Source organism: Sunxiuqinia sp. A32 (assembly GCF_052690465.1).
Map to the genome: position 1 here is coordinate 219,311 of NZ_JBQYLI010000007.1, position 51,784 is coordinate 271,094.

The following is a 51,784-nucleotide window of genomic DNA, read 5'->3' on the forward strand; positions in this document are numbered from 1 at the left end:
GCGCTCTTTACCTTTCTCTAATTGCATTACGTTCATCATCGCCAAATTCTTCACGTATTGGCTGTATGGAGTAACCAACGGTGGATATCCAACCATCGGCCAAATGTGCTCAACTTCATTAAACAACTTCACCAACAAATCATCTTGAGATAAAGTAGGCTGGTTGTTTTTAACTTTCCATTTGTTGATGCTTGCAAGGTTGCTTTCCAAATCTGCCATCAATGATCCCATCATACCTCCAGGTAAACCAGGACCAATCAGCAATGAATTCATGAAGCGGTTTTTAGGATTGATATAGTATCCCAGAAAATCTTCGATGAAACTTTGAGTCAAACTGCGAACTTTCATGTAGGCATCCATATTGATTTCTGGAACATCAAAACCAGCATCACTTAACATTGCGTGCACAGCAAGCAAGTCAACATGGCCAGTTCCCCAAGAAAGCGGCTCCATCGCAACATCAATATATTCAACTCCGGCACGACATACTTCCAAAATAGAAGCAAGCGCAAAACCAGGACCTGAGTGTGAGTGATATTGAAGTGGAGTATCAGGATGTAATTTTTTAATTCCAGATACAATTTTTCCTAACCAAACCGGACGGCCAATACCTGCCATATCTTTCAAGCAGATTTCATCAGCACCACCTTTAATTAGGGTATCAGCCAGGTTTACGTAATAATCTACAGTATGCACTTTTGAGTAAGTTAAACTCAATGCAGCCTGAGCAATCATTCCGCCTTCTTTCGCATATTTAATAGAATCAAGGATGTTACGGGCATCATTCAAACCACAGAACGGACGAGTGATATCAGTCCCCTGCGCTTTCTTTACCTTGTACATCATTTTACGAACATCTGCAGGAACAGGGCTCATACGAAGTCCGTTCAAAGAACGATCCAGCATGTGTGTTTGGATACCGGCATCATTGAATGGCTGAGTCCACTTGCGTACTGCATTGTTTGGATTCTCCCCGAAAAGAAGGTTAATTTGCTCAAAACCTCCTCCGTTAGTCTCAACTCGTGCAAAACACCCCATCTCAACAATGTGTGGAGCAACTTTAACTAATTGGTCAACGCGTGGCAGGTATTTACCTGATGACTGCCACATGTCACGGTAAACCAATGAAAATTTGATTTTTCTCTTTTCCATAAGGCTATTATAATTTTATTTGGTTTTTAAGGTTGAATGCCCTTAGGCTAGAACAGGCATGCTGCTAAAGTTTTTCAATCTTTGTAACATGACCTTTTCCTTCAGTTACTGTTTTAACTGCAGAAACGATTGCTGCTACTTTTTTGCGATTGAAATCAGTTGTCTGGTTGACAACATTTTGAACTTTTTTACTGACTTCTTCAGGTAAGTATTTATTGACAAATTTTACAATCAGATTACCGATTAACACTACCAGAGAAAGGATAATAAATACTGTTATCATCCCAATTCCCATCAACTGCAAAGCCATTCCTAAGTCACTCATCTTTTTGATATTTTTTTTTAAAAAACTTTTCCCATTATATAGAACGGCGGCAATATTACCAATAATTTTTACGGGAATGAAATGATTAAATGAGCCTCAAAAAACAATTATTAAAAAATTAACATTGTTTTTTTCAATTCGAAATTGATCAATCTATTTTTACTTACAGTTTAATACTAATAACAACAAAAACTGTTTAGAATACCACCAGAACTATAAATTTGCTGACAATTTTCCTCAATAATCAAGAAAATTTTCTCATCAAACATAACAAATTATCAAGATATGCAAATATATAATTATAATAATTCTCAATCGAAAAGATTTCTAATTTATAAACATTCTTCAGAAAACATACAATCAATTGTTTTTACAAACGAAAAATGGTTTCATTCTTAAAAACTTATCTGTATTTTTATGCGCCTAAATTAAATAACGACATGAGGTCGTTTTACACAACTACATTTAATAAATCAACTAAGAAATGACAAAACAAACAAATCTAACCAGAAGGCGTTTTCTTGGAACGGCTGCGGTAGGTCTGGCAGGAGTTAGTTTTCTTCCTTCCATAACATCATGCGCAACAAAAGAGATTGCTAACGATAAAATTAGACTCGGATTCATTGGTATGGGACAACAATCCATGTTCCTTTTAAATGGATTCTTGCAGATCCCGGGAGTTCGCGTTCTTGCAGGTTGCGATGTATATGGCCGCAAACGAACTCGCTTTGAAAACAGGGTGAACGATTTCTACACAAAAAACAATGTGGAAGTAAATGTTAGAACCTATGAAAATTATGAGGATTTACTTGCACAAGATGATATTGATGCTGTTGTTATTGCAGTTCCAGACTTTTCGCATGCCATGATTGCAATTGCCGCTTGTAAGGCAGGAAAAGATGTATATCTGGAAAAACCAATGACTTTCACCATAAAAGAAGGTCAAGAGCTTCGCAGAGTCGTGCGTGAAACAGAGCGTGTACTTGCTATTGGAAGCCACCAACGTTCTGATAAAATTTTCCAGCATGCCGTTAAAATGGTCCAAGAAGGAAAAATCGGGAAGATTGAAAAAGTAAATGCTTATGTTGGTGCTCCTCCAACACCGTATACTTTACCAGAAGAGCCTATTCCATCGGATTTGAATTGGGATTTATGGTTGGGCCCATTACCTGAATCTATTCACTTTAATAATGAATTAAATCCACCAATCTCTCTTGATCCGGTGGAGCATGAAAAATTCTGGGGTGGATGGCGCTGGTACAAGGAGACCGGTGGTGGTTTCACTACTGACTGGGGAGCTCACATGTTTGACATTGCTCAGTGGGGACTTGGAATGGATAAAAACGGACCAGTTGAGATTTCACCGATTGGAGACGGAACAGAATTTATGCAATTCAAATATGCCGATGGAGCAATTATGACCTCTGAACCATTTGATGAAAGAAAGACAAAAGGTGTAAAATTCTGTGGAGATAAAGGTTGGATTGAAGTTTCTCGTGGATATTACAAAGCTTCGGATGAAGCACTTAATCTGCCGAAAGAAGAAGATAAAGGTTCATCTATATTCACAGAAATTCCTCATCAGGTTAATTTCATTGAAGCCATTAGGAACAGAGTAGACCCAGTTGTTCCTGTTGAAATAGGACACAGTTCATGCACCGTTTGTACACTTGGAAACATTGCGTGCGACCTTGGCCGAACCATCAAATGGGATCCTGCAACTGAAACATTTGTAGATGATGAAGATGGAAAAGCATCAGCAAAACTTCACTACAAATATCGTGATGGTTGGAAATTGTTATAAAAACTAAGACATCTTACAATAAATGGAAAGCTGTGCTTCAATGAAGCGCAGCTTTTTTATGCTTTAAATTACAGAAATCTATTGTCAAACATTTTGTTTTGCGAAACCGAAATAGCTCCATTTTGGTAAACAAACCATATAAACCAATAATGAAAGGAGGTTCAATATGACCGACAGTGTTTACAAAATTATTGAGCTAGTCGGAACCAGTGATGTATCGTGGGAGAAAGCCGCTGAAAATGCAATTTCCCGGGCATCTGAGTCATTACGCGACTTGCGTATTGCAGAAGTTACTGCAATGGATTTACACGTTAAAGATGGTAAGATTGAATACTATCGCACGAAATTGAAAGTGTCATTTAAATTTGAAGGACACCATTAATCCCCCCGAGAACTAATCATTCTATATGATTGATCTCTTAAAAATACTTAAAACTAAGTATTTATGCATGTACATATTTTAATCAAAAAAAATCAACTTAACCCTTAATGCCTGTTCCTGACTTATAAATTTCACGACTCTGCCCACACCAGGAATCGTTAAGGGGTTTGGTCTCTAAAAATCATTAAGCCATGGAACTACTTTTAAAAAATGTAAATCATAGAATTGAAAGTTTGTGTAAGGAGCTTACGCAAATTCATGAAACCCACTCAGACACGATTCTTGGTGATATTACTATTAAGCATCTTCTGGGTGGAATGAGAGGATTAAAGGCGATGGTTTGTAACACATCGTACGTTGATCCTATGGAGGGTCTTTTTATCAGTGGATACACTGTGCCTGAATTCTCTGACAAAACTCCGGAAGAAATATTCTTTCTATTATGTACCGGAAAATTCCCAAACGATAGTGAACTTGCAGAATTACACACCGAGCTAAGCAACCGCGCTGAAGTGCCCGGCTATGTTTGGGACCTATTTCACTCTCTTCCAAAAGATACGCATCCGATGACGATGCTTAGCATGGGTATCATGGCCATGGAAGGTCAGTCTGTATTTAAAAGAAAGTATCTTGAAGGTATCCCAAAGTCTGATTTCTGGAAATATTCTTTGGAAGATTCTTTAAATTTAATTGCCAAATTACCATCGCTGGCTGCCGGCATCTACAAAATTCTATTTATGAATGCGAAGCTTGTCGAACACGACCCAGCATTAGGCTTAGCCGGCAATTTAAGCCATCAGCTTGGTATTAATAACAAGGATACATCTTTTGCAGACCTGGTAAGGTTATACCTAGTTTTGCATTGCGACCACGAAGGCGGTAATGTAAGTGCATTCACTGCTCGTGTGGTAAACTCTGCTTTATCAAATTTATTCTTAGCAACAGCTTCCGGTCTTAATGGGCTGGCTGGCCCACTCCATGGATTGGCAAACCAAACATGTTTGCATTTTATCAATCAAATTCATGAAGAAATAGGAGTCGATGCATCACTCGATGAAATACACGAGTTTGTGCTAAAAACCCTCAATACCGGAAATGTTATTCCAGGATATGGACATGCCGTACTTCGAGCAACCGATCCACGTTTTACTGCTTTTATGAAGTTTGGTGATGAAAATTGTGCCAACAGTCCTTATTTACAGACTGTGAAAAAACTATTTGATGTGGTACCCAAAATCCTCAAGAAGTATAAAGGTGGAAAAATTGCCAATCCCTGGCCAAATGTGGATGCAATCTCCGGCTCATTACTATACCACTATGGAATGACACATTACGACTTTTACACAGTGATGTTTGGAATTTCAAGAACTCTGGGTTTCTGTGCTCAAAATGTAATTGCCAGAGGATTGAACCAACCAATTATTCGCCCCAAAAGTGTTACAAATAAATGGCTTAAAAATTATATCGCAGAAAAAGGATAAAAAAATTCAAAAACAAATTCTCCATCCCACTTAATTTCAATTCATGATTTCATTTGAAATTGAGTATATTTGGTTTTGCCATCTTTAAACCAACAAAACTTAGCCCATGAGATTTATCTTTAAAGGAGCCGTTATCATTCTGCTGAATTTATTTTTATTTAACCCTGTATTCTCTCAAGTTGGAGATTTTGAGAGCAATACCGATGTTGGGAATGTAAAACTCCCAGGGAGCTCAAATTACAATTCGGAAGTACAAAGTTACGAACTGACAGGTGCGGGCGAGAATATATGGAATAAAGAAGATCAATTTCAATTTTTATATAAAAAGTTAAAAGGTGATTTTATTCTTCGTGCTCACGTACAATTTATTGATGAAGGGGTTGACCCGCATCGAAAGATTGGTTGGATGGTAAGAAAATCGCTGGATACCGATGCAGCTCACGTAAGTTCTGTAGTGCATGGCGATGGATTAACTTCGTTGCAATACAGAAAAGTTCAAGGCGATGAAACAATGGAAAAGCAGTCAAATATTATATCGCCAGACGTGATACAACTGGAAAGAAAAGGTGACAGTTATATTTTGTCAGCTGCCAAACATGGAGAGCTTTTTACCTCAACCGAAATTTCTGATTTAACTATTGGTGACGAAGTATTTGTTGGACTTTTTATATGTTCTCATAACAAGAATGCAAAGGAAAAAGCGGTGTTCAGCAATGTGAGAATTGTTCTTCCAGATAACCATCAACCAAAAAATGAATCACTAGGGAGCCACCTCGAAATTATGGATATTGAATCCGGCCATCGGGAGATTTTATACAGGTACAATGCATCACTTCAGGCTCCAAACTGGACGATCGATGGAAAAGCACTTATATATAACCAAAAGGGAACATTATACCGATTCGACTTAAAAACGAAGAACCCAAAACCAATTGATACAGGCGTTGCAAAAAACAATAACAACGACCATGTCATTTCATTTGACGGAAAACAGCTAGCAATCAGCGACCATACAGAAAACCCCTACGGAGGATCGTGGATTTACACAGTCCCTGTTGAAGGAGGCACAGCCACTAGAATTACTGAAAATGCTCCCTCATATTTACATGGGTGGTCACCTGATGCAAAGGACCTGGTTTTTTGCGGAGAAAGAGAAGGCAATTTCGATGTGTATAGAATCAATATTGAATCGAAGATTGAAGAACGATTGACTGATGCTCCCGGTCTGGATGACGGGCCAGAATATAGTCCAGATGGGAAATATATTTATTTCAACTCGAACCGGTCGGGAACCATGCAATTGTATCGGATGAATCCGGACGGAACTGAACAAAAACAGCTCACCTTTGATGCTCATAACGATTGGTTCCCACACATATCACCTGATGGAAAGTGGATTGCGTTCCTATCATTTCAGCCAGATATTGATCCGGGTTCTCACCCGTTTTACAAGCGTGTTTATTTGAGACTGATGCCAGCTGACTTGAGCAGTAAACCTAAAGTCATTGCATATTTATACGGTGGACAGGGAACCATGAATGTTCCAAGTTGGTCTCCTGATAGCAAAAAAATCGCTTTCGTAAGTAATACATTGATGAAATAACCTCGTTTTGTTCGAGTAATTATTGACTTTTATTTTGAATCATTCCGGATAAGATATCGGGATGTTAAGATTATATTACCACAACTATTCTGAACATATTTTCACATGTTTTTGATCATTATATATAGATATTTGCATATCTATTTAGACTAATATTTTAAAATAATTATCAAAATTTAATGGCAAAATATGTTATTATAGGTGGCGTTGCCGGAGGAGCAACAGCTGCAGCCCGTTTAAGAAGATTGGATGAGCATGCTGAAATTATCATGTTCGAAAGAGGTCAAAACATTTCGTACGCAAACTGTGGACTTCCCTATTACATTGGAGGAACCATTACGGAAAGAGAAAAGCTTTTAGTGCAAACTCCGGAAAGTTTCCGTGCACGCCTAAATGTTGATGTACGCGTTTTGCAGGAAGTCACAAAAATTGACAGTAAAAACCAACAGATTGAAATTCTAAATCATCAAACTCAGGAAACTTATACAGAAACATATGACAAACTAATTGTCTCACCCGGAGCTGAACCTGTAAAACCACCCATTAAAGGTATCAACGATGCTTCAATATTCACACTTCGAAACGTAGCAGATACCGACAAGATAAAAGCATTCTGTGATGATAATGATCCCAAACGCGCTGTGGTCATCGGAGCTGGATTTATTGGCCTTGAAATGGCCGAAAACCTTCACCAATTGGGAATGAATGTTACGATCGTAGAAATGGCAAGCCAGGTAATGGCTCCATTGGATTACGAAATGGCGGCAGAAGTCCACCAACATTTAAAAACCAAGCAGGTGGAATTCTACCTGAAAGATGGTGTCAACTCATTCTCGCGAGCCGGAAACCAACTAACCGTCCACTTGCAATCAGGTCGGGAAATTGAGACCGATATGGTTATTCTCTCAATTGGTGTGCGTCCGGAAACAAAGTTGATTAAAGAGGCGGGACTGGCTCTGGCAGAAAATGGTGGTATTAAAGTTAATGACTACTTACAAACTGATGATGAGAACATCTATGCATTGGGCGATGCGATTGCATTTCCACACCCAATTACAGGAAAATATGTAAATACCTATTTAGCCGGACCAGCGAATAAGCAAGGTCGTATTGTCGCTGACAATGTGGTAATGGGAAATGTGAGAAAGTATAAAGGTGCCATTGCAACTGCCATTGCGAAAGTATTTGATATTACCGTTGCGTCAACAGGTCTTCCGGCTAAAGCATTGAAACGCGAAGGCATCAAGTACGTTTCGAACATCATACATGGTTCATCACATGCGGGCTATTATCCGGGAGCGTTACCTTACACCTTGAAAATTCTGTTTCATCCTGAAAATGGCAAACTGTACGGAGCACAAATGATCGGCTACAAAGGCATCGACAAACGTATTGATTTAATTGCCACCGTATTGATGAATAACGGAACCATTTATGACTTACAAGATATTGAACATGCCTATGCCCCACCGTATTCATCTGCAAAAGATCCTGTAAATCAGGCTGGCTATGTGGCTGAAAACATTCTAACAGGACGAATGAAAAATATCAACTGGATGGATGTTAGCAAATTACACGCTCCTCAAATATGCCTGCTTGATGTTCGTACACCCGCAGAACATGCATTAGGTCACATTGAAGGCTCAATGAACATTGAGGTAGATAAAATCAGGGAGCGATTGGACGAGATTCCACGAAACAAAAAAATTATCATTTACTGTGGAGTTGGAATCCGGGGTTATTTTGCCAGCCGAATTCTAATGCAAAATGGCTTTGAAGAAGTGTACAACCTGAGTGGTGGATACAAAACATTTGAGCATACAACTTGTAAGCAAAGCAATGAAGACATTTTTGAATCAAGCTACATTGCCAAGGATGATCATATTTATCGTGGCAAACCTGCCGATTCAGTTTCAAATAACCAGCAAATTAAAACCATCGAGGTAGATGCGTGTGGATTGCAATGTCCCGGTCCGATTTTGAAATTGAAAACAGAGATGGGCAAACTTCAATCTGGAGAGCGTTTAATACAAAAAGCCAGTGATCCCGGTTTTATGAAAGATGTAAAATCGTGGTGTAATATGACTGGCAATAATTTGGTTTCACTGGAATCAAGTGAAGGAATTATCACCGCGATGATTGAAAAAGGGAAATCGGAAAAGCCACAAGGAGTCTCTATTCCGGCTCAACTTCCACAAAACAAAACGATGGTGGTATTCAGCGATGATCTTGATCGTGCATTAGCCACTTTAGTGATTGCCAATGGAGCTGCATCAATGGGAAAAGAAGTAACGCTATTCTTCACATTCTGGGGTCTCAACATCATTAAAAAAGCAGATAAACCGAAGGTCAGTAAAGACTTGATGGGGAAAATGTTTGGAAAAATGATGCCGGAAAATGCAGGGAAACTCAAACTTTCAAAAATGAATATGCTCGGAATGGGTTCTGTGATGATGAAAAAACGTATGCTTGCCAAACAAGTCGATTCTATCGAGGATATGATTCAAACAGCACTTGACAATGGAGTAAAGATGATTGCCTGCCAAATGTCGATGGATGTAATGGGTGTAAATTCCGAAGAATTGATAGATGGAGTTGAGATTGGTGGAGTAGCAGCTTACCTGGAAGAAGCTGAAAAATCCAACTTAAATCTGTTCATATAATTTCCAGAATAAAACAGAACGTCACTCTAGTCAATTAGAGTGGCGTTTTTAGTCAAAACCCATATCCTCAGGTGTTTTTGAAGAATCGGCCACCAATCGATTTATTTCTTTCAATTCCTTTTTTGTCAGATTGCGCCATTTCCCAAGCGGTACATCCAGAGAGACATTCATAATACGAACACGTTTCAGCTTCACAACCCGATACTCCAGATATTCACACATTCGACGTATTTGCCTGTTTAAACCTTGAGTCAGGATAATACGAAATTCAAATTTATCTGTTTGCTCAATGAAACACTTCCGTGTTACTGTATCCAAAATTGGCACGCCATCCCCCATTTTTTTGATAAAGTCCTTGGTGACTGGCTTATTCACAGTAACCACATATTCTTTTTCGTGATGATTTCTGGCTCTCAAAATTTTATTGACAATGTCTCCATCATTCGTTAAAAAAATGAGTCCCTCACTTGGTTTGTCCAATCTGCCAATGGGAAAAATACGTTTTGGATAATTGATATAATCAATAATATTGTCCTTCTCAACGCGGGTATCGGTAGTACAAACAATGCCAACAGGCTTATTAAAAGCAATATAAACAGGCTTATCTTTAGGTTCAGAAATTAATTTTCCATCCACCCGAACCTCATCACCGGGAGTTACTTTTGTTCCCATTTCCGGCACTTTTCCATTGATGGTTATTCGTTTCTGCTCTATCAATTTGTCAGCCGCTCTCCGCGAACAAAACCCAACTTCACTTAAATACTTATTGATTCTTGTTTCTTGCTCCATTCCGTATTAATCTCTGTCCATTTTCTAATTCTTCAAAAATAGAAAATAAAAAGACCATATCACGAATTGCCTGTTTTCACAATAGGAAATTATCGTTAAGATATTTCTGAAAACTCTCTTTATACTGCTCACTTACTGGAATATAAACATTCCCATCAAAAACGATCCGATTTCTCTCAACTGTCGAAATCTGATCTAAACTCACGATAAAAGAACGATGAACCCGCATAAATTTATCAGGAGCGAGAAAGCTTTCCAACTTCCTCATACTCATTAGGCTCATCACCGGTTTTTGATTTTGAAGATGAATACGAACATATTCGCGCATTCCTTCAACATATTTAATATCTGATAAATTAATACGGACAATTTTGTGTTCCGACTTAATGAAGAGAAACTTTTCATCAGCTTCGATCTCTGTATTTTTGGGCATCTGCAAATTAAACCATTCATTGGCTTTATTTACGGCTTTCAGGAAATCACTGTAACCAATTGGTTTCAACAAGTAATCCAATGCATCTACCCGAAAGCCTTCAATCGCATATTCACTATAGCCCGTTGTAAAAATAACCTTGGGAGGTTTGCTCAACGATTTCACAAAATCCATCCCGTTTAAATCCGGCATATTGATATCAACAAACATCAAATCAACTTCATGGTGTTGTACAAAATCCATTGCAGAAATTGCACTTTCAAATTCGGCAACAAACTCCAAAGAAGGTGTTTTCTGAATGTATCCCACAATTTGTTTCAGTGCCAGTGGTTCATCGTCTATGGCAATACACTTAATCATATTGGAATTGATAGATTTACAACGAATATATCCCGCTGATTATTAATTTCCAATTTATAACTATCCGGATAAAGCAGATCCAGTCTTTTGCGAATGTTTGCCAGCCCAATTCCTGAAGCTTTACTGGTGATTCCGGCACTGAAATTACTGTTCTGAATTTCAAAAATCAACTGTGAAGCATCCACTTTGATCGAAATATTTATAAATGACGGAGCATTATAACTTACCCCGTGTTTAAAGGCATTTTCAATAAAAGAAGTAAAAAGCATTGGCGGAATACCAAGCTCCGGCAAAGTCTCAGGTAACTCAAGATTAACTTTTACACGCTCCGGAAATCGAAGTTTCATTAAATCCACATAATGCTGCAGAAACTCAACTTCCTTTTTAAGCGATACTTTTTCATCCTCGGATTCGTAAAGCAAATGCCGCATCAACTTGGATAATCCAATAATTGACTCTTTCGCTTCGGGCGGATCAATATCTATTAACGCATGAATATTATTCAGGGTATTCATAAAAAAATGAGGACTTACCTGGTTTCGCAAAAAGGCAAGCTCACTTTTAACGTTTTCCTTTTCGAGTGTTTCCTTCTCCTGCTCCGATTTTGTCCATCTAAAAAATGAACGCAAACCAGTATCAAATCCCAAAATCAACATCGCAATCAAAAATGCATTCACATTGGGAGGCAAGCCCGCCGGATTCTGAACCGGACGATTTTGAACTCCCGGCATTGGCCGATCCGGGCGAAAACTTTCTGGTTGCAATCGTGGTGGTGGTTGTGGATGCTGAAGCTCCTCCATTCGTCCCAGCCGCTGACCAAGAGGCTCTTTTACTCTTATTTCAGCCATGATGAAAGTAAAAGAAACCAGTGTAAAAAAAGCTAATACAAAATACCACTGCTTCTTTTTCCGTAAGAAGAAAACGGGAACCAGCACAAAATGATTAGCTAGCGCCAACACTAGAAAAGGGAGCAGTCGTTGCCAATCGTGAAAAACCTTTTCCCACGCGAAATCATCAATAAAAATAATCGGAGCCGAAAAGATAATCAGCCAAAAGATGATTAAAATTAAATTCTCAGCTGCGTGAATTGATTTAGACCTTGCTTGGTTTTGCATAATTACAAATATAGAATTTTCCTGTGCTTTTATTCGAGATAGCCGACGACTTCCTCTGTGCGTGCCTGCACATGATTCTTCAACTGACCTACGGCTGCATCAAAATCTGCATCACCCGACAAAAAAGTATAGTTAGGTTGTTCCTCGTAAACATACTGTTTTAACAGCTCAAAATAACCTGAATAAATAGCATTCATCGTTGAAGGAACAAACACTTCATCCACAAACTGCTTCAGATACTTCTCATACTGCTGCTTATATTCCGGTACATCCACCAGGTAACGAATAAGCGGCCAGCCATTGCCCACTTCGTTTAAAGATAAACTAAGTGCCCCACCTTGTTTCCCATCTTGCAGAGCTTCATTATTATCCCATGGAATCCAGTAAAGAAGGTTGTTTTCCGGATTGTTATACAAATAGAAGTTGTGAGTCATTTTCCCATATGTATCCCAGTTTTGCATTGCATTATTAGCAGCCAACCATTTAAAGAAGACAGTGACGTCAAAAACTGTATTCAAATCGTTTTTCCAACGCTCTAAATCGGATGTTCTGGTAGAGCTGTTTAATGCTGTATACAAAGCAAACACGTCAGAATAATCTCCCTCATCCTCATTGTTTTTCTTTTCCATTTGTGATTCATTAAAAGTACCAATTGCAAAGCTGGCAGCACCTCCATCTGGCTTATACAGATTACCCGAATCATCGCCAAACTGGTTTTCCAAAACGGTATCATCCACCTCCTCAACCAGTGTATAAACGCCATAATATTGAGCACCTGAACCATGATCAACATATACCACACAAAACGCTGTTTGAGGCGATGCTATTCCAAAATCGAGAAAAAGATCAGAGGCCACTTTCTCTCTCATCATCGATCGATCTTCAAAGTTATTTTTCAGATTCAGTTGTTTAAAACCGTAAAAACGTTGGTTCTTTATTGCCGGATATTCATCTTCAAATTGATCAAAGTCGATTTTGAAAGAAAGCTTATTAATTCCCGCCCGGTAAGATGAACGCAAACTTGAATTTCCCTTATAACGAATTCCGACCTTATACCATTCTGTGTCATTGAAAAGCACAGAACAAGGGCCCCACACCGGATCGAAAGAACTTATTCCCATACCAGGACCGCTTGCTGGAGGACCAACGGGGGCACCTCCGGAAGATAGATTTTGAGACAAATCATTCTGCATTGTTTGCCAATCTTCCGGATCAATTTTGATATCAAACCGTAAGACCACATCTTGTTCAAAGACAATTTCATAGTTCGGATCCGTTGAGTTGGAATGTGTCGATTCACTCCAGTCAGGAGTTGAAATTTCTTCAGGAGCATCTAGTTCTGAATCATCAATAACCGGATCTTCTTTACAGGCAAAAACCAGCAAAAATCCCAAAATCAGATAGTAAGTAGTTCTAATTTTCATTTCAATCCCCTCCTAAAATAGTGTGGATAACAAATCATTATACGCATATTATAATTAAGAGATTTAACCGCTACTGTTCATTGAATCGCTGCTTCTTTTTGCATTTCGCATGTCTGTCCCGGTTATGCTGTTTTTGAAACATAGCCTGTTGTTCCTTTGTAAGAATAGAAAGTACTTCTCCTTCAAACTTTTCCTTTAAGGCATCCATTTCCGCACGTTGTTGATCATGCAATTTCCTTCCTTTCTCAAGCAACTGTTGAAAGTCTTTAACATGAGCTGTGCTGATTTCTTTAAACTGTTTGCTCTGATCTTCCGAAAGGTTAAGATCAACTGCCAAATGCTTCATCATTTCAACCAGGTGTAAGGTACCCGGAAGCATACGCGGTGGTCTTTGATCTGGCTGCTGTGCTTTCAATTGAACGGATAATGAAGTCAATACTATTATAATTGTGAAAATATTTGCTAATCGTTTCATGATATTCCTTTTTGATATTTATTGATTGATTTTATTTTGCATTGCGAACTAACCGCACGAAATTAGATATGCGAATGGCATCGCCTTGGGGACCATGTCCGTATGGATAGTCGCCTGGATCGCCAACCTTTGGATCACTGCGTTGAGCTCCTGCACCATGCACATCCTGCCATTGCCCGTTGAAATATCCCATGGCTCTTCCAAATGAGACATAAGCTCCACCACCATGTCCCTGGTGATTTGCATGGGTAGTCCCCGACCAGAAATAAGGATAATCTCTTTGACCGGCTTCGTTGGTAATTTCAGTGCAGTTGATCAGTGGATCAATTGCTGCGGAGTTGGTCGCTCCCGGTGCCCGAGAATAATCAACAATACTTTGCAACTCCTTTACACTTGGCAAGCGCCAATCTGAGTAGTCAGCAAACTCTTTACTTTCTGCATATTTTAATGCAACATCCCAGCTCATTCCCTCATCTGAATCATCTTTCATCCACATCAAGCCGGTTGCCTGATCGGTAATGGTTCCGTCGTTATTATCGACAAAATCGTTTTTACCGTATTCTTCATTTCCCCGAACGTAAAACACGTAAAACTTTTTGCCCTCCGGTTTCATCGGGTTTGTTCCTGTTGGGTAACCTTTAATTCGTCCATCGGCAAAGTTGACACCAAACATCAGATTGCCACCGCCAAAATTAGAATCGCCCACATCGAGGCTGGTGGTTGCAAATTGCGAATCGATGATGCGTTCACCGGCCGACTCGTCCCCATAAGCATAATTAAAATAGTTAGTGTCAATAAATGGAACCAGATCAGAAGCATAGCCCATGATGCCGCTGGGGTCTTCCCCACTAAAAAGAATCAGCGAGTAAAGTTCTTTGATGGATGGTAAACGCCAATCGTCATAATCCGCCAAGCCAAACGAAGAGGCGTTCGAAACAGCCTCACTTTGGGTTAACTTATCATCGTAATTGATCTTCCCATCTCCGTTTAAATCCGAACTTTTGCTCCACATCAAGCCGGTTACCATATCGGTAATGGTACCATCACCATTGTCTACATAACTAGGTTGATTGCCCGGATAATTGGCATTTTGCCCGTAGAAATCATCACCCACCGATTGCATATTAATCTCGGTATCTAGTCCATAAAAGGATGTTTGATTAGTTCCTACAATTGGGTAACCGTCAACTCCCGGTAAGTTCTCCTGAATTTGTTGGTTTTTATCCAGTTCGTCTGAATCCAAATTAGAACTCTCGCTACAGGCAGGGCTCGTTACTAAAAACAGAGCCATCAGCCTCATTAAAATAATTCCCATGCTTGGTAGTTTTTGTGTTTTCATGACTTTGATATAATTGTTCGACACAAACTTATACCAACCACCAATTTCACGAAAATTCAATCAACAAACCGGAAACCTTTATCACCGAATTGTGGTATTTGATCTACGAATATTTTGGGGAATATGTGTTAATGTTAGCACCTATTGTCAATTGAGCAGACTTTAAATAGCTTTATTAACGGCTATTATCTTCATACGATATTATTTGCAGGCTTTATATCTTTATTTATCAATCCATCGTTTAAATTCCCTTACTTTTTCCCTGCTCACAATTAAATCATAAATGGGCTTGGCGCTCTTCAGTCTAATTTTCAACCTACTTGACGAATAGCCCAGTATATCATTTATTTCGTTAATATTAACAATGCTGTTTCTATTGATTCTGAAAAATTTATCAGGATTAATTATTTCCTGTAAATTATCGAGAGAATAGTCGATTGCATAATCTTTATCCGCCACTGTTCTTAGAAATGTGGCTCGTTCCAAAATGTAAAAACAAGCAATTTCCTTATCCGGTATTGATTTATAACGATCGCCCACTTTAATCAGAAAACGATTTTTATATCCCTTGTTTAGTTCATTCAACAATTGCTTTATTACGTCATTATTTATTGAAGCATTGTAATGAATAGACTTAAACTTTTCGATAGCTCGGCGCAAACTAACTTCTTCAATGGGTTTTAACAAGTAATCCACACTATTAACCTTAAATGCCGAGAGCATAAATTCATTGTAAGCTGTTGTGAAAATAACAGGTATATCAATTTTCATTGTTTCAAACAACTCAAAACAGAGCCCGTCATCAAGCTGAATATCCATAAATATTAAGTCAGGATCGGCATGGCCCTGAAACCAATTTATGGTTGACTCCACAGACTGAGTAATCCCGATAACATTTATATCGGGATCAATGCTTTTTAAAAGGCCTACCAGACCTTCAACTGCCGGGTTCTCATTTTCTACAACTAAAACATTCATGCAATTAATGGTACTTTAACTATAAATTTTTCTTCCGATTCTGAAATAATAATTTCTTTGCCCGTGATCAACCGTACTCGTTCGTTCAGGTTATTAAGCCCTATTTTTGTTGAAACGATTTGAGTGGCCATTTTCTGTCTATTATTATCAACCACAATATATCCATCTTCCAGGTAAATATGAATTACCAATGGTTTTTCGGCAGTTGCCATGTTGTGTTTAATGGCATTTTCAACCAAAAGCTGTAAGGATACCGGCAATATTTCATGCACATATTCATTCTCCTTGATATCAATATTAAGGTCAATTTTTCCCTGGCTTCTTATTTGATGCATGTAAAAATAATCCCTTATAAAGTCTATTTCATCTTTCAACGCAATCTTTGTTTTGGTTGAATTTTCAAGGATATAACGATAAATAAGCGATAACTTCCCAACAAACTGGTTTGCTATATCAACCTCATTGTTTATCAGGGAAGTTAATGTATTCAAACTATTGAACAAGAAATGGGGGTTTACCTGGTTCTTTAAGGTTTCATTTTGGAAAATGAGGTTTTGTTCCCGAAGCTCGAACTCCCTTTTTAAGGATTGTTGCCAGGGCACAAAGAAAAACATGGGTGTTGCAAATATAAATCCGATGGCTGTTGTCTTTAAGGTGACCAGAAAAATAGTCAAGAACCAGTCCAGAGGTGGGATTTCATACCCCCGCAATAAATGAGATAAAAACAAATAGCTTAATACAACCAGTATTGTGGTAGCAATTGCAGCTAAATAAAACAACACCAAACGAAAAAGATAGATCCGAATAATATCTTTCCAGGTAGTTGCTTTATGTGAGGAACCGGTATCGAATTTTAAGATTTTATCAGATATCAAGGAAACAAGCTCAATTACGATACACATAACAATGAATGTATTTACAAGGAAATCACTATTCAGTTCTGCTTTAATTACTAATCCCCAAACAGGAGTAAATGCAGCACAAAAAAGAACAAACTTTACATGCTTTGCAATTCCTTGGGGTAAGTATAAATCTTTAATGCCACGTGTTTTCATAGTTTTAAACTTACTGGTTATTTATTGATTCTGAAAACTCATTTGAATGAGAAATAAATTCATTTCCCCAACTCACATTATTCTCTCTTAAGCCCCTAATTAAGGACACCATTATTACTGCAATTGATAAAGCTTTTGTTTTCATATCATTTTACTTTGGTTAAACATTGATTGCACCAAAATAAGCTCAATGACGAACCAATAGAAAAAATGAAATGCAGAACCGCCAAATCTCTGGGCTGAACTGGAAGATTGTCTTGTTTAAATAAAATCAGGCTTAGTTTCTTTAGCTAAATAGAACAACGGAACTAGGAGGTCAATCAAGTAATGAGCAAAGAAAATGCACCCGCAATGCAATTTATTAGCAATTGTCTTTATTCATTTTTAAAATCTAAGATATTCAATGAAAGCACAGAAAATGAATGTACCACTTTAATTCTAGATGTATATTTTGTCCATTTTGTCCCATTCAAATTATCAAGAATAAGCTCAGACCATTTATCCAAATCACCACTTTTTACATTAAAGTCAAACTCATGAGCAAGTTCGTTTCTCATTTGATTTATTCTCTTCAATGAATCAGCAACAAAGACTTGTTTCTGCTTATTAGCAATATTCAACTTTTCAAAAATGCATACTTTTCTATGAAATGAATAATTAGAACAGTTTTCAATTTTTTTATACATAAGCAAACTTTCAAGAACTTTTTCTAAAACTAAATGCCCCCTTAAGAGCAGAAGTTCATAATTTGACACGGATTCGAGATGGCACCATACAGCCCATTCAAATATGGGATTTATATCTGTCTCTTTATTTTTCCCCATATATCTTCACGTTCATTTTTAAAAGGGAATCCTTCATCAATTCTTTCATATAAAATTGAATCACCCTTTTTTATCTGAGTAGCTGTAAACCAATGGTTATCTTGTTTTCTAAACTTCAATTTTTGATTAAAGGCTCCATTCATCGCATTATATCTGAAATTAAAATTTGCCTCATCAATTTTTTCACTTAAATCGTATTGTCCAAGTAGCTTGGCTGTTTTGGGATGTAATTCCGTCAGATGAAAAGAATTCTTTCTGAAATAATCAATTGTTGGATTTATAATTTCAATTTCATCCAAATCAACAAATTGTGCATGGATATTATGCACTGTATATTCTCCTTTATTGATAAGTAAAATTACGTTTTGGTCTCCATTAAGATCTGAAAACTCAATACAGCAGTAGCTGTCTCCACCAGTTATATTTGAACTTATACTCTCAGATTGCAAATTAAGCTGATTCGTTAGCTCAATGTTTTGTTCCGATAATTCTAAATTCTTCTTTATCAATTCTCCGTTTAAAGAAGTCATTTGAATATTGTCAGTTATTAGTTTTTTATTTTCAATAGTCAATTTTTGGTTTAAAATAGCCTGGCTTTTTATTTTTTCATTAAAATCATTTGTCCTTACAAATATTAAGACACCACCAATGAATGAGAACAGCATTCCAAGTCCAATGAATAAATGTGGTAAATATTCTTTAATGATGTCCATCTTTTTCAAAGCTATTATTTTGTAATGTTCGTAATAAGTGAACGTTTAGTAACCGCTAACGTATGTTAAAGTCAAAAATATTAGATTTTTTCTATTTTATCGATAACACCTATAGAAGTATGCGGCTCAAATTTCTATTGCAAGTATCTTATCAGGTGTTCTTAAAGTTTCTAATATTATTAATTTTCTAAATTTCACCCAATTTACAAAATCAATCATTAAGTATTTTTATGATTAACTAATTTGGAAAGCTTATAAATGATTTCCTTTTCGGAGGTCTGCCAATAGTCATGGTACCTTCAGTATTCGTCATCCCGAACTTGTTTCGGGATCCCTGTCCTATGCTTATTAGATCTTGAAATAAATTCAGGATGACCTGACTTGAGACTATTGATACAGCTTTAAGGTCAGCAATCCGCTAAGCCGATAAACGGCTAACCGGCGAGACACCAAATACGGTCATACTTCTTATGGGAGTAGCAACAAACGAATAGGACTCTTTAAGTTAAATTCCCAATTTAAGGATCAAAACCATGCCATACAAAACGCTACTCAATAACTAATTTTGTGTTTTGTATTTCGCCACTGGAAAATTGAATTTTCACAAGGTACAAACCATTGGTCAATTGGCTCAAATTAAGCGACATGGAGGGAGAGTTAACATTCAATGAATTAATTCGCATCGTTCCATCAATTCCATATATAGCAATACTTGCAATGCTTTGAGTAGATTCAACGTATAAAATATCGTGGCAAGGATTTGGAAATACTCTGAATGAAGATTCTTTTATTTCAGAAACAGAGGTTGGTTCACTACCTAACATATTTTCATCGAGCCAGATTAATCGAAGATCGAGCCAGTGCTTCAACTTATCCAACTCTCCATAATAAGTATCTGGCAAAGTCCCTATTTCAGGAGCACCAACACGTTCACCTAATATGGGCCAGGTTTCATAATGCCGTTGCTGTGGAATATTCAACGTATGACGCACTGAATCAATGTAAGAAAAAATATTATCACGGCTAAGCACATTCTTACGTAGTTCAAAATACCGATGATGCAAATTATTGGCAAATGTTGGGTCTTGCAACAATCGGGACATCCACGAAGCAGGTGTTCCTCCCCATCCACAATCCTCAACTATGTAGGCCCAGCCCGATCCATCGGTATTTCTACAAAAACAAGTAGATGAGCCATCATACAGGTCTTTCATCGCCCAATCTAAATCCCATACCGGTCCGGCGTGAATTAAACCGCCAACTGCTCTATTGTCTTTATCAAAAAAAGAACTTTTTTTATAAGCATCAACATTACGGGATAACTCCCCAATAATAAAATAATCGTAAAATGAAGTAACATCAATATAAGCAGAGTAGCCTGTAAGTGGATCGGCAAATGAATTGCTGCTCAATACTTTTTCGAAGCTACTTATATAGTTTCTCAGGTATTCTTTCTGTTCATAGGTTATATCTTCGGGCTTAGGATACACATAAATAAAATTAACCCCGTAATCGCTATTCCAATTTAGGTCTCCTTTTGAATTATTGTCATGTTTGAAGATATATCCACCAGTATCATCTATCTTGTCTATTTTCTCAATATCAACCCGGTTTTTATCACGCTTAATTTTTTCCTGCAAAGTATAGATCCCTCTATATTCTCCATTTAAAATAACCTCGCAATGAAAGGAATGAGAAGCCCAGTGTCCCATTTCCTGAAATAAATTGTATGCTAAGGGTGCCCTTACAAATGTTTTATCATTGTAATTGGCTAGCAGTATCCAGTCATTTTCAGTAGGCAAACCCAGCAGCGAAATATTGAATGCATTCCCTAAAGCGTCTTTTGTTTCAATCCCATATGATTTTTGAGGTAGAGTAGCTGAAAAGCTACCTCTTATTTCGATGCCAATATTTCCCTCATATACAGGAATATCGGTCATTCGATTCATTTTACCTTCACCACGGTAAAATATTTTCATAGTAGCCGGTATCTTCGGTTCATCTTGAATAGCAATACCTTTCGTATCAATAACGACCAATGCTATCGATGTAGAATCAAGTGTTGTGGCCTTTACCAAAGGGTGAATAAATAAAACAAGGGCAATAAGAAGGAGAAAACTTTTCATCTTTAAAAATGTAATTTCCACGAAAATACATATTATAAGGGATTAGCTAATGTATAATTTGCAGGTATGATATCTGAAACTATAAAATATGAAGATTTAAGAGTTTCGATTTACAATGTTGTAGATCTTTTTTACCAGAATATTTTTACGAATTGGTTTTGAGATATAATCATCACATCCCTCAACCAAGGCTCTTTTCCGATCGGATTCCATCGCAAATGCAGTTTGTGCTATGATTGGTAATTCTGGTCTGAATTCTTTGATTTTTTTTGTTGACTCATATCCGTCCATCACCGGCATTCGAATATCCATCAGTACAACGTCAATATCCTGATTTTCCTCACAAAGTTTTATTGCATGCAGACCATTTGCAGCCCTAATAATATTGGCCTTATAATCAGATAACAATTCTCTCAGGTATATAAAATTGTATTGTTCATCTTCGGCAACTAAAATAGTTATGCCCGTAAGATCATACGTTTCAGTATTTTTCTCAACCAAACTTTTCATCTCAATTTTAACTAAAACATCACAATATACTAATCTTGATCAATTATCCAATAACTTTAAATCCGGAAACAAGTTATATTGAATTTTACAAACGCTTTCAAATAGATTAAAATTGTTTTAAACGTTCGTAGTTTACACCAGCTTTCATTCTATAATGAAGAGCGTCTAATGAATTCAAATGGACTTTTAATTCGTTTAAAATCATTGTTTAGGATCATCTCAGCTGCCAATTTTCCAATTTGGTCGTGATTGGTCGAAATGGTAGAAATACCGTCACAAAGTAATTCCTTCACGGGTGTCTCATTATAAGAAACAATCCCAATATCCTTTCCAGGTGTCCATCCCTTGAGCTTAATATTTTTAATCAGATCATACAGATTATTATCAGATATTACGATATAAGCTTCGTTCTTAACTATTTCGTCACCCTTCAATGAATCGAGAATTTCAAATTCAAAATTATTAACCTGGCAAAATATTTGAAATCCCCGGGTGATGTATGGAGAATAAAATTCTTCCTGAGGAAACACTAAATTCAAGCGTTTATAGTTCTTTAAAAGACCCAATGCCTCTCCCAGTGCTTGCTGAATATCTTTATCATACTCCTGATACACAACCGGGTAATTGTGTAATTCAGGAAGATTCTTGTCGATGATTAATACTTTTTCACGAGGAATTTTTTTAATAACCGTTGCAACGTCAGCATGCTCATTTCGAAAATGTGGAAGAATGACCAGATAGTCATATTGAGACTGATTGCTTTCAATAATTTGCTCAAATTCAAGAATATCATAATGATAGATGAATACGTCGACACTGGCCTTGCCCCCAAGTGTTTGAACGAATGAAGAATACAAACTTCTTTTATAATTACTCAACTTATTAAAAACCAGTCCGATTTTTATTTTTTTGCCTACGTTGGTTTTCTTCACATAGTACCCTTTCCCCCTAACTGAGGAAAGAACTCCTTTCTTTTTCAAATGTACATATGCTTTTTCAACAGTATCACGCGATAGAAGTAACTCCTCACTTGTTTCATTAATTGAAGGAATTCGCTGGCCTTGTTTAAAAATACCTGCCTCAATATCTGAAACAATCATATCTTCAACCTGCTTGTACTTAGGAACTTCTGATTCCGAATTAATTTTAGAGAATTGTACCATTCAAAAAGATTTTCGTACTCGAAAAATAAGAAAAAATACTGACTAAAATTAGTCTTCAGAAAAACGAGACAGCACCATAACCGGGAAATACTAGCTTGGTCAGAACCAGCGGTACCATATAATAGTTCCCGTATCAAAAAAAATGAGGTCTTCCTCCATTTTATAGAGGAGAAAACCTCATTTTCCCGTTATTTCAAGAAGTTATTCTACTTTCTTTTTGCAATTGCATCCAGGTATTCTTTCAGAAAATGTTGATCATTTTCATCAGAATCTCCATACTTTGCTCTCATTTCAGCCAAACGTTCGTGCATCATTTTTTGTACATCTGCATATGCCGGATCATCATAAACGCTATGCATTTCATTTGGATCTTCTTCCAAATCATACATTTCCCATTCATCAATATCATAGTAGAAATGCATTAATTTATATCGATCTGTCCTTACTCCATAGTGACGTTTCACCATATGGACAGATGGGTATTCATAATATGTGTAATATATTGCGTCTCTCCACTCTGAGCTTTCTCCACTCACAATCTTCCGAAACGACTTACCCTGCATATCATCGGGAATGTCAAGACCTGCGTAATCAAGGAATGTTGGAGCGAAATCTAGATTTTGAATTAATTCATCAACAACAGTTCCTGGTTTAATTTCCTTTGGATACTTCATTAATATCGGAGTACGAAATGATTCCTCATACATAAATCGTTTGTCAAACCAGCCATGCTCGCCAAGATAAAATCCCTGATCAGATGTGTACACTACGATTGTATTTTCTGCCAAACCGGCTTCTTCCAGATAGTCCAATACCTCTCCAACTCCATCATCCACTGATTTGATGGTGCGTAAATAATCTTTGATATAGCGATTATATTTCCATATGGCAAGTTCTTTACCTTTGAGTTTTGCAGCTTTCATTGCCTCATTCTTGGGCGTATAAGCGGCCAACCATTGCTCTCTTTGTTCATCATTTAAGCGTTCCAATTCTCTTGCGAAGCCAGTCGGATTTCCATCCGGATCTGTCCTCATTTTAAAATCATGTCCCCAGCCGGCATGCCCATCCACTTTCATTTCCTGCTCTTTGGCTGCCGTACCTCTTCCTTCATAATCATCAAAGAAAGTTGCTGGTGGGGTAAAGGTGGTATCATCATACAAAGTCAGGTATTTTGGGGCAGGCTTCCAATTTCGGTGTGGTGCTTTTTGGTGATACAGCATACAGAATGGTTTTTCCTGATCACGCTTATTTTTCAGCCAATCCAGAGCTGTTTCAGTGACAATTTCGGTGCAATAACCTTCCATTCTTTTCATTTCACCATTGACCAGAAAGTCCGGATTGTAATAATTTCCTTGTCCTTTTAAGACCATGGAAAAGTCGAAGCCCTGAGGAAGTCCATCCAAATGAATTTTACCGATCATTGCTGTTTGATAACCATTCCTGCGAAGAATTTTTGGGAAATTTTCTTGATCCCAGTTAAACGGTTGCATATTATCCACTTTTCCGTTAACAAAACTGTGTTTTCCTGTAAGCATCACGGCACGACTGGGCGCACAGATTGAATTTGTTACAAAACCTTTAGTAAATATAGCTCCTTCAGTAGCTATGCGATCAATGTTTGGCGTTTTATTTAGATTATGACCATAAGCGCTAATAGCCTGAAATGCATGGTCATCACTCATGATATACAGAATATTGGGCTTCTCAGGTTTCTTCTCAGTGCTTTGCTGACTGCACGAAACAAAACTGCCCCCAATGACAGTTAACAGACTCAATGATTTTAGGAGATTGGATTTCATAAGTTTGTAGGATTATAGTATTTAGGTTCAATCAAAGATACTCTTCATTCATAAGTGAACAATCAGTTAAACGTTGAAAGTATAAATAATATAAGAAAATGAAAAATTAAAATAATTCACCAATGTCCCTTCTTAACGATTAAGAGACATTGGTAAATTGAAAGCTTAGCTAATTTTAATCCAGAACTTCTTCAAACATTTTTATTGCAACAAATAAAACGCCTGCAGAGCCACGAAATGTACCTGAACCTTTTGGCTCATTGTTCACAGAGTACCATTCATAGAATCCCTTATTTTTCAATACTCTTTCCGTCATGGGCAGAAGTTGATCGTAGGCTTCCTGCAAAAAGCCATTAGCTATTAATTGTTGAATCATTCTTCCGCCAAACCAGGTCCAGTCTCCCCCATTCTGATACCCATATGGATACATCCCCGGATTCTTAAAAAAGCCTTCAGGATACACCGGATAAAGTGTTAACCCAATAGATGGAGCACCTGCTTCTTTTACTCTTAAAACCATTTCATCTATCGATGTTTTAATTTCTGCTCTGGTTAGGATTCCGGCTTCAATGGCAATTGCGGTCCCGCCAAAATAATAGATTTCACTTTCATTAAAATCTTCGGGAAAAGGAGAACCATTCAAATAAATGTGAGGTATAAACTTTTGGTTTTCCTCATCCCACAAGTATTTTCTGGTATTTGCAGCCAACTCATTACAAATCGGCTCCCACTTATCTTTCGTTTGAGGAGCAATTTCAATTAAATTTTTCAATGCGATAATCATCATCGCATTGTCATATATATCTATCGCCCGATGTGTATTTTCATCCAAATCAACTCCCCAACCGTGTTCCGGTTGAACATCTCCCCAGTCGGCAGTAGTTGCTCCCCATATTAAACCATATTTTTCGGCGTAACGTTGCTCAAGCAGATAGTCCATCGACCATTCAAGTCTTTCTAAAACTGATTTACCTCCGATGACTTCATCCAATATTGACTGATCATTGGTCGCCTTTATATATTTATAGACCGCTTGAACAAGGGAACTTTCCTGGTCAGTTTCAACGCTGTTTTTATGGCCCGCATAGCGTGGTTCCAAATCGCAGTATATAAAATCATATCTGATAACCGTGTCCTCGCGGGGTGTAAAACCGTCAATGATGTTTCCATCATCTCCCTGCATTCGAAAAAACACCAACAAATTTTCTTTTAGCTCGTCTGAAGGATATGCTTCTGCGGCCAGGTCAATAAAAGTATTGTAATCGCGAATCCAAACTTCACGATAACCGTCTCCGGCATTAAATCCGGTTTTTATAATTTCCAGAGCTCGCTCTTTGGTGTACGAAATAGACTCATTATTATCAAATTTTTGAGCTAATTCCTGCTTCAGCTTGTCGGCTTCATTTTGGCAGGAAGTTAAAATCAAAATGGAGAAAAGCAGTAACAAATAATTTTTCATAACATGTTAGTTTAGTGGTGTAAATTTCTCTTATTGTTAGCGTTTTATATCAATAGAATAAGTGAATTTATCGGCTTTATAAAAGCCAATATTATACTCCAGTGGACGGTCTCCGGGATCGAATACAAAACGTTCCCTCATAAGTACCGGATCACCTTGTTCAATTTCCAATCGTTTAGCTGTAATTTGAGATGCAGCCCTGGCTTTAATATTCTCCCTTGACAGTGATGGAACAATGTTAAAATCTTCCTCTAATAATTCATATAGAGGCCGCGAAAAGTTTTCATTGCCGGTTAATCCAATTCTGGGATGGAAATAACTTTCAAAATAGACAAAAGGTCCTTCGTCATCGCCACGAAGCCTACTAAGACGCAACACTTCTGTTCCTATTTCGATTTCAAAAAAAGACGAAATTTTTTCATCAACCTTCATCCATTCAACAGAAAGTAAATAATTCTTAAAATTGATACCACTTTCATTCATTTCCTGAGTAAAACTATGCCAGTGGTTCAAATGTGTGGTAACCAATTTTTGAGCAACTTTTGTCCCGATGCCTTTTTTCCTAATGAGAAGTCCTTCGTATTCCAGTTTATTGGTAGCTTGTCTTAAGGTATTTCTTGAGATTCCAAGTCGTTTTGCCAGGTCGATTTCTTTAGGTAAAAAAGCACCGTCTTTATATTCCGGCATCTCAATCATCTCTCTTAGAAGATTTTCAACTTGAGCATGTAATGGTATCGGACTTTTATGATCTATCTGTAATTTCATTTGTTCATATGTTTGAACATATAAAAATATGAAAAATTTCTAATCGATGAAATGATTCTCTAAAACAAAACTTTCAAGCTAAGCTATAAAATAGAAAAAGAGCTTCAAATAAATTGAAGCTCTTTTATAAAGCGGGAAAAGTATACCAATACCTTTTCTCTATCTAACTACTAATCAATTGATCTTGTTCCTAAACCATAAAACGTCATTTCAGTAAGCTGATGCGCTTTCTCGTTTCCGGTTTCTGTTTGAAGACAACGATATCTCACATAACGTACTTCAGGTCCTTCTGGGATATCTAATTCTAAAGTTTGCACTTTTGAATCTACCGGAGCACGGTAAAGTAATTGCCAGCCTTTAGCCTCAAACTCTTCTGCATCACTTGAACTTGTTTCAGCATCAGTAATATCCATTATTCCCCAAAATTCAACTAAAACAGGGTTATTTCCCGAATAATTATTTGGATCTCTTAATCCCAAATCGACTCTGGCGACATGAGTAATTACTCCTAAGTCAATGGTAATATGTGCAGGTGTACCGCCTGTATTATCACCTGAGTGATAACTTCCACCGTCACCAACCCAACCAACATTGTCAAATAAATATTGGTTTGGCTCATTATTGGTAGTTCCAGGTAGATCACTTGGCATGTGCATCAAATTATGTAGAGACTTATCCAATTCGATTGGTTCAATATCTTGTCCCCAGAAAGTCAATTCAGTAATTTGGTGTGCTCTCTCATTTCCAGTTTCGGTTTCGAGACAACGATACCTTATATAACGTACGCTTGGTCCAACAGGTAAATCAATTGTAAAACTCTCTTGTTTGGAATCAACACGTGAACGATTAAGTTTCGTCCATCCTTTAGCCACGAATTCAGCTTCATCACTACCGCTTGTTTCAGCATTTGTAATGTCGTCAATTCCCCATAATTCGACTTCAACCGGGTTATTCCCTGTGTAACCGACTCTCATTCCAACTTCGACTTTGCGAACGACTGCTTTAACACCTAAGTCAATTGTTATATGAGCTGGTGTACCCCCTGTGTTATCGCCAGAGTGATAACTTTCGCGATCACCAATCCAACCAATGCCATCGAATAAGTACTGGTTTGGCTCATTATTAGAAGTACCAGGTAAATCACTTGGCATCCATACCAAAGAATGGTAATTTTTATTTAGCTCACTGTATGGAGGCTCTGGAAGAAGTCTTTCAGTTACATCCAGATAAATGGTATCAAAACCAAGTTCACCGGAAATTACAGCTGATGAAATTTCCATATTACCTAATGGCTTCCAATTTTCAAGTTTAGTTTGAGAATCTTCAGCGTTTACAATAACCGTGGTCATTTCATCGTTGTTGTTCTCATATTTCAACTCAGTGAAAATTACAAATTCAGACTCTGCCTGATCAGCCCAATATACTAAGGTTTCTTCACCTTCTGGCTCAATTGTTGTAATCCGTCTTGTTTTTTGTGTTGATTTAAAGATATCACCAACAGCGCGTCCTCTGACGGTTTGCATAATTGATTCATTCCCCAGATCATCGGTTGTAAAAATTGAAAACTCATAGCTTCTTTCATCAAGACTATCTACGATCATTTCGAACGTTTCACTTCCATCTTTATCAATCGCAAACGTTTGGGATTGATCTTCCCAGGAAACAGTACATTCATTTGAATTTCCAAGAAACCGGGTAAAACCGATGATTTTAACCCTTTTGTATCCATTCAATACTTTAACAGAATCTAATTTCCCTGCATAAATTTTTTCCCCTTGCAGGTATTCTTCGTGAATGGAATCCATATCACTACAACCAAATGTGGTGACTAGAATTATCCCAACGAATAAAAATATATTTAAATATCTTGTTTGCATAATACGTTATTTTTAAAATTAAAAATCAAACCTCAATGGGTTCCATTACAACTCTTCTTGAGTGATTTCACCCCAGAAGGAAAGTTCTCCGATTACAGAAACAGTTTGCTCTCCCCAGGTTGCAATATTTTCAATTCTGATATATCGCACTTCAACCAGATTATCAACATCAAATTCAAAATCTTCACCTTTAGTCTGGAATTCAAGATCCTCAGTATTCGTCTGTCCAATTGGAAGTCCGGAAGGTTTAAATGAATAACAATCCTTCAATAAAGTCCAACCGGCATTTGGGTTATTCGCATCATATGGAGGCAGATCGTTAATATCCAAGGTTCCAAATATTTTAAAATGCTTTGGATTTCCGTGCTTGTATAGCTCACTACCTGTACGTTGATATAATTTAAATCGACTTAGTTTCGCTGTTGTGCCAAGATCAATTGTCAAGTGATGAGGTAATGGAATAAAATTAGTGTGTCCACAATTCCATTGACTGTTCCACTGTCCATCCCACATTTGACTCGCGCTAAATCCATACTCATCAAAACTGGTGTCACCACTAATTTTGAATACAGAGAATAAAGCTTTATCAAGGAATTCATCAGGAATTGGGGTTACCTCGAAGTACGTCAAATCTGATTGATTTCCCCAACGATCCTCAATATATACACCAAAACGTGTCTTTTTACTTTCATAACCGCGGAAACTGTATGCCCCAGATGGCTGACTGGTAAAGAATGATTCTCGGTAAACTAATTTATCCTGAATAGAATCATAAACCATTACATTTAAAGAAACTTCAGCTTCCAGTGGATTTTCATATGAAACTTTGATACCACCGTAATCAACTTCTCCGGTTACAGTTGGAAGTATTTGAATAACCGGAGGTTCAAGCGGTGTAATAGTTACATTTGTTGCTTCGGAAGTATTCTCACCTCTGTCAACTGCAAAAACTCCGACTGTATAATCACCAACTTCACCGATTCCTTCAATAAGTAAAGAATCAATAACCGAAGAAGCTTTCACTTCACGTTCTTTTCCATTATTATCCGTAAAAAGTGCTTTTACGTATAATAAATCTGCATCTGTTGGAGGATTATAATAAATAACTGCTCCTCCCGGTATATTAACCACTTCAGAAATGCTCACTTTTCCAGGAGCAATCCCATCGGAACCATAAGGATTGTGTGACTCTTCTTTACATCCGTAGAAAAGTACGATCCCAATCAACATTGATATTAATATATGATATTTCATGTGTTTATAATTTGTATTTAATTGCAAAATGGAACTCACCTGATTGTTTTATTTCTGTGTGTGTGCCGTGTTATCAAGGCTGATTTCATTTTTGCTAAATATTAATTGACTGAAATAATTCGTGTCTGTTTTATAAGACTACCATCCAGGACTTTGAACCAGATTCGGGTTACGAAGCATTTCATCCTGACTGATTGGCCACAAATAATCTTTCACAAGGAAATCGCGATAGTAGATATTTTTAACCTGATAAAAATCTTTTGTTTCTCCTGAGAAGATATTCCAACCGCGTATTGGCTTATTGAAATAGTCACCCGCTAATTTCCATCGACGTAAATCCCAGTAGCGATGCCCTTCAAAAGCTAATTCAACAAGTCTTTCGTGTCTAATAATATCACGCATTCCCTCTTGAGTAGTTGGCTTATTTGGGTATTTAGAGTATTGTGCCCAGGTAGATACCAAATCAGAACCTATATCCAAACCAGCCTTGTGACGTACACGCTGAATATATTCATATACTTCTTCATCCGGACTGCTTTTCACCTCATTTAAAGCCTCAGCATACATTAGGTATAAATCACTCAATCGAATAATTGGGAAAGTATATGGCTCAACAGTTTGAGTATTCTCAGTAATTACATTCTCATAATTAACCAGTTTTTTGGTGAAATATCCTGTAATCGAATAAATTTCAAATCCGCTTTTCCCAGAGAACTGACCTAGTTTTGCATTCAGGTATGGAATCTCCTCTACATCTTCGGTTTCCATAGAGAACCATTTCCCACCATCAAATCCAACAGAAGCATAAAAGCGTGGCTCACGATATGTGTGTAACTTAGCAGTCGTATAATAATTCTGAATTTTGTATTTATGGTCTTCTGCTATTTCATCCTGAACTAGAACGGTGTTGTAGCGATCATTGTAATCCCAGCTAGCATCTTCATCAATTGGCACACCATTTACGGTGTAGAAATCCTCAACCATATTTAGCGTTGGGGCATGTGATTTTTTAGTGTAATTAAACTGAGCATTGTGATCTCCTGTCCACCGAGGTTGACACCAGTTTTGAAGAGCTGTTGTCCAATTATCACCAACTCCAAAAATCAGTTCAGAATTAAAACGGTCGGTAATCGTTGCACGCATAGTAAGTTCATGTCTTACTTCAGGAGTAATTTCACCAATTGGTAATAAATCAGTGAATGAATATAAGGCATGTCCAGCACTTTCAGCAGTTAAGATCGCATCCAAACACGCGTCTTTTGCTGCAACCCATTTTTCTGGGCTAAAAGTTGTATTAATCAACTCATTGCCATCTGCATCACTATATCCGGCATAATCAGTATTCCCATTAAATAATGGACTTGCTGCAAGCATTAATACTTTTGCTTTAATTGCTTTTGCTGCGGGTAAAGTGATTCGACCATTCTCAGTATGAATAAATTTAATATTCTCAGGTAAAGCTTCACTGTCAATTGCTTCATCCAAAAGAGAGACGATGTATTCGACCACTTCATCCACCGGCCTACGCACCACATATGTCTCTTCAGAACTTGCATCAACTGCAATGTTTTTATCAACAATTGGAATTGGACCATACATTCTCATTAACCAAAAATGGAAATAAGCCTTCAGTGTTTTCACTTCTGCGATCCATCTGTTTTTCTCGTTTAAATCGAGGCCTGGAATATCTCTGATACTTTCCAAAAATATATTACAATCACGAATACTCACGAACATGTTATAAGCACCTCTTCCACCTTCCCAATAGTTCAGGTAAGGACTTTGTGCATTTTGCATGCCTTTTGCCAAGCGCAAGCTTGTTTCGTTATTCATGTAAAAGTCATTCTCAGCATAATACCATATTTCGTCTCCTGCAACCAATGGAAAATTTTGTTCAGGATTTGCATGTTCAGGAATATAACTATAGCAGGTGGCCAGGTATTTTTCAGCCGATGCTCTGGTGTTAAAAGCAAGTTCGATAGTTGCTACATTGTCGGGGACTATATCCAAATAGGAGTCGCACGCGGCAATATAAAATACGAGTATAATTAGTATATATCTTTTCATAGCTCTGTTTTAAAAATTAACGTTTACACCAAGGTTAAATACGCGTTGAATTGGGTAACCTAAACCATTACCTCCCATTTCAACATCCCATAGTTTAAAACCACTAAAGGTTAACAAGTTGGTTCCACTTAAATAGAAACGCATAGAAGAAATTCCAACTTTCTCCGATAGTTTATTTTCCGGAACTGTATAACCAAGTTCTACTGATTTTAACCTTAGGAAAGCACCATTCTGCATAAACCATGTACTTGTCTGACGGTTGTTATCGACAATCTGGTCAGACAAGCGAGGCCACGCAGCATATAAATTCCTATTATCTTCTGACCAGTGATCATCTGCCCATACTTGCAACAAAGCATTGTTTCCAATTTTGCTATTCCATTCACCACTTTGTGACTGATCATTAATATCAATAAATGGAGATGTTTTATAGGTGTCAATAAAGAATGAAGACCTTGCTGACCCTTGGAAGAAGAAAGAAAAATCGAATCCTTTATAACCGGCAGAAGCACCAAAACCATAAATTATTTCCGGATCGGTTGGGTAACCAATTGGCACCATATCATTGTAATCAATCCGACCATCATCGTTAATATCTTTGTACTTAATATCACCCGCCATATATTCACCAAAAGTTTGCACCGGAGAATTAGCAATATCTGCTTCATCAACAAACAAACGTTCAGCAATAAAACCATAAGGTTGATTTAAAGACTGACCAACTCTTGATCTCCATGGTAATCCAGCGCCTACATAATCCAATTCTTCATACACTTCAAATTTACTGGTTGCATAAGTCACGTTACCACGGCCCATAATCCAAAAATCATTTGTGAAGTTATGCTGAAAGTCAACAGATGCTTCAAATCCATGAGAAGAAGCCTCTCCAATATTTGCTCTTAAAGGAACCTGCAATCCCATTGAAGAAGGAACCTGAGATCTGTTCATCAGGATATTTGAGCGATATTCGTAAAAATAATCAGCTTGAATCTCTAATTTATCGAATAAACCAATTTCAAGTCCGATATCTGTCATACGAGCTTTTTCCCACGAAATTTGGTCATTGCTATAACGGTCAATACTAATACCAGGAATGTATTCACCATAATTCTGTCCAAAAACAGTTCCCAAACCACCATTATTCATGTTCACCTGAGAGATGTAGAAGAAGCGGTCATCTTCACTACCAATAGCATCGTTACCAACTAAACCGTGAGTAGCTTTTAGTTTAAATTTGGTAAATACATTGCTTAATGGTTTCCAAAATTCTTCGTTCGACATGATCCAACCAATCCCCATTGATGGGAAAAAGCCAAATCTCTCTTTCGCAGCAAAACGTTCAGATCCATTGTAACCAAAGTTTAACTCAGCAAAGTAACGGCTGTCGTATGCATAAGTAAAACGACCTGAAAGACCGATATTACGGTATGGCAATGATTTTTGCAAGCTACCGGCATTGGCAAGCTTTAACTCACGCATAATTGCAACCAACATACCACTTACGATATGCTTTTCGTTATATGTTCTTTGGTAGTTAGCTGCTCCCTCAAAATAAAACGAAGTTTTAATTGATTTGTCTCCTTCATTATACTGAAGATACTCAGTACCTCCATCAGGATTTAATTCAGCTAATGCATATTTATCAATCCCGGCATCATAATTCGCCAACGAATAATAAAATGGGTTATATGCCCGGTTCACACTGAAAAAAGATTCGCGAGTTGTATTACCCATCGCTCGTACAGATAGTCCTTCAGTAATAAAATCCAAGTCTTGTTTCAACTCAACACTTGCCAATATATTACTGCGGCTTTCATCTTTATATCCTTTTACCATATCAGCATATGGATTTAGATAGTCGCCATACTGTCCTGTGTTCCCGAATAGAATATGCTGTGAAAATTCGTTTTCTGCATCAGGTGCATAATATCTTGGATACAATACCGGGTTTGTTTGTAAAGCTTTTCTAAACAATGTTTCACCACCGTCAATAGGTCCGTTGTAATCATCAAAGTTTCCGTTAAAACGAACAACCATCTCTGTAGTTTTAGTTACATTGATGTTTACATTTGAACGAAGTGAAATGCGATTAAACTTTACGTTATTATTGAAATCGTTTCGTTTGTCTACTTTCAAAATACCATTATCGGTATTAACGGTACTAGCCAGGTAGTATCTTGCCACTTTTCCACCACCGCTTAAGTTAAAGTTTAAACGGTCATTGATCGCGTGATTGCTAAACATTTCATCGAACCAATCAACTGCAGGATACGCATATTCGTTTCTTCCCGGCTGCTGTGTCATTTTTATTTTTTCCAATGAATAAGCACGTCCACCAAGAGGATCTCTGGTTAAAATTGCTTCATTGTGCATTTGCATATAGGTAATTGGATCTGCAATATCCACCATTTGAGTAGGTGTAGATACTGATTTTTCATACCGTATATTTAATCTCGCAGGTCCTTCCGTACCTTCCTTGGTAGTAACCAGGATAACACCATTTGCTCCACGCGCACCATACAAGGCTGTAGCTGTCGCATCTTTCATAATCGAAAAGCTAGCAATATCATCCGGTTGCAGGCGTGCAAGATCAGTGGTAGACAATTCAATCCCATCGATAAGGATTAGGGGTGACTTTTTGTACCCGAAAGTAGTTACACCGCGTACGAAGAACTCCGCGTTGTCTTTTCCAGGCTCACCACTTCGTTGGTACGAAATAATTCCGGGCATACGACCCGCCAAAGCCGTTGTCAGGTTACTCGCCGGAATTTTTAACTCCGAAGGTTTCACAGTTGAAATAGAAGCAATAACGCTTTCTTTCTTCTGCTTACCAAAAGCAACAACAGTAATGTCGTCAAGCTCCTGTGTTTTATCACTCAAGGTTACATTGACGGTGTTTGAGTTAACGACATCAATAACCTGGCTTTCCATCCCAATAAAAGAAAATACCAGTTTACTACCTGGATCAACTTCAATGGAATAAGAACCGTCGTCATCGGTAATCACACCTTTTGATGTACCCAACACGGTAATTGTAACTCCGGGAAGAGGCTTACCGTCAACATCCGAAACTTTACCTGACACTTTATTGGTTTGTTGTGTTGTTGAAGGTTTAGACATCAACATGATGCTTGTTCCTTCCATCGCATAAACTATATCAGTTTTGCCAAACACATCCAATAAAACAGCAGCAACTGCCTTGTCTTTTACACCAACTGAAACCTCGCGCTTTACGTCGATTTCAGAAGCATTGTATACAAACAGATAGTCTGTTTGATTTTCAATTTCATCGATCACTTTAGCGATCGAAACATTTTTCATATCCAATGAAACCTTCGAGACCTGTGAGCTCACATTAGTCGCGAAAACGCCGGATACAAAAAGCACAAGCAATAAACATGTTACTTTCATCCTACGAATCAGTCGATAAGTTAGATCATAAAATTCTTCGCACAAATAATTTTTCATAAATTTGTCCTTCAAAGTGGTTAATACTTATTTTAGAAAATGGGAAATAGGGTATTGACTATATAACCGGTAGGTGTTGGCGCACTTATCGGTTTTTTTATATCGTGTTATCTTTCATTCAATAAATGGAAATTTTGGGTTTTTAAATTCGGTTTTGGGTTTTACTCTACTCAATAATAATTTTCTTCTCACTCTCGACATACTTATAATTAAAATCATTCCGTAACTGAAGTACTTTTAAGATGTGTTCCACACCATCTGTAGTTCTAAATTTTCCAGTACACGAATAATTATGAGATACCGAATTATTGACGGATATCTGAACATCAAAGTATAACTCAAGCTTCTTCATAATTTCATTAAAAGACTCATCGTCAAAGCAAATGAGTCCTTCCTTCCAATTAAACTGCTTGTAATCTAATATTGGACCAATATTTAATTTGTCGTCAGACAAATAAATTCGTTCACTCGGCCTTATTTTCACACCTCTGTCTTCATTCGTTTTAAGCACTTCAACAGAGCCCTCCATCAACGAAGTTTCGAAGTATCCATTATCATCATAGGCTCGTACATTAAACTCGGTACCAAGCACTTTAACACTGTACTTTTTTGTTTTTACGAAGAATGGTCTTTCTGCATTCTTTGCTACATCAAAATAGCCTTCACCATCAAGAATAACCACGCGTTTGTCCGAATCAAAAGCTTCAGGAAAGGTCAATTTGGTTTTTGTATTTAACCAAACCTTAGTTCCATCAGCCAATGTAAGCTCTGCATGCTGTCCGACCGGAACTTCAATTGTGTGCATAGCCATTGAATCTTCTCCTCCGTTTTCCGGAGTGAAAAAGCGATATACACCAAAGGCAACTAACAAGACGGCAGCAACCTTAAGTACTTCGATAGAAATTCTCCGAACAGAAAAGGTCTTCTTTCTGGTAGCGGATGATTTTAAATCATGATGTACACTGTCTGAGTGGCACAGAGAAATATCATAAGCTTTTCGCAATGCCATTAATTCCTTTAAGTTATTTGGACTTTCGTCCAACCACTCAGCAATTAATATTTTTTCTTCTTCCGACACATCTCCTGCGATGTATCTGGCTAATAAATGATCATTCAAAACGTTCGTTTTCTATATTAAAATTAACAGGCCTTCCAAAGATTAAAATCTGGCTAATCAGATATAAGACGATTGCCATCTAAACATCACTAGTGGATTTTTTGTATTTTTTTAACATTTCACTAAAAAATAAATAACAGGCTTCATGCATTAACAGACACACCACTGATATGCTGCAACTTAAAACATTAAAAAAAATTACATCTCGTAGATAGAACTAGTGACAATATTGAACTAATAAAGAATCCTTTATTATTAGTTTGCAAAAACCACTTTAGATCTCGCGTTATCCGTTTCTCCACTTACCATTACAATATAAACTCCAGCATCAATGAAGTTACATTTGTTGATTTCAAGGTGTGGTGCATTTGTGAAATTTGATTGATAAACCCTTTTACCACTAAGGCTGGTAATAGAAACATCTACATTTTTATCACCAAATCCAGTAAGTTCTATTCCCATAGAATCAGAGGTTACCGGATTTGGATAAACCTTTATTGAGGCTTTATTGGAAGAACTTTTTTTTTGTAAATCCAGTCCTGTAGTTATACCACCAAACACCTGAAAACCATAAATTCTGGCGGCATCATCACTTCCAGAATTTGTAATATACAATCTGACATACCTTGCCGAAACCGGACTAATTTTTCGATCTGTTGTATTTAAGGTATTACCGGTAACAACATCAACATCAATCCAGCTATTTCCGTCTTTACGTTGAAGTTTAAAATCCTTTGTGATATATCCTGTATTTTCAATTCCTGCATGACGAATTCTCCATTCACAAATCTCCATTTCCTGTCCCAAATCAACTTCCAACCATTTAGCACCAGAATACACCTGACACCACTTCGTTTCATCATCACCATCACAGGCCAAGTCAGCTCTTTCATGATCGCCAGTTTGCCCGGAAGCAACAGCCGATTTTCCATTGGATAAATTATCACCACAATAAACCGGCACAACTGGTGGCCTTATTGAATCTTTTTTCTGAATATCTACTAATTCGGTCACAGGAAATGTATCATCATTTTCATTATCCGACAAACTTACTGCAAACAAGGCAAGCTCTTCGTCATCAGGCAAAACAAGTTCTCCCGCTGATTCTGGAATTTCAAGGCAATATTTAAACATGTATGTAAACACATAGGCTTCATCTTTATTTGAATCCCCGTTGTGCCTATGAGTACCTGTCCAAGCAATATTTTCCTTTTTGAAATAATTTGATCTGATGGTCGTATCCGGAGCCAAAATGCTGTATTGCGTTGCCTGACCAATATTGTTTGAATAGTATTCAACATTCACATCATAAGGTGTCCCATCAACATAAAAGCTAGCTTCAGAACCATCGGTATTTGACGATGCAGCTAACAAGTAAAGCTTTTTATATCCCTCGTGAGATGGAAGAGTAATTGTGCTACCATCACAACGGACAGCATTTTTAGCACCATCTTCTTTTGAGCCGATTTCAAAGTTTATTCCATCAACTTCAATGATTTCAGGAATCAATTCAGCGGCATAAGAATTTGTCTCAGAATCAAAATTTCCATCCTGCATATTTTCCTGAGTGGTTATCACATCCGCATTAAAATCCAACTCCACAGATTTAGAGTTTGGTGCTGACATCGTTTTCACTGGAGGCGCCAATTGCACGCTGTATGTTTTTGGCTGAAAGGCGGTCATATTAATTGTCAGAGTACTATCAGAAAAGTCGACTGAGCCTATCTCCTCCTCAATACCATTAAGCTCTTTTGCAGAAATAATTTTGCTGGCAAATTTAACTTTCACATTCGATGCAGTCTCACCTTGCGTTTCATAAAACCGAACGACATAATCATCATTGTTCTCAGCTCTTTTAAATGCTTTCAAGGCCACTTGGGGTGAATCAACCTTCACCATTGAAAAACTTTTTCCCAAATCTCCTTCATGCTTCGTTGTTGCAAAGGCAAGTAATGGCTGATTTAATTTTGATGCCTCCGTGGTCGAACCAGCTTCAAAGCAACTATTACTGTGCCCATAAACTGAAAAGGTGAATTTATTATTCCCCAAATCCTGACTTCCTTGATAGGTATATCGATCTGTAATTCCAGGTGTATGAATCAAACTCAAACGAAGTGTGTTATTTGATGGTTTATCCCATCCATACTTGCAATCATTTAAAATAGACACACCATACGAATCATCTGGGGCTGTGATATCGGCCCATTGCTGAGCGGGCACTTCGTATTGCTTGCTTGTATTATTTGGTCGCTTGATAGCACCAATGCCCAAATCATAAGTAGCCTCGGGATTACTAACCGCAAGAGGAAAAACAGCTTTTAACAACGTTTTCCCTGATTGCCAATCTACGTCATTTTCAAAATCAATACGGCTATTGGAACCAGAATTTGTCAACCGAATATATTGAATGAAAGTTGAACCTTCCTTTTCTCTCTTAATTTTCAGAGAGATCCGTACGGGTCCGTTTTCTACGATATTTATTTCCGGAGTTCCATCAATATATGATTTTGGATTACCATTTATCGTGGTGTAATAAATTTCCCATGAGGGCCAGGAAGTTGACATATTATAAAACAAAGCCAACCGAATTGGTGCTGCTAAAAGCTCTTTATTCCCATTCATTTTATCAATGATTGAACTTACATCACCATTCCCATCGATCATTACTTTGTAGACTGAATTCTCAAGCGTATTTTCCGTAATCTTCATATCATCACTCACCTCAGGAGCTGCGGATGATGGACGAACATCATATACCTCGTAGCCCAATGACTGGACTTTCGCGGTGAATATAAATTTTATGGAATTTTCATCCGATGAAATTACCTGAGCTGGTAGTTCTTTTCCATCCTTATCAAAGACACTTATGTAATCAGACTTTTCAGATAAAGGAAGTTCGACTTCCACAACATCTTCCCGATCAATCGCAAGCGGATTGTAAACAACAATTGGAGTTCCCTCAACTTGAGTGTCAAGTGAGCGAACTCCGGCACCAACAGCATTACTCAAAACATTAGAAAACATGTTCTGAACAATAACCTCGTCGTTCCAGGAGTATGTATATGCTTTTGGAACACTTGTTCCTGTCAAATCATCATGAAATTGATGCCATAGCAATTTTATCCAGGCATTATTCAATGTTTCGTATTGATACGACAATCCACCCATCCAATCAGCTATAACGGAACTTTTCTCAGCAGCATCTGCCAGCAGTTCATTTTTACGGTTCCACCTTTTCATCATCGTTTGTGAAGTGTAGCATCCGGTACCGTGCGTGGTCATCAGCAGTTCACCATCGTAAACAGGAAACTCCGGATTGCTTTCAGGGGAATATTTCTTAAACAGATAATCCGATGTGACACATTCTACATTTAATGGTCCATCACCAACCAAACTCTTTTCAAGCCAACTAACAGTCTCGCTGGTTGGAGCTCCTCCACGGTCTCCCACTCCAAAATAACGGAATGCATCATAATGCCCAGTCTGGTCACCAACTTCATTTGCCCAATTCATTAACTCACCATTGTAGCTTAAATCTTCAGAAAAGCCGTAAACATATGCACCGCCGGATGGCGCTGCCATGATCTTTGAACCATCAACGCCCTGCCATACTCCTAACTTGAATGGCGTGACAACTCCCCCCCAGCTTAGTTTTTGAGTAGAAAATCCGAGTAATCCGCAGTGCGCAGCTACTGTTGGTAAAGTGTAACCGAACCCAAAACAGTCAGGGAGAAAAATATCGTTACTTTTAACACCAAACTCCCGTTTATAAAAGGTTTGGCCAATTAAAATATTTCGGATTAACGATTCAGCAGATGGAACAATTACATCATTTGCATCCAATGAGCTACCACAAATATTCCATTGTCCACTTGCAACATAACCTTTTAATCTTTCATAAAGATCAGGATAGTATTCCTTTGCCCACATATATTTGATCGCACCTTCAAAATTGAATATGTAATTGGGATATTTCTCAAATAATGCAAAATTCTGGGTTAAGGTGTTTTTTACATACTCGTCGATAGTCGTTTCAACGGTCCAGTCCCATTGCGTATCAAGATGTGCATCTGCAACCATATACACCGTTTTAGTCTGTGCATAGCCACCAATGAAACAGACCACAAAAGAAAGAATTAACAGGGTTTTTAACTTGCTCATGATAATTAGGTAAGTTTAGATAATAATGAAAACCAGTCAGGAATAAAACGCCTTTAATGCTTTCATCACTAGTGGAAGTCTTATAATTTTTCACAAACAATTACTGACTCCTATTCCAACCAAACACCTAACATCCTGAACATAAGCAAAGTGCTGCAATGGATAAAAAAATCAAAAAAATTCAAATTTTGAATTCAGTTGAAAAATGATCGGTAAGAATCTAAATTAAGAAGGTAATAACTGGCAAGTATTCTTTCAATGAAACCCTTAATTGTTTCATTGACTGGGCAATATGATAATCCACACCTTTAACAGAAATCCCCAATTCTTTCGCAATTTCTTTATTCGACATATATTCGAATCTGCTCATTTCAAAAACGCGTCGGGTTTTTTCAGACATTTCGGACAATGTCTCGCGAATAATGGTTGTTATTTCGGAAGAGAAAATCGCTTCTGAATCAAAAGATTCCAGCATTGAAATACGAGTATCTAATTCACGGACGAGTTGTTCTTTTATCGAATTGTGAGCAACCATTTTGACTGCTTCGTGCTTCAGATGATCAAGAGAACTATTTCTTAGAATGGTAAATAAAAAAGGTTCTATTCGCTCCAAATCATCTTTCCTCAATCTTTTCCATAGCTTTATTAACGACTCAGAAACAATATCTTCCGCAATAAAATCATCATGCACATAAGATTTCACAAATAAGAACGACTTCTTATAGTATGTATTATAGACTTCAATAAATTTGTCAGCTGTATAAGATTCCATCTATACCCCCATCCTGAAACTTATTTTTACTTCCCTGTAAATCTTCTGCCCCCAAAAATGAAGAGCCAAAAGTAAAATTTTTCAGTCAAAAAGAACAATTCTGACAACTTATGTCTTCAAAATCAGGTCATTTTTCTTAAAAAATAAGATATGATTCACTAACCAATCAAGAATACATCTATACGAATTCTTCCAGATGATTTTTCACAAGTTTGTCTACTTGATAAATTACACTTTAGCAAATACACATACCTGTAGAGATAACTGAATTCATTTATTAAAAGAAGGCCGTCCTGCTTTTTAAATGCAGAAAACGGCTCAGAAATTTACCTATTAACATAAAACAGCTAAAAATGCATTAGATCAGTCAAAACTTGCCCCGGCAACCATTGAGATCCACCTATGCATGCGTTGTTTTTCGAGATAGAGGGTATCTAAACTAATTAAAAACCTGTTGCGTAGCGTCGTCACAAACGACAAGTACCCCTCATCATCAAAACAGAGACGGACTTAAAGTGATCTATGAGCGTACCATGACACCTAGTTTTTCAAGAAACTGAGCTTCGTCATCCAGAAAGATTAATCTGCCCAAACGGATTATCTCTGCTACTGTTTCATGAAGCTAATCAATTTTACCTTTCTATTTATCAAAAAACAGTAAAGTAAGCTTGCTTTTGGCATTTTAGAGGTCGCTCTGGACAAAAATATGTATGCTCAACATGTTTTTGAGGCCGCTCCGGCTATTTGAGGGGTCGCTCCTAGCAATTCTTATGTTGCTTAGCATAAAAATGGGGTCATTCTATGCAAATGGAGGTGTGCTTACGTGCAACACTCTTAAATTCTGAGGACAAACCATTAAGCTCTCACAAAGTGTGAGACTTTTATTAATCCTCTATCAAAACATTGCCATAAATCAGCCCCTGCACTCACATCAATTTGAAACCAGTATTGTCAAAACTAGGAATGGACAAAATTTTCAGCTTAAAGCTAAAATTCGGATAACAAATTCGCAACAGCAGAGAGATAATTCGTCCCTGCTCAATTAGGAAGTTGCTGCTCCCATCTATTTATAAAATATATTGCAACCAATTGGAAGCAACAGGTTCAATCGGATACCCGTGTTTAACTTTCTAGAATAAATGCATATCCACTGAAACATTATTTGCTTTAATGCTTCATAGGAACGAATGCTGTTTTCAACAGGAACCAAATCATCGTCTTCTGCATGTGTTAAAAACGTAAGTGGAGTATTTTCTGTAACCTGATTTTCATTAAAAAAGAGATTCACTAATTCAGCATCCGGGTTAACGCCTAGAAGTGCCTCGCGTGAACTACTGTGAGTTAATCCATTCTGCATAGAAACGACAGGATAAACAAGCACCATAAAATCAGGTCGCAGACTGGTTGCTTCTTTGTTTTCGATAAATTTTTTTGAAAAAACCTAATTTCTTCAAAGAGTCTATTAATTAACTTATTTATAAATACTGATTTATTGATGTCTAAAAAATCACTAATACATGATTAGTTTGGTAGCACATTATTAAAGTCCAAAGATATTTTCTTCAAAGCTTCTCGTGCATTAACATACTGATTTAAATCTCTTAGCGATATTACCTTATAGTGATTTTCATACAAGTATTGCATGTATTCCTTAAACAGTTCAGGAGATGTATTAACCCAGGGATGTTCAACATCAGGTACACCATGAATGGTCAGAACCACAATCTTACCATTTTTAGCTTCCTTTAAGGCTTTGTATATTTGTTCTTTATTATTGGTATTCATCGACCAACTGGGAATTAACAGCGGATTATCTGCCAAAGGATTATATGGTCGGTCTCCCCCAACTCGGGCAAATGAATATTCTTTTTCCATTAATATCTCCAATACCTGCTGACTCAGATCATAGGCTGGATAGGCAAAAGTAACAGGCTTCATTATATTCATAGAGTCACACTTTTTCTTAATATATTCTAACTGATCCAAAATTTGCTTTGAATTTAAACGAGATAAAAGTGGATGATTGCGAGTGTGATTTGCAATCTCAAATCCCATCTCATCAAGTTGCTTTATCTGTCTCCAATTCAAATATCTTGTGCTATCTTTAAAATTTGGAGGAAATTCACACACAAAAAATGTTGCTCCATATCCGTACTGTTTTAAAAAGGGAGCAACAATAGAATAATGGCTTGCAACAGCGTCATCAAAGGTAAGTACTACTAGCTTATCCGGGATTTTCTTTTTAAGAATTCTACAATTCCCATACATAGAAATTGATAAAAGTAGTATGATCAAAAATAAATTCTTCATGGAACTTTATAGGATTAATGCTCAAGCATAAAAGGCTCGCCATTATGTTTTCCCCGCTAAACGATTATTTACTCAACGGATGAATAATAAAGTAAAGGCGAAGTAGTGATATTTATACATTTTTAAAATATTTTATTGTACGTTTTTGGGCTCATTAAATCTTTTATAAAGAAATAAAGTCAGTCATATAAGCTATCTGTCTAATATCCGAATAACAAAAAGATAGGGCATCCTGTAATACCATGGGATAAAACAAGCAAAATCACACATGACATTGACCAACAGCCACATACGACTAATTAATATTCAATATTTTAAATTTTAGGGTTCAAACTGAATGAAAGAAAGACCTGGAAGTTAAATTAAACGTCTGTATTATTACATTAAAACTTTCGTGAGTTTTAATTACTATTTATGCGAGTATTGATTTTTGAAAAAGCCCCTAGTCCCAGAGAAATATTGAAATTTGACGGTACAATAAAAAAATGAAGAGGATGATATCTTCATTAATTTAGACATCAACCTCTCATTTATTATAAATTAATAGCCTGGATTTTGAAGCAAATTTTCGTTTGCATCAATTTGAGTCTGTGGTATTGGATAGAGTTCCAGTTTTTCTGAGTAAGTAGGAACAACATTATCTAAAAATTGGTCTGGAACCATCGCGGCAATCTCATCTTGTAACGTACCCCAGCGCCTAATATCGTATACAGTTGTAAACTCACCTGTAAGTTCCAATCTTCTTTCTAATCGCACTGCCGAACGCATATCTGTTGGTAAAGTCGCATAAATACTTGCACCTGCTCTATCCCTAATTCTGTTAATTAACGGAAGTGCTTGGGATTCTTGACCTATTTCTACTAAAGCTTCAGCCAAGCAAAGAACAACATCTGCATAGCGGAGCTCTATCACATCATTTTGATATCCCCATGGGCCAGCCCCGCTAATACGTGCAGTACGATCCAGCTTTCCGTATGCCCTTCCACACTTTACGGCAGCGTTACCAAATGCTTGATCTGTTCCTTTTATAATATATTGTTTGCGCGAAGTATTATATATTATACTATCTCCCGGGTTCGCACCATCTGAGCCAGATGCACCAGTAAATACATATCGATCTATCATGGTCACATCTCTTCGAGTATCACCTTGCTCAAACAAATTATAAAAATCGTCTGTTAATCCATAGAACGTCTGCTCATCGCCATTGACAAGTCCTCTTGGAAATAAAAAGAATGGGAAGATACTTCCATAAGTGTACGAAGAATTATAAAAATAGCCAAAAGAGAGAATTAATTCTTTGTTTCTTTCGTTGTCCAATGAAAAAATATCAAAAAAATTATCCTCTAACCCAAATCCGTATTTATCTTCATTAGCTGATCCATAAACTTCTTCCAACTTGTCAACTACTTTTTGAAAGTACTCAGTTTTGCTCAAAGGTTTGCCAGCCATCGTTAAATACACTTTACCTAACATCGCCTTTGCAGTACCCGCTGAAATTCTACCTAAATCAGGTCCAATCCATTTATCAGGAAGATGTGTTTCTGCAAATTCTAGGTCACCAACAATAAAATTATATGTTTCTTCAACGGAAGCTCTTGCTCCGTATATCAAATCAGTTTCGGCAAGAGAAGTAATATCCTTATTTATTATAGGAACACCTCCAAAATTTCTTACCAGAACAAAATATGCATATGCCCTTAAAAATTTTGCTTCAGCGATGTAAATATTTGCTACCGCTTCATCAGAAACTGCGTCATTAGCATTACTTATCACTGAATTAGCTCTTGAAATTGTGGAAAAAAGACCTGCCCATACCTGAGCTGCCCATCCGCTATTGGTTGGCGTTTGAGCAAATTTATAATAAGGAGTTATTAGGCCATCTCCAAAAATACCCATTGCGCAATATTTATTGCCTGATTCTGATATTAGAAACCGAGAGAAAGGTGCCCAAAAATTTGTTCCTGTATAACTTTGATAAACTCCGTATGTAGCTTTCAACAAATTGTCTTCGCTATCATATACACTTACTGCAGATAGCGAAGAGTATGGTTTTTCAACGAGATTTTCTTCACATGATTGCAAAAAAACTGTTGTAATAAATAATACAGCTAAATATGTTATTTTTAGTTTCATCATTTTAAATGTTAAGAGTTTCTAGAATGTCAGAGAAAGTCCAATAGTAAAATCACGATGTGTAGGATAGGTACCGTAGTCAATTCCTTGTTGCAAAAGTGACTGACCAAAACCACTTACATCAGGATTGGATCCCGAATATTTTGTAATAGTAAATATGTTGGTTCCCGATATAAATATTCTGGGATTCTTCAAAAACTTATAATCAGGTAAAGTGTAAGATAAAGTCACATATTTAAGTCTGACGTAACTACCGTCCTCAAGCATTGTTGAATTTATATCAGTAGCAGAAATCCCCTTTTGTGTCCCAGGATACAACGGATTATTGTGTTGGTTACTTAGGGTCCATCGATTATTATACCACTGCTCCGACTGATTAAAAACAACACCTGCCATGCTCAAAATACCACTATTGGTATAGAATCTTGTTAGATTAAGGACATCGTTACCTACTGATCCATTAACCAAGAAATTTAAATTGAACCGTTTCCATGTAATGTCATTTGACCACCCGAAGACAAAATCAGGAGACGACTTTCCAAGAATCTGACGGTCGAAAGAATTAATTTCTTCATCTCCATCTACATCCTCGAATTTCCATGTCCCCGGGATTTGGTATGAATTAGTGCCGCTAGGAAAAGCGTAAGTTGGTTTTCCTTCTGAATCAAAATCTCCTATTTGAGCAAGACCTATGACTTTATATCCATAAAATATACCTATTTCTTCTCCTGGTGTTAGAATTCCGGATACACCTGCTAATAAATTACCCCCAACCGAAACATAATCAGATGAAGTTTTATCTCCTAAATCCAACAAAATGGTTTTATTATGTGAAATATTCAGAGATGTGCTGTATTTAAAATCCCTCTTGTTAACTACTCTTGCTTGAATATTCAATTCAACTCCTTTATTTCGCATATTCCCATAATTGTCTATAATAGAACCGTAGCCGGACTGTTGTGGAAGTTGCCTTGACTGGAGTAAATTCTCCGTCGTTTTTATATAATAGTCGAAAGTAAGATCTACTCTATTATTGAAAAAACTTAAATCAAGTCCGGAATTCAACTGTTTAGTTCTTTCCCATGATAAATTTGAATTCCCAAGACTTGTTGGATAGAGACTTGTGACAACAGAACCTGAATTACCAATTTGATAGAATGCATAACCAAATTTAGCGAGTGATGAATAGGGTGAAATAGCCTGACTACCAGTCTCGCCATAGGAAATACGCACCTTTGTTCTGTCAAAAAATGAGTTAGATTTCATAAAATTCTCTTCTTGCATATTCCACGCCAATGCCACTGAAGGAAATAGTGCATATTTCTTATTTTCGGCAAATGCGGAGGCTCCATCGACTCTTATTGAAGAGTTTAAATTGTATTTTCCTTTATACGAATAATTTAATCGACCAAATGCCGATTGAATAATTCGATCTTCCTTATAGGATCCAATACTTTGATTTTTAGCACTTCCAATATTATTTATACCAAAATAAGGAATATCATATCCACTTGATGAAGTACTTAAGGTCTCTAATATTTGCTTATTATATTCTGCTCCAAGCGTTGCATTAACCTTATGTGATTCATTAAAATTCACATCATATATCAAATAGGAATTCAAATTAAAGCTAGTATTGTTGCTTAGCGAGTTACTACCTGATCCATTACTATTGTGTCCAATAGCTGTGCTGACCGGGAAATAAACCTGACGCCTTGATTGACTCTTTGAATTTCCAGCATTAACTGACAGTTTTAGGCCATCTGTAAGAGTAAACAGATTCTCAATATTAAAAGATAAAAAATCATTTTTTGTAATATCCGTTTTAGATTTAAGTTCATTATATGGATTTGCAAACCAATACCCGGAATAGTTTGGTATACCTGCATCATTTGGCCCTAAATAATCTAAAGCATTTACGGGAGTAGCCCTTAAAGCATCTAGAAAACTACCTCCATTGTCTGGCCATTCATGCGAACTGGTTATTGCTCTATTACTAGACTGTGTGACCGTATTGATCTGAAAATTTACGGTGTACCATTTTTTTACAACACTATTTACATTGGCTCTAACACTAGCTTTCTCGTTATCAGAATAAAGCAATACCCCCTTATCTTTCAAATAATTAGCCGAAATATAATATGCTGTTTTTTTGTTGCCTCCTGATGCACTCAGTGATATATCCTGCTTCATGCTTTGACGAGTGATTGCATCAATCCAATTAGTTGTATTCCTGAGCGTATCAAGATTTCCAAATGGTTCATTTTGCCCATTAAGTGAATATACTTCATTTGTTATTTCAGCATACTGTTTGCTATTCATCACAGAGAAGGGCTGTAACAGATTCCCAAAAGTTGTTTTATTTGTAAACTCAATTTTACTGTCCCCCAGCTTACCTTTCTTAGTGGTGATAAGAATTACTCCATTTGCTCCCCGAGAACCATAAATCGAAGTAGCCGATGCATCTTTTAACACCTCGACACTCTCTATATCAGCAGGATTTATACCATATAATCCATTAAGCTCACTCGAACCGCCAAATGAAGAGGAAGCTTCCCTGTACGAAGGCATAGGCATGCCATCAATTACGTAAAGAGGTTCGTTGCTTCCACTTAGTGAATTATTACCTCTAATTCGAACAACACTTGCAGCCCCAGGCTCTCCGGATGTTTCTACTACCTGAACTCCGGATATCCTGCCTTGTAAAGCTTGATCAACTGTATTTGCGGTTGTAGAACCTGCAATTTCATCAGACGAAATTTTTGAAATTGAAGAAGCTAATGCTCGCTTATTTTGCACACCATATCCAACAGCAACTACTTCTTCAAGACCAATAGCCTCTTCAGCCAAAACTACATTAATGTTGTTTTCCCCAGTTACAGGAATTTCCTGAACTTTCATACCAACAAATGAGAAAACTAATGTACCATCCTCAGGAACATTTGAAATACTATAGTTACCTTCAAAATCGGTAATTGTTCCATTGGTAGTACCTTTTTGGACTACAGTAACTCCCGGCAATGGCGCTCCTGTAGAGTCAGTTACTTTACCGGAAATGGACATTTGTTGTACCATAGCATCATTTTGTCCTATTTTCGGTGTAATTACAATATTCTTTCCCAAATACTTGTAAGAATATTCATCTCCCAAAAGCTGATCCAGAATCTGATTAACAGTCTTTTTTTCAAAGTTGACTGAATACTTTTTTGTTAGATCAAGTTGCTCGTTTTTAAAGAAAAAACCAACATTACTGGATTCTTCAATCTGCTGAAATATTTCCACTATTGTCGCTTTCTCGACTACCAGATCAATTTTTGTTGTCTGACTCACGGCATCCATTGCAACTGTTGCCAAAGAAATCAGAAGCAAACTAAATGTAAGTTTCATCATGCGTGTAATTTTTTCCAGATTATGCCGATGAAGGCATAAACCAAGTCGCTTTTTTTTCATAAATTTGAAAGTTAAAATTCAACAATTAAACTGTTTACCAGACAGTTTTTTAACATTTAAGTGCGTCCTGCAAGACGCACTTTTTTTATTTGTTTATATAGATTATTGCTTTTTCATTTTCACTGATACGATAGTTAATACCGGAAGTAATCGCAAACATTTCCATTAACTGCCCAACAGTCGTTGTTCGTTGAATAACACTTGTATAGATTTCTCCTGCCAACGCCTTATCTTCTATATTGATTTCAACATCGTACCAGCGCTCAATTTCTTTACAGATCTCTGTCAAAGATTTATTAATAAATACAAACTTATTTTCCTTCCATCCAGTAACTATTTCCGATTCAAGCTTTTCCAGCGAATAAGTTTTATCCAGCTGATTATAGCTAAATGTTTCATTTGGATTCAGTTTCTTTATTAATTTTCCAGCATGACTCAAAACGTCAATTTCACCATCCAACAAAGTAGCACGAAAGATGGAATTATCAGGATAGGCAGAAATATTAAAGGTTGTGCCAAGATCCCTTATTTGAAGTCCATTAATCTTCACTACAAATTCCCTTTTTTCATCATGGACAATATCGAAATATCCCTCTCCTTTTAATTCAGCTTCAACTGTGTTTTTAGACTCATGAATTATCAACCGGGTATTAGCATTCAATGTAATTTTCGAACCATCTTCTAAGACTATATTCGAAATGCTTGCGCTCTCAGAGTAAAATTCCTTGGTTGAAACACCAGATTTGACATCAATCAATTTACTAACCAGAAATCCGGTGACCAACGCGATGACAATGATTGCAGCATAACGCGCCCAAGTGTGCAGTAATCTTTTCGTCTTGGTTGTTGAACCAGAATTTGCTTTTTTCCAAAATTCATCGAAAAGTTGCTTTTTATCGAATTCGTGGTTAATTCCACTTTCAATCTTTTGGAGGTTCCAAAGATTCTTCAATTTTAAAAACTCTTTTTCTTCTTGCGGATTTTTTCCAAGATATCGGTAAAACTCCTCTTTTTCTTCTGATGAAGCCCTACCTGAAAGTATTTTATAATAATCAGTACTATCCATCTTTTTACCGTGTTTGTTAAATATTACCACATTCTTAGACTCAGATACCCTTTTCAGGTATTTACAAACTAAACACGCAACTGCAGCGGTACCCTATGAAAAAACTTAACTGTTTCTAATAATATCGGTAAGTAGGTATATGACAGGAAGATAATCTTTCAGATCGTTACGAAGAATTTTTAATGCTTTTGACATACGGGCTTCAACTGTCTTTTCGCTAATTTGAAGTCTTTCGGCTATTTCTCGATAGCGTAGCTCGTCATAACGAGATAGAATAAAAACTTCTTTTAACTCTTTTGGCAAGGAATCAATTGATTGATTTACTTTATCCAGCAACTCTTTAAACTCAAAATAATTATCTGTGACTAGTGAAAGAGACTCAGCTGCATAATGAAATTCCATTTCTCGTAACTGATTCAAATGCTTCCAGGCTGTTTTTTGATCCCTGAGATAATTAAGAGATCGGTTTTTAGTAAGCGTGTATAAATAATTTCGAATATTGGTATCTGATTTGAGCTCCCCTCGCACTTCCCAAAGTTTCATAAAGCTATCCTGAACGATTGTTTTAGCTTCCTCTTTATCTAAAATATATTGGAAACTCAAGGCAAACAGAACGTCAAAAAATTCAAAATAAATTTTCTCAAATGCCCAGTGATCGCCCTGCTTTAAGAGAGAGACCAGGTTTTCATTATTATCGTTTTTTGAAGCTTCCAATAAGTTTGTATTTGAAAGCATAAAGAAATAAAAAATTCACGGGAAATAAGAAATTAATAACTTATGCCAACTATTTGAAAGCACAATAATCAACCGGTGATCTGGGTATACCCGTCCTTACCAATGCAATCTGTGAATAATAACCCAAGAGCAAACTTACTGTAAGAAAAGCTTATTCTGATTCAAAAAGAGGGGCTTTATCAATGCCAATCGTGTCAACACGATAGCCATTGGCTCAAAAGTGATCACCCCAATAAATAAACATCCCAAAACCTAAATCTATAAATCATTCTTCTCGTTCAGGTAGATTTGAACTTTGCTGACCCTATAAATTTGCACTTAGAATTATGAGAAATAAAAATGGGATTAGCAGTTTCATAATCGGCTGTTTAGTTAGTTTATAACAAAAATAGACAAAATCGCTCCTTTAATATCCTGCATTATACTGTTTATTAAATCAATAAAAAAGAGGCCGTCTCAAAACAAGTTTTTGGGACGGTTTTTTTTTCTTTCTCATTTGGTTTTTTCCTGGTTCTATTTTTAGTTTTCCATTTATTTGGACCTTAATCGTCTTTTTGCAGAAAAAGCAAAGGTTCTTTCCAGCTTTTAAGCACCGATTTTTGCTAAATTGTGTGCCAAAGCAATCAAACCGGTC

36 protein-coding genes (1 of these 36 only partly in view) are annotated in these 51,784 nt (G+C 37.0%); 5 read left to right on the forward strand and 31 right to left on the reverse strand.

What is annotated here, in order from left to right; genetic code table 11:
- Both ACUNWD_RS09685 and ACUNWD_RS09690 read right to left on the reverse strand, forming a co-directional pair.
- On the reverse strand, positions 1–1,152 hold the 5' portion of the coding sequence (locus ACUNWD_RS09685; RefSeq protein ID WP_445587599.1) for a biotin/lipoyl-containing protein. The gene continues 756 nt to the left of window position 1, outside the view; the window shows 1,152 of its 1,908 coding nt (coding positions 1–1,152); its start codon is at positions 1,150–1,152; its stop codon lies beyond the left edge, outside the window.
- 64 nt (positions 1,153–1,216) lie between these two features.
- Entirely contained in the window at positions 1,217–1,477 is a 261-nt protein-coding gene (locus ACUNWD_RS09690; protein ID WP_445587600.1) for an OadG family protein, read from the reverse strand.
- A 484-nt stretch (positions 1,478–1,961) separates the two neighbouring features.
- Between ACUNWD_RS09690 and ACUNWD_RS09695 the strand changes: the two genes are divergently transcribed.
- From ACUNWD_RS09695 to ACUNWD_RS09715, 5 genes are all read left to right on the forward strand, one after another.
- Positions 1,962–3,281: a Gfo/Idh/MocA family protein gene (locus ACUNWD_RS09695; RefSeq protein WP_445587601.1), complete on the forward strand. Its 1,320-nt coding sequence runs from the start codon at positions 1,962–1,964 to the stop codon at positions 3,279–3,281.
- Positions 3,282–3,447: 166 nt separating this feature from the next.
- Complete coding sequence (locus ACUNWD_RS09700) at positions 3,448–3,663, forward strand: dodecin family protein (RefSeq protein WP_445587602.1); 216 nt, start codon at positions 3,448–3,450, stop codon at positions 3,661–3,663.
- 191 nt (positions 3,664–3,854) lie between these two features.
- A complete protein-coding gene (locus ACUNWD_RS09705; protein ID WP_445587603.1) occupies positions 3,855–5,144 on the forward strand; it encodes a citrate (Si)-synthase in 1,290 nt (429 codons plus the stop codon).
- A gap of 106 nt (positions 5,145–5,250) precedes the next feature.
- Complete coding sequence (locus tag ACUNWD_RS09710; RefSeq protein WP_445587604.1) at positions 5,251–6,747, forward strand: DUF5050 domain-containing protein; 1,497 nt, start codon at positions 5,251–5,253, stop codon at positions 6,745–6,747.
- A 179-nt stretch (positions 6,748–6,926) separates the two neighbouring features.
- Entirely contained in the window at positions 6,927–9,410 is a 2,484-nt protein-coding gene (locus ACUNWD_RS09715; protein WP_445587605.1) for a CoA-disulfide reductase, read from the forward strand.
- Positions 9,411–9,458: 48 nt separating this feature from the next.
- Here the strand turns inward: ACUNWD_RS09715 and rluF are convergent, their stop codons facing one another.
- The 29 genes from rluF to ACUNWD_RS09860 all read right to left on the reverse strand — a co-directional run bounded on the left by rluF (position 9,459) and on the right by ACUNWD_RS09860 (position 51,150).
- Entirely contained in the window at positions 9,459–10,199 is a 741-nt protein-coding gene (rluF, locus tag ACUNWD_RS09720) for a 23S rRNA pseudouridine(2604) synthase RluF (RefSeq protein WP_445587606.1), read from the reverse strand.
- Positions 10,200–10,275: 76 nt separating this feature from the next.
- Positions 10,276–10,992, reverse strand: coding sequence for a LytR/AlgR family response regulator transcription factor (locus ACUNWD_RS09725; RefSeq protein WP_445587607.1), 717 nt, complete (start codon positions 10,990–10,992; stop codon positions 10,276–10,278).
- A complete protein-coding gene (locus ACUNWD_RS09730) occupies positions 10,989–12,107 on the reverse strand; it encodes a sensor histidine kinase (RefSeq protein ID WP_445587608.1) in 1,119 nt (372 codons plus the stop codon). The genes ACUNWD_RS09725 and ACUNWD_RS09730 overlap by 4 nt, the downstream gene beginning before the upstream one ends.
- Before the next feature lie 29 nt (positions 12,108–12,136).
- Positions 12,137–13,531 carry a CotH kinase family protein gene (locus ACUNWD_RS09735; protein WP_445587609.1) on the reverse strand — a complete coding sequence of 465 codons (1,395 nt, stop codon included), beginning with the start codon at positions 13,529–13,531 and terminating at the stop codon, positions 12,137–12,139.
- 70 nt (positions 13,532–13,601) lie between these two features.
- On the reverse strand, positions 13,602–14,006 hold the full coding sequence (locus ACUNWD_RS09740; protein ID WP_445587610.1) for a hypothetical protein: 405 nt from the start codon (positions 14,004–14,006) through the stop codon (positions 13,602–13,604).
- 31 nt (positions 14,007–14,037) lie between these two features.
- Positions 14,038–15,345 carry an Lcl C-terminal domain-containing protein gene (locus tag ACUNWD_RS09745; RefSeq protein WP_445587611.1) on the reverse strand — a complete coding sequence of 436 codons (1,308 nt, stop codon included), beginning with the start codon at positions 15,343–15,345 and terminating at the stop codon, positions 14,038–14,040.
- Positions 15,346–15,567: 222 nt separating this feature from the next.
- Entirely contained in the window at positions 15,568–16,323 is a 756-nt protein-coding gene (locus tag ACUNWD_RS09750; RefSeq protein WP_445587612.1) for a LytR/AlgR family response regulator transcription factor, read from the reverse strand.
- Positions 16,320–17,378 (reverse strand): sensor histidine kinase, encoded by a 1,059-nt coding sequence (locus ACUNWD_RS09755; RefSeq protein WP_445587613.1) that lies wholly within the window; start codon positions 17,376–17,378, stop codon positions 16,320–16,322. Before ACUNWD_RS09755 ends, ACUNWD_RS09750 begins: the two co-directional genes overlap by 4 nt.
- 374 nt (positions 17,379–17,752) lie before the next feature.
- Positions 17,753–18,202 (reverse strand): hypothetical protein, encoded by a 450-nt coding sequence (locus ACUNWD_RS09760; protein ID WP_445587614.1) that lies wholly within the window; start codon positions 18,200–18,202, stop codon positions 17,753–17,755.
- Complete coding sequence (locus ACUNWD_RS09765) at positions 18,175–18,915, reverse strand: hypothetical protein (protein WP_445587615.1); 741 nt, start codon at positions 18,913–18,915, stop codon at positions 18,175–18,177. The genes ACUNWD_RS09760 and ACUNWD_RS09765 overlap by 28 nt, the downstream gene beginning before the upstream one ends.
- 548 nt (positions 18,916–19,463) lie before the next feature.
- On the reverse strand, positions 19,464–21,041 hold the full coding sequence (locus tag ACUNWD_RS09770) for a CotH kinase family protein (protein ID WP_445587616.1): 1,578 nt from the start codon (positions 21,039–21,041) through the stop codon (positions 19,464–19,466).
- Between the two features lie 96 nt (positions 21,042–21,137).
- Complete coding sequence (locus ACUNWD_RS09775; protein WP_445587617.1) at positions 21,138–21,551, reverse strand: response regulator; 414 nt, start codon at positions 21,549–21,551, stop codon at positions 21,138–21,140.
- A 149-nt stretch (positions 21,552–21,700) separates the two neighbouring features.
- Positions 21,701–22,714, reverse strand: coding sequence for a GntR family transcriptional regulator (locus ACUNWD_RS09780; RefSeq protein ID WP_445587618.1), 1,014 nt, complete (start codon positions 22,712–22,714; stop codon positions 21,701–21,703).
- A gap of 206 nt (positions 22,715–22,920) precedes the next feature.
- Positions 22,921–24,513, reverse strand: coding sequence for a sulfatase family protein (locus ACUNWD_RS09785; protein ID WP_445587619.1), 1,593 nt, complete (start codon positions 24,511–24,513; stop codon positions 22,921–22,923).
- 175 nt (positions 24,514–24,688) lie between these two features.
- Positions 24,689–25,972: a hypothetical protein gene (locus ACUNWD_RS09790; RefSeq protein ID WP_445587620.1), complete on the reverse strand. Its 1,284-nt coding sequence runs from the start codon at positions 25,970–25,972 to the stop codon at positions 24,689–24,691.
- Positions 25,973–26,008: 36 nt separating this feature from the next.
- On the reverse strand, positions 26,009–26,737 hold the full coding sequence (locus tag ACUNWD_RS09795) for a GntR family transcriptional regulator (protein ID WP_445587621.1): 729 nt from the start codon (positions 26,735–26,737) through the stop codon (positions 26,009–26,011).
- A 170-nt stretch (positions 26,738–26,907) separates the two neighbouring features.
- A complete protein-coding gene (locus ACUNWD_RS09800) occupies positions 26,908–28,614 on the reverse strand; it encodes a DUF4998 domain-containing protein (RefSeq protein ID WP_445587622.1) in 1,707 nt (568 codons plus the stop codon).
- Positions 28,615–28,659: 45 nt separating this feature from the next.
- Positions 28,660–29,868, reverse strand: coding sequence for a DUF5000 domain-containing lipoprotein (locus ACUNWD_RS09805; protein ID WP_445587623.1), 1,209 nt, complete (start codon positions 29,866–29,868; stop codon positions 28,660–28,662).
- 138 nt (positions 29,869–30,006) lie between these two features.
- Positions 30,007–31,935 (reverse strand): RagB/SusD family nutrient uptake outer membrane protein, encoded by a 1,929-nt coding sequence (locus ACUNWD_RS09810; RefSeq protein WP_445587624.1) that lies wholly within the window; start codon positions 31,933–31,935, stop codon positions 30,007–30,009.
- A 9-nt stretch (positions 31,936–31,944) separates the two neighbouring features.
- A complete protein-coding gene (locus ACUNWD_RS09815) occupies positions 31,945–35,403 on the reverse strand; it encodes a TonB-dependent receptor (RefSeq protein ID WP_445587625.1) in 3,459 nt (1,152 codons plus the stop codon).
- A gap of 166 nt (positions 35,404–35,569) precedes the next feature.
- Positions 35,570–36,520: a FecR family protein gene (locus tag ACUNWD_RS09820; protein ID WP_445587626.1), complete on the reverse strand. Its 951-nt coding sequence runs from the start codon at positions 36,518–36,520 to the stop codon at positions 35,570–35,572.
- 255 nt (positions 36,521–36,775) lie between these two features.
- Complete coding sequence (locus tag ACUNWD_RS09825; RefSeq protein WP_445587627.1) at positions 36,776–40,681, reverse strand: glycoside hydrolase family 38 N-terminal domain-containing protein; 3,906 nt, start codon at positions 40,679–40,681, stop codon at positions 36,776–36,778.
- 220 nt (positions 40,682–40,901) lie between these two features.
- A complete protein-coding gene (locus ACUNWD_RS09830) occupies positions 40,902–41,453 on the reverse strand; it encodes an RNA polymerase sigma-70 factor (RefSeq protein WP_445587628.1) in 552 nt (183 codons plus the stop codon).
- Positions 41,454–42,516: 1,063 nt separating this feature from the next.
- On the reverse strand, positions 42,517–42,837 hold the full coding sequence (locus ACUNWD_RS09835; RefSeq protein ID WP_445587629.1) for a hypothetical protein: 321 nt from the start codon (positions 42,835–42,837) through the stop codon (positions 42,517–42,519).
- A 137-nt stretch (positions 42,838–42,974) separates the two neighbouring features.
- Positions 42,975–43,763 (reverse strand): polysaccharide deacetylase family protein, encoded by a 789-nt coding sequence (locus ACUNWD_RS09840; RefSeq protein WP_445587630.1) that lies wholly within the window; start codon positions 43,761–43,763, stop codon positions 42,975–42,977.
- A 540-nt stretch (positions 43,764–44,303) separates the two neighbouring features.
- On the reverse strand, positions 44,304–45,899 hold the full coding sequence (locus ACUNWD_RS09845) for a RagB/SusD family nutrient uptake outer membrane protein (protein ID WP_445587631.1): 1,596 nt from the start codon (positions 45,897–45,899) through the stop codon (positions 44,304–44,306).
- Between the two features lie 21 nt (positions 45,900–45,920).
- The gene (locus ACUNWD_RS09850) at positions 45,921–49,349 is read right to left on the reverse strand and encodes a TonB-dependent receptor (RefSeq protein ID WP_445587632.1); all 3,429 of its coding nucleotides are present in this window, start codon (positions 49,347–49,349) and stop codon (positions 45,921–45,923) included.
- Between the two features lie 85 nt (positions 49,350–49,434).
- A complete protein-coding gene (locus ACUNWD_RS09855; RefSeq protein WP_445587633.1) occupies positions 49,435–50,415 on the reverse strand; it encodes a FecR family protein in 981 nt (326 codons plus the stop codon).
- Between the two features lie 105 nt (positions 50,416–50,520).
- Positions 50,521–51,150: an RNA polymerase sigma-70 factor gene (locus tag ACUNWD_RS09860; protein ID WP_445587634.1), complete on the reverse strand. Its 630-nt coding sequence runs from the start codon at positions 51,148–51,150 to the stop codon at positions 50,521–50,523.
- Positions 51,151–51,784 lie beyond the last annotated feature (634 nt).

Coding starts and splice junctions, on each gene's coding strand:
- ACUNWD_RS09690 (WP_445587600.1), bottom strand. CDS start 1,477: ATGAGTGACTTAGGAATGGCTTTGCAGTTGATGGGAATTGGGATGATA.
- ACUNWD_RS09695 (WP_445587601.1), top strand. CDS start 1,962: ATGACAAAACAAACAAATCTAACCAGAAGGCGTTTTCTTGGAACGGCT.
- ACUNWD_RS09700 (WP_445587602.1), top strand. CDS start 3,448: ATGACCGACAGTGTTTACAAAATTATTGAGCTAGTCGGAACCAGTGAT.
- ACUNWD_RS09705 (WP_445587603.1), top strand. CDS start 3,855: ATGGAACTACTTTTAAAAAATGTAAATCATAGAATTGAAAGTTTGTGT.
- ACUNWD_RS09710 (WP_445587604.1), top strand. CDS start 5,251: ATGAGATTTATCTTTAAAGGAGCCGTTATCATTCTGCTGAATTTATTT.
- ACUNWD_RS09715 (WP_445587605.1), top strand. CDS start 6,927: ATGGCAAAATATGTTATTATAGGTGGCGTTGCCGGAGGAGCAACAGCT.
- rluF (WP_445587606.1), bottom strand. CDS start 10,199: ATGGAGCAAGAAACAAGAATCAATAAGTATTTAAGTGAAGTTGGGTTT.
- ACUNWD_RS09725 (WP_445587607.1), bottom strand. CDS start 10,992: ATGATTAAGTGTATTGCCATAGACGATGAACCACTGGCACTGAAACAA.
- ACUNWD_RS09730 (WP_445587608.1), bottom strand. CDS start 12,107: ATGCAAAACCAAGCAAGGTCTAAATCAATTCACGCAGCTGAGAATTTA.
- ACUNWD_RS09735 (WP_445587609.1), bottom strand. CDS start 13,531: ATGAAAATTAGAACTACTTACTATCTGATTTTGGGATTTTTGCTGGTT.
- ACUNWD_RS09740 (WP_445587610.1), bottom strand. CDS start 14,006: ATGAAACGATTAGCAAATATTTTCACAATTATAATAGTATTGACTTCA.
- ACUNWD_RS09745 (WP_445587611.1), bottom strand. CDS start 15,345: ATGAAAACACAAAAACTACCAAGCATGGGAATTATTTTAATGAGGCTG.
- ACUNWD_RS09750 (WP_445587612.1), bottom strand. CDS start 16,323: ATGAATGTTTTAGTTGTAGAAAATGAGAACCCGGCAGTTGAAGGTCTG.
- ACUNWD_RS09755 (WP_445587613.1), bottom strand. CDS start 17,378: ATGAAAACACGTGGCATTAAAGATTTATACTTACCCCAAGGAATTGCA.
- ACUNWD_RS09760 (WP_445587614.1), bottom strand. CDS start 18,202: ATGGGGAAAAATAAAGAGACAGATATAAATCCCATATTTGAATGGGCT.
- ACUNWD_RS09765 (WP_445587615.1), bottom strand. CDS start 18,915: ATGGACATCATTAAAGAATATTTACCACATTTATTCATTGGACTTGGA.
- ACUNWD_RS09770 (WP_445587616.1), bottom strand. CDS start 21,041: ATGAAAAGTTTTCTCCTTCTTATTGCCCTTGTTTTATTTATTCACCCT.
- ACUNWD_RS09775 (WP_445587617.1), bottom strand. CDS start 21,551: ATGAAAAGTTTGGTTGAGAAAAATACTGAAACGTATGATCTTACGGGC.
- ACUNWD_RS09780 (WP_445587618.1), bottom strand. CDS start 22,714: ATGGTACAATTCTCTAAAATTAATTCGGAATCAGAAGTTCCTAAGTAC.
- ACUNWD_RS09785 (WP_445587619.1), bottom strand. CDS start 24,513: ATGAAATCCAATCTCCTAAAATCATTGAGTCTGTTAACTGTCATTGGG.
- ACUNWD_RS09790 (WP_445587620.1), bottom strand. CDS start 25,972: ATGAAAAATTATTTGTTACTGCTTTTCTCCATTTTGATTTTAACTTCC.
- ACUNWD_RS09795 (WP_445587621.1), bottom strand. CDS start 26,737: ATGAAATTACAGATAGATCATAAAAGTCCGATACCATTACATGCTCAA.
- ACUNWD_RS09800 (WP_445587622.1), bottom strand. CDS start 28,614: ATGCAAACAAGATATTTAAATATATTTTTATTCGTTGGGATAATTCTA.
- ACUNWD_RS09805 (WP_445587623.1), bottom strand. CDS start 29,868: ATGAAATATCATATATTAATATCAATGTTGATTGGGATCGTACTTTTC.
- ACUNWD_RS09810 (WP_445587624.1), bottom strand. CDS start 31,935: ATGAAAAGATATATACTAATTATACTCGTATTTTATATTGCCGCGTGC.
- ACUNWD_RS09815 (WP_445587625.1), bottom strand. CDS start 35,403: ATGAAAAATTATTTGTGCGAAGAATTTTATGATCTAACTTATCGACTG.
- ACUNWD_RS09825 (WP_445587627.1), bottom strand. CDS start 40,681: ATGAGCAAGTTAAAAACCCTGTTAATTCTTTCTTTTGTGGTCTGTTTC.
- ACUNWD_RS09830 (WP_445587628.1), bottom strand. CDS start 41,453: ATGGAATCTTATACAGCTGACAAATTTATTGAAGTCTATAATACATAC.
- ACUNWD_RS09835 (WP_445587629.1), bottom strand. CDS start 42,837: ATGGTGCTTGTTTATCCTGTCGTTTCTATGCAGAATGGATTAACTCAC.
- ACUNWD_RS09840 (WP_445587630.1), bottom strand. CDS start 43,763: ATGAAGAATTTATTTTTGATCATACTACTTTTATCAATTTCTATGTAT.
- ACUNWD_RS09845 (WP_445587631.1), bottom strand. CDS start 45,899: ATGAAACTAAAAATAACATATTTAGCTGTATTATTTATTACAACAGTT.
- ACUNWD_RS09850 (WP_445587632.1), bottom strand. CDS start 49,349: ATGAAAAAAAAGCGACTTGGTTTATGCCTTCATCGGCATAATCTGGAA.
- ACUNWD_RS09855 (WP_445587633.1), bottom strand. CDS start 50,415: ATGGATAGTACTGATTATTATAAAATACTTTCAGGTAGGGCTTCATCA.
- ACUNWD_RS09860 (WP_445587634.1), bottom strand. CDS start 51,150: ATGCTTTCAAATACAAACTTATTGGAAGCTTCAAAAAACGATAATAAT.